52 protein-coding genes (2 of these 52 cut by a window edge) are annotated in these 56,035 nt (G+C 67.6%); 34 read left to right on the top strand and 18 right to left on the bottom strand.

The annotated features are described in order from the left end of the window. A protein-coding gene (locus tag P7B02_RS14430) for a putative DNA modification/repair radical SAM protein (protein ID WP_277787039.1) crosses the window boundary here: on the top strand, nt 1-871 show its 3' portion. 362 nt of this gene lie to the left of the window's left edge; the window shows 871 of its 1,233 coding nt (coding positions 363-1,233); the start codon falls outside the window, past its left edge; its stop codon occupies nt 869-871. After that, a complete protein-coding gene (locus P7B02_RS14425; RefSeq protein WP_277787038.1) occupies nt 871-2,295 on the top strand; it encodes a UdgX family uracil-DNA binding protein in 1,425 nt (474 codons plus the stop codon). Before P7B02_RS14430 ends, P7B02_RS14425 begins: the two co-directional genes overlap by 1 nt. On the opposite strand, the gene P7B02_RS14420 is transcribed toward P7B02_RS14425, so the two are convergent. The 4 genes from P7B02_RS14420 to P7B02_RS14405 all read right to left on the bottom strand — a co-directional run bounded on the left by P7B02_RS14420 (nt 2,292) and on the right by P7B02_RS14405 (nt 5,827). Continuing rightward, the gene (locus P7B02_RS14420) at nt 2,292-2,945 is read right to left on the bottom strand and encodes a TetR/AcrR family transcriptional regulator (protein ID WP_277787037.1); all 654 of its coding nucleotides are present in this window, start codon (nt 2,943-2,945) and stop codon (nt 2,292-2,294) included. The two genes, P7B02_RS14425 and P7B02_RS14420, sit on opposite strands and share 4 nt — an antisense overlap. Nucleotides 2,946-3,039: 94 nt before the next feature. After that, nucleotides 3,040-4,218 carry a vWA domain-containing protein gene (locus P7B02_RS14415; protein ID WP_277787036.1) on the bottom strand — a complete coding sequence of 393 codons (1,179 nt, stop codon included), beginning with the start codon at nt 4,216-4,218 and terminating at the stop codon, nt 3,040-3,042. A 55-nt stretch (nt 4,219-4,273) separates the two neighbouring features. After that, nucleotides 4,274-4,786, bottom strand: a complete 513-nt coding sequence (locus P7B02_RS14410) for a GNAT family N-acetyltransferase (RefSeq protein WP_277787035.1) — start codon at nt 4,784-4,786, stop codon at nt 4,274-4,276. A gap of 33 nt (nt 4,787-4,819) precedes the next feature. Beyond that, complete coding sequence (locus tag P7B02_RS14405) at nt 4,820-5,827, bottom strand: zinc-binding alcohol dehydrogenase family protein (protein ID WP_277787034.1); 1,008 nt, start codon at nt 5,825-5,827, stop codon at nt 4,820-4,822. Between the two features lie 111 nt (nt 5,828-5,938). On the opposite strand from P7B02_RS14405, the gene P7B02_RS14400 reads away from it, so the two are divergent. From P7B02_RS14400 to dxs, 7 genes are all read left to right on the top strand, one after another. Continuing rightward, nucleotides 5,939-6,310: a winged helix-turn-helix transcriptional regulator gene (locus P7B02_RS14400; protein WP_277787033.1), complete on the top strand. Its 372-nt coding sequence runs from the start codon at nt 5,939-5,941 to the stop codon at nt 6,308-6,310. A gap of 3 nt (nt 6,311-6,313) precedes the next feature. Beyond that, on the top strand, nt 6,314-7,234 hold the full coding sequence (locus P7B02_RS14395; RefSeq protein WP_277787032.1) for a histone deacetylase family protein: 921 nt from the start codon (nt 6,314-6,316) through the stop codon (nt 7,232-7,234). A 42-nt stretch (nt 7,235-7,276) separates the two neighbouring features. Then, entirely contained in the window at nt 7,277-7,891 is a 615-nt protein-coding gene (locus tag P7B02_RS14390; RefSeq protein WP_277787031.1) for a histidine phosphatase family protein, read from the top strand. A gap of 71 nt (nt 7,892-7,962) precedes the next feature. Continuing rightward, the gene (locus tag P7B02_RS14385) at nt 7,963-8,205 is read left to right on the top strand and encodes an exodeoxyribonuclease VII small subunit (RefSeq protein WP_277787030.1); all 243 of its coding nucleotides are present in this window, start codon (nt 7,963-7,965) and stop codon (nt 8,203-8,205) included. After that, nucleotides 8,205-8,555 carry a tRNA-binding protein gene (locus P7B02_RS14380; protein WP_277787029.1) on the top strand — a complete coding sequence of 117 codons (351 nt, stop codon included), beginning with the start codon at nt 8,205-8,207 and terminating at the stop codon, nt 8,553-8,555. The genes P7B02_RS14385 and P7B02_RS14380 overlap by 1 nt, the downstream gene beginning before the upstream one ends. An 11-nt stretch (nt 8,556-8,566) precedes the next feature. Beyond that, the gene (locus P7B02_RS14375) at nt 8,567-9,451 is read left to right on the top strand and encodes a polyprenyl synthetase family protein (RefSeq protein WP_277787154.1); all 885 of its coding nucleotides are present in this window, start codon (nt 8,567-8,569) and stop codon (nt 9,449-9,451) included. A gap of 49 nt (nt 9,452-9,500) precedes the next feature. Next, nucleotides 9,501-11,414: a 1-deoxy-D-xylulose-5-phosphate synthase gene (dxs, locus tag P7B02_RS14370; protein ID WP_277787028.1), complete on the top strand. Its 1,914-nt coding sequence runs from the start codon at nt 9,501-9,503 to the stop codon at nt 11,412-11,414. On the opposite strand, the gene P7B02_RS14365 is transcribed toward dxs, so the two are convergent. The 5 genes from P7B02_RS14365 to flgF are packed head-to-tail and all read right to left on the bottom strand — an operon-like array spanning nt 11,411 to nt 14,822. Beyond that, entirely contained in the window at nt 11,411-11,884 is a 474-nt protein-coding gene (locus P7B02_RS14365; RefSeq protein WP_277787027.1) for a hypothetical protein, read from the bottom strand. The two genes, dxs and P7B02_RS14365, sit on opposite strands and share 4 nt — an antisense overlap. Nucleotides 11,885-11,941: 57 nt before the next feature. Next, nucleotides 11,942-12,679: a flagellar basal body L-ring protein FlgH gene (gene flgH, locus P7B02_RS14360; protein ID WP_277787026.1), complete on the bottom strand. Its 738-nt coding sequence runs from the start codon at nt 12,677-12,679 to the stop codon at nt 11,942-11,944. Between the two features lie 12 nt (nt 12,680-12,691). After that, nucleotides 12,692-13,255, bottom strand: a complete 564-nt coding sequence (locus P7B02_RS14355; RefSeq protein ID WP_277787025.1) for a flagella basal body P-ring formation protein FlgA — start codon at nt 13,253-13,255, stop codon at nt 12,692-12,694. A 4-nt stretch (nt 13,256-13,259) separates the two neighbouring features. After that, entirely contained in the window at nt 13,260-14,051 is a 792-nt protein-coding gene (flgG, locus tag P7B02_RS14350) for a flagellar basal-body rod protein FlgG (protein WP_277787024.1), read from the bottom strand. A 12-nt stretch (nt 14,052-14,063) separates the two neighbouring features. After that, nucleotides 14,064-14,822, bottom strand: a complete 759-nt coding sequence (flgF, locus tag P7B02_RS14345) for a flagellar basal-body rod protein FlgF (protein WP_277787023.1) — start codon at nt 14,820-14,822, stop codon at nt 14,064-14,066. A gap of 211 nt (nt 14,823-15,033) precedes the next feature. On the opposite strand from flgF, the gene P7B02_RS14340 reads away from it, so the two are divergent. Genes P7B02_RS14340 through P7B02_RS14320 form a run of 5 tightly spaced genes read left to right on the top strand, consistent with a single transcriptional unit; the run spans nt 15,034 to nt 20,968 of the window. After that, nucleotides 15,034-15,654 carry a flagellar basal body-associated FliL family protein gene (locus tag P7B02_RS14340; RefSeq protein ID WP_277787022.1) on the top strand — a complete coding sequence of 207 codons (621 nt, stop codon included), beginning with the start codon at nt 15,034-15,036 and terminating at the stop codon, nt 15,652-15,654. A gap of 26 nt (nt 15,655-15,680) precedes the next feature. Beyond that, the gene (fliM, locus tag P7B02_RS14335) at nt 15,681-16,796 is read left to right on the top strand and encodes a flagellar motor switch protein FliM (RefSeq protein ID WP_277787021.1); all 1,116 of its coding nucleotides are present in this window, start codon (nt 15,681-15,683) and stop codon (nt 16,794-16,796) included. Nucleotides 16,797-16,806: 10 nt separating this feature from the next. Next, entirely contained in the window at nt 16,807-17,292 is a 486-nt protein-coding gene (locus P7B02_RS14330; protein ID WP_277787020.1) for a DUF6468 domain-containing protein, read from the top strand. Further along, nucleotides 17,289-18,101: a MotE family protein gene (locus P7B02_RS14325; RefSeq protein WP_277787019.1), complete on the top strand. Its 813-nt coding sequence runs from the start codon at nt 17,289-17,291 to the stop codon at nt 18,099-18,101. The genes P7B02_RS14330 and P7B02_RS14325 overlap by 4 nt, the downstream gene beginning before the upstream one ends. A 2-nt stretch (nt 18,102-18,103) precedes the next feature. Further along, on the top strand, nt 18,104-20,968 hold the full coding sequence (locus tag P7B02_RS14320) for an endoglucanase (RefSeq protein WP_277787018.1): 2,865 nt from the start codon (nt 18,104-18,106) through the stop codon (nt 20,966-20,968). Nucleotides 20,969-21,415: 447 nt separating this feature from the next. On the opposite strand, the gene fliP is transcribed toward P7B02_RS14320, so the two are convergent. Beyond that, the gene (gene fliP / locus P7B02_RS14315) at nt 21,416-22,159 is read right to left on the bottom strand and encodes a flagellar type III secretion system pore protein FliP (RefSeq protein WP_431355820.1); all 744 of its coding nucleotides are present in this window, start codon (nt 22,157-22,159) and stop codon (nt 21,416-21,418) included. A 38-nt stretch (nt 22,160-22,197) separates the two neighbouring features. After that, nucleotides 22,198-22,488 carry a flagellar biosynthetic protein FliO gene (locus tag P7B02_RS14310; protein WP_277787016.1) on the bottom strand — a complete coding sequence of 97 codons (291 nt, stop codon included), beginning with the start codon at nt 22,486-22,488 and terminating at the stop codon, nt 22,198-22,200. A gap of 131 nt (nt 22,489-22,619) precedes the next feature. Here P7B02_RS14310 and flgB point away from each other — a divergent pair, with 131 nt between their 5' ends. The 7 genes from flgB to cckA are packed head-to-tail and all read left to right on the top strand — an operon-like array spanning nt 22,620 to nt 28,096. Further along, entirely contained in the window at nt 22,620-23,012 is a 393-nt protein-coding gene (gene flgB, locus P7B02_RS14305) for a flagellar basal body rod protein FlgB (protein ID WP_277787015.1), read from the top strand. Between the two features lie 17 nt (nt 23,013-23,029). Continuing rightward, complete coding sequence (gene flgC, locus P7B02_RS14300) at nt 23,030-23,449, top strand: flagellar basal body rod protein FlgC (RefSeq protein ID WP_277787014.1); 420 nt, start codon at nt 23,030-23,032, stop codon at nt 23,447-23,449. Between the two features lie 9 nt (nt 23,450-23,458). After that, the gene (gene fliE / locus P7B02_RS14295) at nt 23,459-23,779 is read left to right on the top strand and encodes a flagellar hook-basal body complex protein FliE (protein ID WP_277787013.1); all 321 of its coding nucleotides are present in this window, start codon (nt 23,459-23,461) and stop codon (nt 23,777-23,779) included. Nucleotides 23,780-23,836: 57 nt separating this feature from the next. After that, nucleotides 23,837-24,100, top strand: coding sequence for a flagellar biosynthesis protein FliQ (gene fliQ, locus P7B02_RS14290; RefSeq protein ID WP_277787012.1), 264 nt, complete (start codon nt 23,837-23,839; stop codon nt 24,098-24,100). Nucleotides 24,101-24,106: 6 nt separating this feature from the next. After that, nucleotides 24,107-24,862, top strand: coding sequence for a flagellar biosynthetic protein FliR (gene fliR, locus P7B02_RS14285; protein WP_277787011.1), 756 nt, complete (start codon nt 24,107-24,109; stop codon nt 24,860-24,862). 9 nt (nt 24,863-24,871) lie between these two features. Beyond that, entirely contained in the window at nt 24,872-25,951 is a 1,080-nt protein-coding gene (gene flhB, locus P7B02_RS14280) for a flagellar biosynthesis protein FlhB (RefSeq protein WP_277787010.1), read from the top strand. Nucleotides 25,952-26,011: 60 nt separating this feature from the next. Continuing rightward, nucleotides 26,012-28,096: a cell cycle histidine kinase CckA gene (gene cckA / locus P7B02_RS14275; RefSeq protein WP_277787009.1), complete on the top strand. Its 2,085-nt coding sequence runs from the start codon at nt 26,012-26,014 to the stop codon at nt 28,094-28,096. 91 nt (nt 28,097-28,187) lie between these two features. On the opposite strand, the gene P7B02_RS14270 is transcribed toward cckA, so the two are convergent. Together P7B02_RS14270 and P7B02_RS14265 are read right to left on the bottom strand one after the other, a co-directional pair. Then, on the bottom strand, nt 28,188-29,165 hold the full coding sequence (locus P7B02_RS14270) for a DUF6607 family protein (protein WP_277787008.1): 978 nt from the start codon (nt 29,163-29,165) through the stop codon (nt 28,188-28,190). An 11-nt stretch (nt 29,166-29,176) separates the two neighbouring features. Continuing rightward, nucleotides 29,177-31,378 carry a TonB-dependent hemoglobin/transferrin/lactoferrin family receptor gene (locus tag P7B02_RS14265; protein WP_277787007.1) on the bottom strand — a complete coding sequence of 734 codons (2,202 nt, stop codon included), beginning with the start codon at nt 31,376-31,378 and terminating at the stop codon, nt 29,177-29,179. Between the two features lie 189 nt (nt 31,379-31,567). Here P7B02_RS14265 and P7B02_RS14260 point away from each other — a divergent pair, with 189 nt between their 5' ends. The 4 genes from P7B02_RS14260 to P7B02_RS14245 all read left to right on the top strand — a co-directional run bounded on the left by P7B02_RS14260 (nt 31,568) and on the right by P7B02_RS14245 (nt 39,095). Continuing rightward, the gene (locus P7B02_RS14260) at nt 31,568-33,394 is read left to right on the top strand and encodes a DUF885 domain-containing protein (RefSeq protein WP_277787006.1); all 1,827 of its coding nucleotides are present in this window, start codon (nt 31,568-31,570) and stop codon (nt 33,392-33,394) included. 19 nt (nt 33,395-33,413) lie between these two features. Continuing rightward, nucleotides 33,414-35,231 carry a DUF885 domain-containing protein gene (locus tag P7B02_RS14255; RefSeq protein WP_277787005.1) on the top strand — a complete coding sequence of 606 codons (1,818 nt, stop codon included), beginning with the start codon at nt 33,414-33,416 and terminating at the stop codon, nt 35,229-35,231. A 196-nt stretch (nt 35,232-35,427) separates the two neighbouring features. After that, complete coding sequence (locus P7B02_RS14250) at nt 35,428-37,248, top strand: DUF885 domain-containing protein (protein WP_431355819.1); 1,821 nt, start codon at nt 35,428-35,430, stop codon at nt 37,246-37,248. A 26-nt stretch (nt 37,249-37,274) separates the two neighbouring features. After that, nucleotides 37,275-39,095, top strand: coding sequence for a DUF885 domain-containing protein (locus P7B02_RS14245; RefSeq protein ID WP_277787003.1), 1,821 nt, complete (start codon nt 37,275-37,277; stop codon nt 39,093-39,095). 9 nt (nt 39,096-39,104) lie between these two features. On the opposite strand, the gene P7B02_RS14240 is transcribed toward P7B02_RS14245, so the two are convergent. After that, nucleotides 39,105-40,475 carry a sensor domain-containing phosphodiesterase gene (locus P7B02_RS14240; protein WP_277787002.1) on the bottom strand — a complete coding sequence of 457 codons (1,371 nt, stop codon included), beginning with the start codon at nt 40,473-40,475 and terminating at the stop codon, nt 39,105-39,107. Nucleotides 40,476-40,624: 149 nt separating this feature from the next. Between P7B02_RS14240 and P7B02_RS14235 the strand changes: the two genes are divergently transcribed. From P7B02_RS14235 to P7B02_RS14215, 5 genes are all read left to right on the top strand, one after another. Then, nucleotides 40,625-42,469 carry a LysR substrate-binding domain-containing protein gene (locus P7B02_RS14235; protein ID WP_277787001.1) on the top strand — a complete coding sequence of 615 codons (1,845 nt, stop codon included), beginning with the start codon at nt 40,625-40,627 and terminating at the stop codon, nt 42,467-42,469. Nucleotides 42,470-42,597: 128 nt separating this feature from the next. Further along, complete coding sequence (locus tag P7B02_RS14230) at nt 42,598-43,305, top strand: glutathione S-transferase family protein (protein WP_277787000.1); 708 nt, start codon at nt 42,598-42,600, stop codon at nt 43,303-43,305. A gap of 212 nt (nt 43,306-43,517) precedes the next feature. Continuing rightward, a complete protein-coding gene (gene recA, locus P7B02_RS14225) occupies nt 43,518-44,591 on the top strand; it encodes a recombinase RecA (RefSeq protein WP_277786999.1) in 1,074 nt (357 codons plus the stop codon). A gap of 281 nt (nt 44,592-44,872) precedes the next feature. Then, the gene (gene alaS, locus P7B02_RS14220) at nt 44,873-47,518 is read left to right on the top strand and encodes an alanine--tRNA ligase (protein WP_277786998.1); all 2,646 of its coding nucleotides are present in this window, start codon (nt 44,873-44,875) and stop codon (nt 47,516-47,518) included. Beyond that, nucleotides 47,515-47,919 carry an NUDIX domain-containing protein gene (locus P7B02_RS14215; RefSeq protein WP_277786997.1) on the top strand — a complete coding sequence of 135 codons (405 nt, stop codon included), beginning with the start codon at nt 47,515-47,517 and terminating at the stop codon, nt 47,917-47,919. Before alaS ends, P7B02_RS14215 begins: the two co-directional genes overlap by 4 nt. Here the strand turns inward: P7B02_RS14215 and P7B02_RS14210 are convergent. From P7B02_RS14210 to P7B02_RS14200, 3 genes are all read right to left on the bottom strand, one after another. Further along, a complete protein-coding gene (locus P7B02_RS14210) occupies nt 47,916-48,320 on the bottom strand; it encodes a VOC family protein (protein ID WP_277786996.1) in 405 nt (134 codons plus the stop codon). The genes P7B02_RS14215 and P7B02_RS14210 overlap by 4 nt on opposite strands. 63 nt (nt 48,321-48,383) lie before the next feature. Next, a complete protein-coding gene (locus P7B02_RS14205; RefSeq protein WP_431355817.1) occupies nt 48,384-48,839 on the bottom strand; it encodes an N-acetyltransferase family protein in 456 nt (151 codons plus the stop codon). Between the two features lie 78 nt (nt 48,840-48,917). Beyond that, nucleotides 48,918-50,132, bottom strand: a complete 1,215-nt coding sequence (locus P7B02_RS14200; protein ID WP_277786995.1) for an NADP-dependent isocitrate dehydrogenase — start codon at nt 50,130-50,132, stop codon at nt 48,918-48,920. A gap of 179 nt (nt 50,133-50,311) precedes the next feature. On the opposite strand from P7B02_RS14200, the gene P7B02_RS14195 reads away from it, so the two are divergent. Continuing rightward, nucleotides 50,312-52,801 carry an ATP-binding protein gene (locus tag P7B02_RS14195; protein ID WP_277786994.1) on the top strand — a complete coding sequence of 830 codons (2,490 nt, stop codon included), beginning with the start codon at nt 50,312-50,314 and terminating at the stop codon, nt 52,799-52,801. On the opposite strand, the gene P7B02_RS14190 is transcribed toward P7B02_RS14195, so the two are convergent. Then, entirely contained in the window at nt 52,798-53,811 is a 1,014-nt protein-coding gene (locus P7B02_RS14190) for a serine hydrolase (protein ID WP_277786993.1), read from the bottom strand. The two genes, P7B02_RS14195 and P7B02_RS14190, sit on opposite strands and share 4 nt — an antisense overlap. 82 nt (nt 53,812-53,893) lie before the next feature. On the opposite strand from P7B02_RS14190, the gene P7B02_RS14185 reads away from it, so the two are divergent. From P7B02_RS14185 to fghA, 3 genes are all read left to right on the top strand, one after another. Next, a complete protein-coding gene (locus tag P7B02_RS14185; protein WP_277786992.1) occupies nt 53,894-54,682 on the top strand; it encodes an RNA methyltransferase in 789 nt (262 codons plus the stop codon). A gap of 93 nt (nt 54,683-54,775) precedes the next feature. Beyond that, complete coding sequence (locus P7B02_RS14180) at nt 54,776-55,885, top strand: S-(hydroxymethyl)glutathione dehydrogenase/class III alcohol dehydrogenase (RefSeq protein ID WP_277786991.1); 1,110 nt, start codon at nt 54,776-54,778, stop codon at nt 55,883-55,885. 12 nt (nt 55,886-55,897) lie between these two features. Then, nucleotides 55,898-56,035, top strand: the 5' portion of a protein-coding gene (gene fghA, locus P7B02_RS14175) for an S-formylglutathione hydrolase (protein WP_277786990.1). The gene runs 696 nt beyond the window's last position; 138 of the gene's 834 nt are visible here — the first part of the coding sequence; its start codon is at nt 55,898-55,900; its stop codon lies beyond the right edge, outside the window.

Below are 56,035 nucleotides of genomic sequence, written 5' to 3'. Positions count from 1 at the left end.
CTACACCATGGAGGAGATGGTGCGGGTGGCGCGGACCCTGCGCGAGGTCCACGATTTTCGCGGCTACATCCATCTGAAGCTGATCCCGGAGGCCTCGCCCGCCCTGGTGCTGGAGGCCGGCCTTTACGCCGACCGGGTGTCGATCAATATCGAACTGCCCAAGGACGAGAGCCTGACCGCCCTGGCGCCGGAAAAGGACGTCGGGGTCATCAAAAAGGCCATGGGCGGGGTGCGCCTGGCGATCGAAGAGCGGGCGCCGGGCAAGAAGGATCGCGCACAGCCCCGGAAGTACGTCACCGGCCAATCGACCCAGCTGATCGTCGGGGCGGACGAGGCGGCCGACGGCGACATTCTGGCCCGTAGCGAGAACCTCTACGGCAGCTATGGCCTCAAGCGGGTCTACTATTCCGCCTTCAGCCCCATCCCCGACAGCTCCAGTCGCCTGCCGCCCCAAAAGCCGCCGCTGATGCGCGAGCACCGTCTGTACCAGGCTGATTGGCTGATGCGGTACTACGGTTTCGAGCGGGCGGAGATCGCAGGGCCCGGCCAGAACCTGGACCTCGCCGTCGACCCGAAGCTGGCCTGGGCTTTGGCCAACCGGGGCCGCTTTCCCATCGACGTGAACGCGGCCGATCGCGAGATGCTGCTGCGCATTCCGGGCCTGGGGGTCAAGTCGGTGGACAGCCTGGTCGTCCTGCGGCGGCAGAAGCGCGTGCGGCTTGAGGACCTGAAGAAGCTGTGCGGTTCGGAGAAGAAGCTGCGCCCCTTCGTCATCGCGGACGACTGGACGCCGGGGCCGTTGGCCGACGCGGACGACCTGAAGCCGCACCTGCCAAGCGAGGCCGCCCCGCGGCAGTTGAGTCTGTTCTGATGCGTGTGGCGCGACTTTCCAGCGAGATCGACTTCGATGGTTGGCGGCGGCAGGCCAGGACCCTGCGCGCCCAAGGCGTCGCGCCCGACGATGTGATCTGGACCGTGGGCGGGGAAGGCGACCTATTCGGCGACGAGACGTCAGCGCCGGTGGTCGAACCGGCCTTCACCGTTTCGCGCGAGTTCGTCGAGCTCGCTCAATCCGTGCTGTTGCACCGTTCGCCCGAGCGATTACCGTTGCTCTACCGCCTGCTGTGGCGCCTTCGGGACGAGCCGAACCTGCTTTCGCTGGCGACGGACCCCGACGTGTTGAAAGCCGGCCACTTCGATCAGTCCGTCCATCGCGCCCAGCACAAGATGAAGGCCTTCGTCCGCTTCCGCGAGGTCCCGGCCGCGGCGGAGACCTACGCCGCCTGGTTCGAGCCGCCGCATCGGGTGACGGAGGCGACGGCGCCCTTCTTCGCGCGGCGGTTCAGCGGCATGGTCTGGACGATTCTGACACCGGACGCCTGCGCGCACTGGGACGGCGCGCAGCTGACCTTCTCCCCCGGCGCCGATCGCTCGCAGGCGCCGGCCGAAGATGCGCTGGAGGAGGCCTGGGCGACCTACTTCGCTTCGATCTTCAATCCATCGCGCCTCAACCCGACGGCCATGCAGCAGCACATGCCCAAGCGCTACTGGCGCAACCTTCCCGAGGCGCGGCTCATTCCTGAACTGATCGCCACGGCTCAGGAAAGGACCGCCGCCATGGTCCAGAACGCGCCCACCACGCCGTCAAAGCGCACCATGAAGGCAGCCCGGCGGATCGCCCGCGACCGCCCGGCCGAGGGCGGCGCGCCGACCAGCCTCGAGGAGGTCGCCGCCGGCGTGGACGTCTGCCGCCGCTGCGATCTTTGGCGGGACGCCACCCAGGGCGTGGCGGGCGAGGGGCCGGCGCGCGCCCGCCTGATGTTCGTCGGCGAGCAGCCGGGGGATCAGGAGGACCTCGCCGGCCATCCCTTTGTCGGTCCGGCGGGCAAGGTGCTGGACCGGGCCCTGGCCGAGGCGGGCGTGCCGCGTTCGGAGACCTACGTCACCAACGCCGTGAAGCACTTCAAGCATGAGCCGCGCGGCAAGCGGCGGCTGCACAAGACGCCGGACCGGGGGGAGGTTCAGGCCTGCCGCTGGTGGCTGGACGCGGAGCGCCGCATTGTCCGTCCCCGTGTGATCGTGGCCTTGGGGGCGACTGCGGCGCTGTCCGTCTTTGGCCAGGCGACGCCGATCGGCGCCAACCGGGGCCAGGCATTGCAGCTGCCCGATCAGGCGCAGGCGGTGGTCACTTACCACCCGTCCTTCCTGCTGCGCGTGCCGGACGAAGCGGCGAAGGCGAGGGCCTATGCCGAGTTCGTTGGGGATCTGAGGCTGGCCTGGAGCCTGGCGGCCTAGCGGATGAAGCCGGCCTCGGCGAAGTCGAGCATCCGTTCCAGCAGGGCGGCGGTGTCGCCTTCGCCCATGCGCCCATCGGCCAGGGCGTTCATGCGGTCGAACTCGGAGAAGCGGTTGTTGTGCAGCATGCCGAGCACGAAGTGCAGACGCCAGTAGACCTCCACATCCGGCAGGTCCGGCCGGGCGGCGGTCAGGGCGTCGGAGAAGCGGCGCAGATGCGTCACGTCCGTGCGCAGGACGGTGCGGATCTCCTCGGTGCCTTCGCTGCGGGCGCGGATCAGGAACTGCAGAGAGATACGGCGGTCGTTCTCAGGCGCCATCCAGCGCAGGGGCGGGATGAACAGGGCCGCCAGGATCTCGCGCACCGGCGGCTTGCCGCCATGGCGGTCGTTGGCCTCATGCAGCAGGCGGGCGCGTTCGCGGTTCAATTCCGTCGTGCGGCGACGGAAGATTTCGAACAGCAGCGCGTCCTTGGAGCCGAAGTGATAGTTCACCGAGGCGAGGTTCACCCCGGCCTCGGCCGTGATGTCGCGCACCGACACGTTCTGGAACCCGTGCAGGGCGAACAGCCGCTCGGCGGCGGTGAACACCAGGTTCTTGGTGACGGCTTCAGTTTGCGCCTCGTCGGCGCCTTCGACTTCCAGACTCACGGATGGAGACCCCCATTACGCAAGGGCAGTCTTACGACCGTATGAAACTGGCGCAAGCGTCCAATAAAACAAGCGGTTACTGAACGCGCGTAAGTTAGCCGCGCACCAGCTCCCGCATGGCCTTGTCGAGGCCCTCCAGGGTCAGCGGATACATGCGGTCGTTCATAAGCTGCTTCATGACGCCGATGGATTGGGTGTAGTCCCAATGCCGTTCGGGCGTGGGGTTCAGCCACACGGCGCTCTCATAGATCTGGGTCACCCGGTCGATCCACATGGCGCCCGGTTCTTCGTTCCAGTGCTCCACCGAGCCGCCTGGATAGGTGATCTCGTACGGGCTCATGGTGGCGTCGCCCACGAAGATGACCTTGTAGTCGCCGGGGTACTTGTGAAGCACGTCCCAGGTCGCCGTCTTCTCGGTCTGGCGACGGCGGTTGTCCTTCCACACGCTCTCGTAGAGGCAGTTGTGGAAGTAGAAGAACTCCAGGTTTTTGAACTCGGTCTTGGCCGCGCTGAACAGCTCCTCGCAGAGCTTGATATGGCTGTCCATGGAGCCGCCGATGTCGAAGAACAGCAGCACCTTGATGCTGTTGCGCCGCTCGGGGCGAAGCTGGATGTCGAGGTAGCCCTTCTCGGCCGTGCCGCGGATGGTGCCGTCCAGGTCCAGTTCGTCCGGCGCGCCCTGGCGAGCGAACTTGCGCAGGCGGCGCAGGGCGACCTTGATGTTGCGGGTGCCCAGCTCGACGCTGTCGTCGAGATTCTTGTACTCGCGCTTGTCCCAGACCTTCACGGCTCGGCCGTGGCGGCCCTTGTCCTGGCCGATGCGCACACCCTCGGGATTGTAGCCGTTGGCGCCGAAGGGGCTTGTGCCGCCCGTGCCGATCCACTTGTTGCCGCCCTCGTGGCGCTCCTTCTGCTCGCGCAGGCGCTCCTGAAGGGTCTCCATCAGCTTCTCGAAGCCGCCCATGGCCTCGATCTCGGCCTTCTCCTCCTCGGTGAGGAACTTCTCGGTCAGGGCCTTCAGCCACTCGGCCGGAATGTCGGCGGTCAGGCCTTCGGCGGTGTTCTCGAGGCCTTTGAAGACATGGCCGAACACGCGGTCGAACTTGTCGAGGTTCTTCTCGTCCTTCACCAGGGCGGCGCGGGACAGGTAGTAGAAGTCCTCCACCGACCGGTTGATGACGTCCTTGTCCAGGGCCTCCATCAGCAGAAGGTATTCCTTCAGCGTCACCGGCACCTTGGCCGCTCGAAGCTCGGAGAAGAAATTCAGGAACATGCGCGACGTCCAACGAGCGTTTGAACGCGCAGGATAGGCGCAGGCGTCGCCGCCGTCATCCCCGGCTGAGAATGAACTCCAGGTCCTTGGTCTGGCCCACCGGGAAGATGTACTCGCCGACCTTGGCGAAGCCCGCGCGCTCATAGAACCGCTGGGCCCCGAAGTTCTGGGACCAGACGCCGATCCACAGGCGGCGGCCCGGCTGCTCCAGCCAGTCGAACACCGTCTGCATCAGGCGCGAACCGACGCCGCCGCCTTGGTGGGCCTTCAGGATGTAGATGCGCTTGAGTTCGCCGCAGCCGGAAGTGACCTCGTCATGCGGCAGGTCGCAGGGCCCGGCGAGGGCGTATCCGACAGCGACGCCATCGGCCGACTCGACGACCCACATCGCCTTGGCGGGATCGGCCAAGTCGGCGCCGATGCGCGTTGGGCCATAGGCGTAGGACAGATAGTCGGCCAGATCCTGCGGCGGATAGAGATGGCCGAAGGTCTCCACGAAGGTGTCGCGGCCGATGGCGCAAAGCGCGTCGGCGTCAGCGGGCGTGGCGCGGCGGATGGTCGGGTTCATGATGGCCTGATAACCGCCGCGCCCCTCACTCGTCTAGAAACCTTCCAGCACCACCTTGCCGATGGTGCGGGCGCTTTCCACCTGGGCGTGGGCCTTGATCAGGTCGGCGGCGTTGATGCCGCCCGCCACCTCGGCCAGGGTCGTGCGGATGCGGCCCTCATCGACCAGGTCCGCCACGGCGTTCAGCAGCTTGTGCTGTTCGATCATGTCCGGCGTGCCCATGGGGCGGGCGAACATGAACTCCCAGTGCAAGGAGGCGGCCTTGGGGTGCAGCGGGCGCGGGTCGATGGCGCGGTCGGCCTCGATCACCCCGATCTTGCCCTGCAGACCGATGGCCGCCGCCACCGCCTCGAAGTGGTCGGCGGTGTGGGTCAGGCTGGCGATGTAGGGCGGGTTCTCCAGGCCCAGACGCTTCAGTTCGTCGGCCAGCGGCTTGGTGTGGTCGAAGACATGATGGGCCCCGAGGTCACGGACCCATTTCTCTGTTTCCGGGCGCGAGGCGCTGGCGGCGATGGTCAGCTTGGTCAGCTGCCGGGCGATCTGGATCATGGCCGAGCCGACCCCGCCCGCGCCGCCGATGATGATCAGGGCCTGGCCTTCGCCGTCGCCGGGCTTCACGCCGAAGCGGTCGAACAGCAGCTCCCACGCGGTGATGAAGGTCAGGGGCATGGCCGCCGCCTCGGCGAAGGACAGGGTCTTGGGCTTGCGGCCCACGATGCGCTCGTCGACCAGATGCAGTTCGGCGTTGGTGCCCGGGCGGCCGATGGCGCCGGCGTAGAACACCTCGTCCCCGGTCTTGAACAGGGTGACCTTGTCGCCGACCGCCTCCACCACGCCGGCGGCGTCATAGCCGAGGATGCGGGCCTCGCCCTCCGGCGGCTGGGCGCTGCGGCGCACCTTGGTGTCCACGGGGTTCACCGACACGGCCTTCACCCGAACCAGGATGTCGTGACCAGTCGCGACGGGCGCGGACAGGTCCAGGTCAACCAGGGCGTCCGGAGCGTCGATGGGGGAGGGGGCGCGGAAGCCGACGGCTTTCATTTCAGTGTCTCCTTGCGGCGGCTTCATCGCCGTCGACGGACAGATCGCCTTACGGTACGATATGCGCAAGTACGGTATTTTTTTGTAGGTAGTACACAAAAGGGTACTGTCATGCCGAACCCGCACACTGACAGCAGCGCCTGCGGCCTGTCCGATCCGAGGCAATGCGGCGTCGAGGCGACGCTGGACCTTATCGGCGGCAAGTGGAAGGGCGTGATCCTCTATCACCTGCTGGGCGGACGCCTGCGGTTCAATGCCCTGAGCCGACGCCTCGGAGCCATCACCCAGCGCATGCTGACCAAGCAGCTTCGGGAGCTGGAGCAGGTCGGCCTGATTGTCCGCACCGTCTATGCTGAGGTGCCGCCCCGGGTGGAATATTCGCTGTCGGCGCGGGGGCAGAGCCTGAAGCCGGTGATCCTGGCGCTCAAGGCCTGGGGCGACGAGAACGTCCTGGCCGCCGAAGCCATGCAGGCGGCGGGCTGAGCCATGAGCGTCGCGCTGTTCACCCATTCGGACATGCTCGACCATCAGCCCGGCCATGGTCACGCCGAACGGCCAGAGCGCCTTCGGGCGGTGATCGATGCCCTGGAGGACGACGCCAATCTCGATCTGGAGATCAGCGAGGCGCCGCTAGCGGACCCGGTGGATCTGAAGCGCGTCCATCCCGGACGCTATGTGGACGACATCTTCGCCGCCGCACCCAGCACGGGCCGCCATATCCTCGATCCCGACACCATCCTGTCGCCCGGCAGCCTGAACGCCGCGAGGCGGGCCGCCGGAGCGGTGGCGGCGGCTGTACGCGAGGTGGCGGTCGGACGGATCGAGCGCGCCTTCTGCGCGGTGCGGCCGCCGGGCCATCACGCCGAGCCGGACACGGCCATGGGCTTCTGTGTCTTCTCCAACGTGGCGGTGGCGGCGCGCGTCGCCCAGGCGGCGGGACTGGCGCGGGTGGCGGTGGTGGATTTCGACGTCCACCACGGCAACGGCACCCAGGCGGCCTTCGAGCATGACCCCAGCCTGTTCCTGGCCTCCATCCATCAGTCGCCGCTCTATCCGGGCACCGGCGATCCGTCGGAGCAGGGAATCGGCAACATCGCCAACGCCGTCGTTCCCCCTCATGCGCCGCGCGAGCTCTGGCGCCGCAGATTCGAGGGGCTGATGGATCGGCTGGACGACTTCGCTCCCGACCTGATCATCATTTCGGCCGGATTCGACGCCCACGCCCGCGATCCGCTGGCCAGCCAGTCGCTGGAAGAGGCCGATTTCGCCTGGGCGACGCGGGCGATCGCGTCGGTGGCTGCGAACCGTTCGCGGCGACGTATTGTCTCATCGCTCGAGGGCGGTTACGACCTAGAGGCTCTGGGGCGTTCCGCCCTGGCCCACGTTCGGGCGCTTCAGGAGGGGTGAGGAAGGGCCAGGCCGCTTCGGCGGCTGATCTTTCCGGTGATTATGGCTGACGCTTCGACCGCCGAACCCGGGCGCGTCCCCGCCCGATCGGGGAGCATCACCCTCGTCCGCCACGGCGAGCCCGCGATCTCGCGCAAGGTGCGGTTCAACGCGGCCAGCTATGGCCAGTGGTGGACCGAGTCCTATGAGCCCGGCAGTCTGCGCGCCGGCCAGGAGCCGCCAGCGGAACTGATCGAAGCCGCCGCCCGCGCCGGGACGATCATCGCCTCCACCCGCGTGCGCTCCATCGAAAGCGCCACCCTGCTGACCGGCGGCCGGGCTTTCGCCCAGGATCCTCTGTTCATCGAGGCGCCGCTGCCCGGGCCGCCCTGGCCGTCCTGGGTGAAGCTGTCGCCCAAGATGTGGGGCTTCTGGTCCCGCTTCTGGTGGTGGTTCCTCGACCATCACGACGGTCAGGAAAGCCGCAAGCAGGCCGAGCAGCGCGCCGACGAGGCCGCCGCCGTGCTGGAGGGCTTCGCCGACGCCGGCCAGGACGTGCTGCTGGTGGCCCACGGCTTCTTCAACGTCATGATCGGCCGGGCCCTGGCCAAGCGCCGGTGGCGCAAGGTCAGCGACGGCGGGTTCCGCTACTGGAACGCCAAGCGCTACGAGCGTTGAGGCCCTTCCGGCGTTGCCCCGTCCGCCACGCCTGACTAGGGTGGCCGCTTCTTTCGAGTATCAGAGACCCCATGACCGACGCCGCAGACCTGTCGGGCCTTTCCTTTGAGCAGGCCCTCGCCGAGCTGGAGAAGATCGTCTCCGAGCTGGAATCCGGCCAGGCTCCGTTGGAGCGCTCGATCGAGATCTATGAGCGCGGCGCAGCCCTTAAGGCCCACTGCGAGAAGAAGCTGGAAGCCGCGCGTCTGCGCGTGGAGAAGATCGTCCTGGGCGCCGGCGGCGCGACGGGCGTCGAGCCGGCCGAGTTCGCCTGATGCAGGAGCGTGCGCCGGAGATCACCTTCGACGATTTCGCCAGGGTCGACATCCGCCTGGGCACCATCGTGAACGCCGAGCCGTTCCCGGAGGCGCGCAAGCCCGCCTACAAGCTGACCGTGGATTTCGGCGCCGAGATCGGCACGAAGAAGTCCTCGGCCCAGGTAACCCAGCTCTACACCGCGGAGCAGCTGGTCGGCCGCCGCGTCGCCGCGGTGGTGAATTTTCCGCCGCGCCAGATCGGGCCGATGATGTCCGAGGTCCTGTGCCTGGGCTTCCCGGACAAGGACGGCGCCGTGGTCCTGCTGGACGTGGATCGCGACGCGCCCAACGGCGGGAGGCTCTATTGAACGCCTTGCCCGTGAAGAACCTTGAACAGCGTCTGGTCGAGGCCGCCGATCTGGTGACGGTGGCGCTGGACGCCCTGCTGCCGCGCGCCGACGGCCCGGAATCCCGCCTGACCGAAGCCATGCGCTACGCCGCGCTTGGCCCCGGAAAGCGCCTGCGCCCGTTCTTCGCACTCGAAACCGCGAAGATGTTTGATCTGGAGGAGCGGCCGGTCCTGCGCGCAGCCTGCGCCCTGGAATGCATTCACGCGTACAGCCTGGTGCATGACGATCTGCCATGCATGGACGACGACGACATGCGTCGCGGTAGGCCCACGGTTCACAAGGCCTATGATGAGGCGACGGCGGTCCTGGCCGGCGATTCCCTGCAGACCGCGGCGTTCGAGATCCTTGCCCATCCCGACACCCACGACGACGCCAACATCCGCACGCAGCTGATCGCCCGCCTGGCGATCGCCTCCGGGGCCAAGGGCATGTGCGGCGGCCAGATGATCGACCTTCTGGGCGTGCGCGACGACCTGGGCGCGGTGGCCCGGATGCAGCGTCTGAAGACGGGCGCCCTGATCGCCTATTCCTTTGAAATTCCGCTCATCTTGGCTCGCGCCAAGGACGCGGAACGCTCGGCCCTGATGGCCTTCGCCCAGGACCTGGGCCTGGCCTACCAGATCGTCGACGACCTGCTCGACGCCGAGGGCGACCAGGATCTGCTGGGCAAGGCCGCGGGCGGCAAGGACGCCGCCAAGGGCAAGGCGAACTACGTGACCCTGCTGGGCGTTGAAGCGGCCAAGGAGCGGGTGGAGCTATTGGCCGCACAGACCAAGGCGCACCTTGATCCCTTTGGCGCAGCAGCCGAAACCCTGCGTGAAAGCGTTGATTTCGTACTGGATCGCCGTCGCTGACCCTGCGTCAGCGCTCGCTTCGCGCTTTCGGACGGATTAGATAGTCCAAATGTCATCCACGCCGCTTCTTGATCGCGTCTCTTCGCCCGCCGACACCCGCGGGTTTTCCCAGGTTGAGCTGAAGCAGCTCGCCGACGAGGTGCGCAGCCAGACCATCGACGCCGTCTCCGTGACCGGCGGCCACCTGGGCGCCGGCCTGGGCGTGGTCGAACTCACCGTGGCCCTGCACCATGTGTTCGACACGCCCAAGGACATCCTGATCTGGGACGTCGGCCACCAGGCCTATCCGCACAAGATCCTCACCGGCCGCCGCGACCGCATCAAGACGCTGCGCCAGGGCGGGGGTCTGTCCGGTTTCACCAAGCGGGCCGAGAGCGAGTACGATCCGTTCGGCGCGGCGCACGCCGCCACTTCGATCTCGGCGGCGCTGGGTTTCTGCGCCGCGCGCGACGCCAAGGGCGAGAATAACAACGTCATCGCCGTGATCGGCGACGGCTCCATGAGCGCCGGCATGGCCTACGAGGCCATGAACGCCGCCTGCGACACCACCAAGCGCCTGATCGTGGTGCTGAACGACAACGACATGTCGATCGCCCCGCCGGTGGGCGGCATGAGCGCCTATCTGGCCAAGCTGGTCAGCGGCGGCGCCTATCGCCGTGTCCGCCAGATCGGCAAGAACGTGGTCGAGCATCTGCCGCGTCCGCTGCAGTCCGTGGCACGCAAGGCCGAGGAATACGCCCGGGGCATGGTCACCGGCGGCACCTTCTTCGAGGAGCTGGGCTTCTACTACATCGGCCCTATCGACGGTCACGACCTCGACGCCCTGGTGCCGGTGCTGAAGAACGCCAAGGAATTCCAGGACAAGCCGGTCCTGGTCCACGTGGTGACCCAGAAGGGCAAGGGCTACGCCCCGGCCGAGAACGCCGCCGACAAGTACCATGGCGTGGTCAAGTTCGACGTGGTCACCGGCCAGCAGGCCAAGTCCGTCGCCGCCGCGCCCAGCTACACCAAGGTCTTCGCCGAGGCGCTGATCAAGGAAGCTGACAAGGACGACAAGATCGTCGCCATCACCGCCGCCATGCCGTCGGGGACGGGCCTGGACCTGTTCGGCAAGCGTTTCCCGCAGCGGACCTTCGACGTCGGCATCGCCGAGCAGCACGCGGTGACCTTCGCCGCTGGCCTGGCCGCCGACGGCATGAAGCCGTTCACGGCGATCTATTCGACCTTCCTGCAGCGCGGCTATGACCAGGTCGTCCACGACGTGGCGATCCAGCGTCTTCCCGTGCGCTTCGCCATGGACCGCGCCGGTCTGGTCGGCGCCGACGGCCCGACCCACGCCGGCACCTTCGACATCGGCTTCATGGGCGCCTTGCCCGGCATGGTGCTAATGGCCGCCGCCGACGAGGTGGAGCTGGCCCGCATGGTGGCCACCGCCGCCGCCATCGACGACCGCCCGAGCGCCTTCCGCTATCCGCGCGGCGAGGGCTGGGGCCTTGAGATGCCCGCCGACCTGGAGCCGCTGGAGATCGGCAAGGGCCGCATCGTCCGCGAAGGGACGGCTGTCGCCATCCTGTCGTTCGGCACGCGCCTTCAGGAATCGCTGAAGGCGGCTGATCTGCTGGCGGCTCGCGGCCTTTCGGCCACTGTCGCCGACGCCCGTTTCGCAAAGCCGCTCGATATCGACCTGATCCTGCGCCTGGCGCGCGAGCACGAGGCTCTGATCACGGTGGAAGAGGGGGCCATGGGCGGCTTCGGGGGCTTTGTGCTGCAAGCCCTGGCCGAGCACGGCGCTTTGGACCGTGGGCTGAAGGTGCGGACCCTGGTCCTGCCAGACGTCTTCCAGGATCAGGACAAGCCGGACGCCATGTACGCCGAGGCGGGTCTGGACGCCGCCGGCATCGCGGCGGGGGCGCTGGCGGCCCTGGGCGTCAGCAACAGCGCCTCGGCTGGCCGCCGAGCCTAAGCCCGGCCGCAGCTGCGGAAGAACTGGGTCACATCGGCCCGGTCATTTTTGCCGGCCTTGAGGTTGAAGCGGCGACCCTGGTTCACGACAGCCAGATCGCCGGTGCGCTCGAAGCTCCTCAGGGCGGCGCCGTCCGCGCGGCTGGAGGCCTCGATCAACCGGGCTCCGCTCATCATGTCCGGGGTGGAGCGGCCCACGACCCGCTCCTGCGCCTTGCGTGAGACCAGGGTGAACTCCGGCTTCTTGTCGCCGGAGATCAGCGACAGGCCCACTGATTTCGTGCCTGGCTTGCAGGTCATCATCAATATGACGGCGTCGCTGTTGGGCAGGCCATAGGCCAGCTTCGCGCCCTCACTCTGGTTCTCCAGATAGATCCAGCTGTAGCCAGGCACGACCTCGCCGCGGTCATGCGCGCAGGCGCCAAGGCCGAGCAGGGCCAGAACCATCAATGCCGAAAGCCGCCTTTTCATGACGCGCCTCCCTTCGAAAGGGAGAACGCACCATGAAAGGGACGGTTCTGGCTTGGATCAGAACGGCGAGAACTTCTCCACCAGCGCCTGGCCCGCTGGGGTGCGCTGCACGCGGCTGATGTCGCCGCGGCCGCCATAGCTGATGCGCGCCTCGGCGATCTGCGTGTGCTTGATGGTGTTGGTGCTGGAGATGTCTTCCGGCCGGACGATGCCAGCCACGGTCAGTTGGCGAAGCTCGCCGTTGGTGCGGACCTCCTGCGTGCCCTGGATGACCATGTTGCCATTGGGGAGCAGGGACGTGACCACCGCGGCGATGGTCAGGTTGATCTGCTCGGCGCGGTTCACCGCGCCCTGGCCCTGAGAGGAGCTGGTGGAGTTGGTGTTGATGGCGTTGGCCGGGTCGTAGCCTCCCGGCAGGATGCGGCCCAGGCTGCTCTCCAGGCCCAGGAAGTTCGGCACGCCGACCTTCGAGGACGAGCCGCGGGCGGCGGTGGTCTGGTTCTGGGTGCGGGCGCTGTCGGCGATCTGGATCTGCACCGTCAGGATGTCGCCCACGCGGTTGGCCCGCTGGTCGTTGAAGAAGCTGCGCGCGCCGACGCGCCACAGGGAGTTGGCGGACGCGGCTTGCGGCGCGAACCGCGGCGGGGCGAGGGCCATGACTTCCTGCTGCTGGGGGACCAGGGCGGCTGGATAGCCCATCTGGCTGAGGTTCGGGCCCTTCACGGTGTCCACCACGGTGGAGCAGGCGGCGAGCGGGGCGATCAGGGCGAGGGCGGCGAACGGCGAAAAGCGCATCGAAGGGCTCTCTTAGCGGGAAGCGTAAAGGTTGGCCGAGGCGGTGGCGGTGCGGCGGGCCGCGGGCCCCACCGCGGCCTGGCCAGGGCCGATGGCCATGGCTTCAATCACCTTCTTGGAGGCGGGGTTCTGCAGCCGCACCCACTGGCCTTCGGCGGCCGCGTTCATGGCCTTGGTCTGGACGGTGAGGGTGATCTGGCCGTCGGACCAGGCCAGGTCGACCACGTCGCCAGCGCGGATCACCTGGCGGACCGGAGCCGGGCGGGCGGCCGCCGTCCGGGTCTCGCCCTCGGTGGGGACCGAGCGGACGATCACACGGCGCAGGCCGCGCTCGTTGGCCCAGGTCAGGCCGGCGCGGTGGGCGGCGATCTGCACCGTGCTGGCCTCCAGAACAGCGCTGGGGCCCACGCGTTTGGCGACCACAATGTCCGCGACCGAGCCGGCGCCCTCGAAAAGATCGCCCAGGGTCACCTGGCCATCGAGGTCGATGACTTCCTCACGCAGAACGACCGGGGCGGCGAGGACGGGGCCGGCGATCAGGGCCGCGGCGAAACCGATAAGCAGGGTGCGCTTCATGAGCTTACGACTTCAGCTGGGAGGTGGCTTGCAGCATCTGGTCGGCAGAGCTGATGACCTTCGAGTTCATCTCGTAGGCGCGCTGGGCGACGATCAGGGCGGTGATCTCGCTGACCGAGTCCACGTTCGAGGCTTCGGTGTAGCCCTGCAGCAGGGAGCCGACGCCCACCGAGTTCGGCTGGCCGGTGACCGGCTGACCCGAGGCCGCGGTCTCGAGGAACAGGTTGTCGCCGATGGCGTCTAGGCCGGCGTCGTTGACAAAGGTCGCCAGCTCAAGCTGACCGACCACTTCCGGGGCGGCGGCGTTGTCGCCGCGGATCACCTGGACCTGACCGGCCTTGGAGACCTGGATGTCCATCGCGTCCTCAGGGATCGTGATGCCCGGCTGAACCAGATAGCCGTCCTCGGTGGTCAGGCGGCCCTGGTCGTCGGTGGAGAAGTTGCCCGCGCGGGTGTAGGCGGTCTCGCCCGAGGGCATCAGAACCTGGAAGTAGCCGCGGCCCTGGATCGCCAGGTCGAGGGGCTTCTGGGTCTGGGTCATGCTGCCTTGCGAGGTGACGCGGTAGACCGAGCCGGCCTTCACGCCCGCGCCCACCTGCACCCCAGTCGGGACGATGTTGCCCTGGTCCGACGACTGCGAGCCGGCGCGCTCGATGGTCTGGTACAGCAGATCCTGGAACTCGGCTCGCTGACGCTTGAAGCCGATGGTGTTCATGTTGGCGATGTTGTTCGAGATGACCTCGACGTTCAGCTGCTGGGCGGCCATGCCCGTGGCTGCGGTGCGGAGCGCTTGCATCTGGGTCTTCCCTTAGTTCGGACGGCCCAGGCGCTCGATGGAGCGCCGGGACAGGTCGTTGTTGCCGTCGACGAGCTTGGACGAGCGCTCGTAGGCGCGGGTCACCTCGATCAGGCGGGTGATCTCCACCACCTGCTGGACGTTGGAGCCTTCCACCATGCCCTGATGGACAAGCGCGTCCTCGGCGGGGATCGGCTGGGCGTTGGACGTGTTGCGGAAGAGGTTGTCACCTTCCTTGGACAGCGCGGAGCGATCCTCGAACTGGACCACCGCGAGGCGGCCGACGTTGGTGGCCTGGCCCGTCTCGGGGTTCGTCTGGGTCAGGGTGCCGTCCTTGCCGATGGAGACCTCGCCCTGGGCGGGATCGATGTTGATCTGGGCGTTGCCCTGGCCAAGGACCGGGGCGCCGGCCTGGGTGACCAGAATGCCTTCGGGGTTCAGGGTCAGGCGGCCGTCACGGGTGTAGCGCGGATCGCCGGCCGGTCCCTGGACGGTGAAGAAGCCCTGGCCCTCGATGGCGATGTCGAAGGAGCCGCCGGTCTTGCGCAGGGGGCCCTGGCCGAAATCGCGGGTGATGCCGTCATCAATGACGAACTTCACCGGTCCCTGGACCTGCGAGGTGCGGGCCTTGCCGACCGCCTCGGTCTTGACCAGCAGTTCCTCCATCTTGAACCCGGCCGTGTCCGCGTTGGCGATGTTGTTCGCCACGATGTCGAGTTCTCGCCGCAGCGTCATCTGACGCGACAGGCTGAGATACATCGAGTTGTCCATCGAAGCCTCCGACTCGGCGCCGAGATGCGCCATTTGCTCGCCACCTGCCATGCAAGGGGCGGGCCAGTTCGAAAAGATCAATAAAATCAGCGATAAAAATAGTTAACGCGACGCGCTGCGACAAACTTGCCGAGTGGCGAGGCGGCTGTGGAAAAACAGATCGTTAACCAAGCTGCGTGAATAGAGAGTGGGAAGATGCAAGGAGCCGCGCGTGGCCAAGGACAAGGGGGCTGAGCCCGACGACGCCATCGAGGATGGCGAAGAAGGGGCCGAGGGCGCGAAGCCCAAGAAAAAAAAGCTCCCGCTTCTGATCATCATCATCGCGGCCGCCGTCCTGGTTCTGGGCGGGGGCGGCGCGGCCGCGTTCTTCCTTCTCAAGCCGAAACCCGAGGGCGAACACGCCGAGGGCAAGGACGCCAAGAAGGACGAGAAGAAAAAGGAAGAAAAGAAGGCCGAGGGCGAAGAGGGCGCCAAGGCGGAGGGCGCAGAAGGCGGCGAGGTCGGCACCATCCGCGAGGGGCCGAACGGCGTCGTCTATTACACCCTGCCCAACGTCATCGTGAACATCCAGTCGGCAGAGGGGCGTCCATCCTTCCTGAAGCTGAAGCTCACCCTGGAGCTCGCCGACGCCGAGACAGCCGAGACGCTGACGCCGAATCTGCCGAGACTCCAGGACATGTTCCAGTCGTTCCTGCGCGAGCTGCGCCCTGAAGATCTGTCCGGCAGCCAAGGCAGCTATCAGCTCCGCATGGAGATCCAGCGCCGGGTCAACCTGGTCATCGCTCCGGCGCAGGTGAAGGCCGTCCTGATCGAGGAGATGCTGATCAACTAGGGCTCGCCCTGGCTGGCATTCACCCGATGGCTGACGAGATCGACGACGACGCCATGGCCCAGTGGGCCGCCGACAACGCCACCGGCGAACTGCCGGGGGGAGATGAAGGCTGGACGGGTCTCGACGACCTGAGCGGCGGCGGTGACGGCATGATGGGCGCCGAGCGCATCCTGAACCAGGATGAGATCGACAGCCTTCTGGGCTTCGACTTCTCCACGGACAGCGATGACGACCGCACCGGCATCCGGGCGATCATCAACTCGGCCCTGGTCTCCTACGAGCGCCTGCCGATGCTCGAGATCGTCTTCGACCGCCTGGTGCGGTTGATGACGACGTCCCTGCGCAACTTCACCAGCGACAACGTCGAGGTCAGCCTCGACAACATCAGCTCGATCCGCTTCGGCGATTATCTGAACTCGATCCCGCTGCCGGCGATCCTGTCGGTGTTCCGCGCCGAGGAGCTCGACAACTACGGCCTGCTGACCGTCGACTCCAACCTGATCTATTCGATCGTGGACGTGCTGCTGGGCGGCCGTCGCGGCACCGCCGCCATGCGCATCGAAGGCCGTCCCTACACCACCATCGAACGCGTGCTGGTCCAGCGGATGGTCGAGGTGGTGCTGCAGGACGCCAAGACGGCGTTCGAGCCGCTGCATCCGGTGAACTTCACCCTCGACCGCCTGGAGACCAACCCGCGCTTCGCCGCCATCGCCAGGCCGGCCAACGCCGCCATCCTGGTGAAGCTGCGCATCGACATGGAGGACCGCGGCGGGCGCATCGAACTGCTGCTGCCGTACGCCACGCTCGAACCCATCCGCAAGATGCTGCTGCAGCAGTTCATGGGTGAGAAGTTCGGGCGCGACAACATCTGGGAAGGCCACCTGGCCACGGAGCTGTGGACCACCCAGATGGAGGTCCGCGCTGTTCTCGACGAACAGCAGGTGGACCTGCGCAAGGTGCTCGACCTGAAGGTCGGCGACACCATCATGCTCAACGCCACGCCCGACAGCCTGGTGGAGCTGCGCTCCGGCTCGATCCCGCTGACGCGCGGCCGCATGGGCCGGCGCAACCACAATATCGCCGTGCGTTGCGAGGCGGCCCTGGGCCCCTCGGCCCGCAAGGCCGTCCAGAAGATCAAGTGAGGAGCCGGCCATGACTCTCGCCGGCATCGCCCTCCAGATCCTGCTCGCGGTCCTGCTGATCGTGGCGCTGGTGTTCGGCATGCGCCTTGAGCGCCGGCTGAAGGCCCTGAAGGAAAGCCACGAGGGTTTCGCCAAGGCCGTTGTCGATCTCGACGCCGCCGCCCAGCGGGCGGAGCAGGGGCTCGCCGATCTGCGCGCCGCCACCGACGAGGCCGCCGAGCAACTCGCCGACCGCATCGAGAAGGCCCGGGTCCTGACCGCCAAGCTGGACAAGTCCATGGCCCAGGCCGCGCGCGGCGAAAGCGCCAGGGTGACGAGCAACCGCCCGCCGCCCGTGCCGCCGATGACGCCGGCGCGCGCAGCCTTCGCGGCGGTCGATCGCCCGCCGCCCCCGGCGGAAACCCCGCGTTCACGCCCCCGGGGCGATGATGATGATCTGTTCGACCCGCCGGCAGGCTCCGGCGGGTTCGGAGTCCGACCCGGAGGCCGGCGATGAAGAACATTCCCCGCATTCTGCCATTGGTCGGCGTGGCCGCCGTCGGCGTGCTCGCCCTTAACGCCCTTTCGGGGGCGAAAACCTTTTCGGACATGACGTCCGGCGCCCGCGCCTTCGCCGAGGAGGCGGCCTCCAAGGTCGCGCCCAAGGACAAGAAGGAAGAGGCCGCCGAGGCCGAAAAGCCGGCCGAAAAGGCCGAGGCCAAGCCGGTCCCGGTCGCCGCCTGCGGCCCCAGCGCCGCCGCCCTGGCCAAGGAGGCCGGCCTGTCGCCGGCTGAGCTGAACATCCTGCAGAGCCTGCGCGCCCGCAGCGGCCAGCTGGATGCCCGCGAGCAGGACATGGACGTGCAGCTGAAGCTGCTCGCCGCCGCCGAGGCCAAGCTCGACGCCAAGATCAACACGCTCACGGCGCTGAAGTACAAGATGGAGGACGTCATCAAGCAGGGTGACGCCCAGACCACCGTCGAGACCGACAAGATGGTGACGGTGTTCTCCTCCATGAAGGCCAAGGACGCCGCCGCCCGTCTGGCGGTGCTGGACGATTCCGTCCGCCTGCCGATCGCCGCGAAGATGAAGGAGCGGTCGCTGTCCATGATCCTGGCGGCCATGCCGCCGTCGGAAGCCAAGCAGCTGACCGAGAGCCTCTCCCGGCGCTTCAATAACGAAGCCATGGACAAGGGCCGCGCCGCCCTGAAGCCAGGGGGCGATCAAGCCGCCGTGGACGCCGCAGCGGCCGAGGAAGCCGCCAAGAAGGCGCCCGCCAAGGCCCCGGCGAAGCAGCCCCAACGCCGACCGGCGGCGCGAGGCTGAGCATGAGCCTGCGCACGGTCCTGCGCGGCGGAGTGGCGGCGGTCTGCATCGCCGCCACTGTCGTTCCAGCCGGCGCCGCTGCGCCGGCCAAGACCGATGCGCGCGGCCCGCTGGACGTGCGGGTGGCCCAGGCCAAGGATTTCACGCGGCTTGAGTTCAACTGGACCGGCCGCACCAGCGTCTCCTCCAAGCGCGAAGGGCAGGTGCTGACCCTGCGGTTCAGCCGCGGAGCCAAGCCCGACATCGCCTCGCTGAAGGCCTTCCCGCCCAAGTGGCTGAAGAAGGTCGAGAGCCGCGATGTGGGCGGCCGGCTTGAGATCGCCCTGACCCTGGCCGACGACGCCGAGGCCAGGGTCGGTCAGGCCGACGGCCAGACCTTCGTAAATCTGTTTGCCGCCCCGCCGAAGGTGGCGGAGGCCGCCAAGCCGGCCGAGGCGCCCAAGGTCAATCCCGTTCCCGCCGGCGGCGTCGTTCGCGTCCGATCGGAAGTGGCCGGCTTGCAGACCCGCCTGGTGGTGGACTGGAACGCCCCGACCCCGGCGGCGGTGTTTCGACGTGGCGAGGCGATCTGGGTGGTGTTCGACGCCCCCGCGCGGCTCGACGTCTCCGGCGCTGCGCGCAGCACCGCGCAGTACGCCCGCCTGGAGCCTGTCCAGGGGGAGGGTTTCGCCGCCCTGCGCATCGTCGCGCCCGAGAGCGTGACCGCCCAGGCAAGCGGTGAGGGGCCGCGCTGGACCATCGCTCTTGGCCCGCAGCGCGGCGGCGCGGGCGGCGTGTCGGTCGAGCGTGATCTGGAGGCCGCGCCCGCGGGCCTGAAGGCCGAGCTTTCTGGCGCCAGCCGCGCCATCTGGATCGACGATCCCGCTGTCGGCGATCGCCTGGCCGTCGTGCCGGCCATGGCGCCTGCCAAGGGTGTCGCGGTTCGTCGCGAGTTCGTCCAGCTGGCGGTCCTGCCCTCCAGCCAGGGCCTGGCGATCGAGCCCCATGCCGGCGATCTGAATTTCTCGGTCGAGGGCGATCTGGTCCGGATCGGCCGGCCCAGGGGCTTGGCTCTTTCGCCATCCACGGCCCAGCCGCAGGCCGAGGCCAGCCTGGATGTGCCGCAGCCCGCGGGCATGCCGGCCCTGATCGACGAGACCTGGGGCCGCACCGACAAGGGCAGGTTTCTGGCCCGCTACAACGCCCTGCAGGACGCGGCCGCCGATGAGGTGGCTCAGGCGCGCGCGCCGGGCAAGGACGCACCGGTCGCCGCCCGCCTGGCCCTGGCCCGGTTCCTGGTCGGCAATGATCTCGGCTACGAGGCGATCGGCGTGCTCAACGCCGCCGCCCGCAGCCGGCAGAGCCTGATGGGCGACGCCGAGTTCCGTGGTCTGCGCGGGCTGGCCCGGATCATGGTCGGCCGCTACGCCGAGGGGGAGACTGACCTGTCGGCCCCCGTCCTGCTGGGGGAGGCTTCGTCTTCCATGTGGCGCGGCTACGCCGCCGCCAAAGCCGGCGACTGGACCACGGCCCGCAAGATGTTCGAACAGGGCACGCCGGCCTTCGAGCATTTTTCTCCGGTGTGGAAGGCGCGGTTCGCCGCCGCAGACGCCGAGGCCGCCCTCGAGCAGGGCGACCTGATCTCCGCCCGCGAAAGCATCGCCGCGGCCCTGGCCAACACCATTCCGGCTGAAGAGCAGCTGAAGGTGCGTCTGGTGCAGGCCCGCCTGTTCGAAGCCGAAGGGGACCGCAAGCGGGCGCTCAACGTCTTCAAGGCCGTGGCGACCGCCCCGCTGGACGGCCTGGCGGCGCCAGCCCTGCTGAACGCCACGCGCATCCAGTACGAGGACGGCAAGATGCCGGCCGACAAGGCCGCGGCGGTCTATGATCAGCTTCGCTACCGCTGGCGCGGCGACGCCACCGAGCTGAAGACCATCCGCACCCTTGGCGCGCTCTATCTGGGGCAAGGTCGCTACCGGGACGGACTCGAGGCGCTTCGCTCCGCCGGCCAGAAGCTGCCGGACCATCCGGAGGCGCGCCTGCTGCAGGCGGACCTGTCCGACGCTTTCCGCGCCCTGTTCCTCGACGGCATGGCCGATGGCCTGCAGCCGGTCCAGGCCTTGGCCCTGTTCTACGATTTCAAGGATCTGACCCCCATCGGCGCCGACGGTGACCTGATGGTGCGCAATCTGGTCCGCCGCCTGGTGGACGTGGATCTGCTGGACCAAGCCGGGGACCTTTTGAAGTATCAGGTCGACAACCGACTGGACGGGGTCGCCAGGTCGCAGATCGCCACCGACCTGGCGGTCATCTATCTGATGAACCGCAAGCCGGAAGAGGCGCTGCGGACCATCAACGAAAGCCGCACCACGATCCTGCCGACTGCGCTCAACGCCGACCGTCGCCTGATCACCGCCCGCGCCATGATCATGCTGGGCCGCACCGATGCGGGTCTCGAGATGATCGAGAACGATCGTTCCCGCGAAGCCGCCGACGTCCGCGCCGAGGCCGCCTGGAAGCAGCGCGACTGGCCCACCGTCGGCCAGATGCTGGAGACTTCGCTGGGCGAGCGCTGGAAGAGTGAATCGGCGCTCGGCGCCGATGAGGAGGGCAAGCTGCTGCGCGCCGCCGTCGCCTACAGCCTGGCCGGGGACGAAGCGGGCTTGAACCGCCTGCGCGACCGCTACACGCCGATGGTGGAGCAGGCCCGCAACCCCGACGCCCTGCGCGTGGCCCTGGCCGGTCCCGAGGGCGACGTGGCCTCCGCCAGCGACTTCAGCCGCATCGCCGCCGACGGCGACGCCTTCTCCGGCTGGGTCACCAAGATGAAAGAGCGCTTCCGCGCCAAGCCGCCTGCGCCCAAGGCCCCGGCGGCGAAGAAGGCCTAGGGGGTCCTTCCCCCTTGATGGGGAAGGGCAGGGATGGGGGTGATGCGGGGGTTGGGTTCGTTGCGGCGGAACGGCCGCAAACACCCTCACCCTCGATCCCTCTCCCATCAAGGGAGAGGGAGGCGCGCGAAAGCACCCCCACGGGCATGAACCCGCAAGGTTGGGAGGGCGGCGGAGCGTCGAACGGCTCTCGATTTGGGTTGGAGTGGACAGGAATAGATCGTCCAACGCTCCGCGCGGGTCCTTGTCGTGAACGCTGCGATCGACGCCTTCGATGAGACAGGAAACCCGGCGTCGTCGGCCTCCAGGGGGAGCCCGCTCTTCCCGCAACGACAGCACGTGGCCACGCGCCCTCCCATGCGGGGAGATAAGCGAAGGTTACGGGAGGTTCGGAGGAGGGGGATAAGTCGTCTCCTCTTCCCCAGAGGGGGGCGAGGGGATAGAGTGTCAGCCTCCCGGCGCCGGCGGGCCGCGCGTGAAGCTTTCCACCAGGCTGCCGCAGACCAGCCGCCAGCCGTCCACCAGCACGAAGAAGATGAGCTTGAACGGCAGCGAGATCGCCGCCGGCGGCAGCATCATCATGCCCATGCTCATCAGCACGCTGGCCACCACCAGGTCGATGACCAGGAAGGGGATGAACAGCAGGAAGCCGATCTCGAAGGCGCGCTTCAGTTCGCTGATCATGAAGGCGGGCGTGACCACGCGCAGGGGCGTGTCCTGAGCTGTGGCCGGTCGGGGAATCTTCGACAGGCGCACGAACAGGGCCAGGTCCTCGCGGTCCACCTGGCTCAGCATGAAGCTCTTTACCGGATCGGCCGCGGCGTCGAAGGCCTGAGGCAGCTCCATCTGGTTGTCGAGCAGGGGGCGGATGCCCTCGTCATAGGACCGCTGGAAGGTCGGTTGCATGACGATGGCGGTCAGGAAGAGCGCCAGGCTGACCAGCACCGAGTTGGGCGGCGCCTGCTGGGTGCCGAGCGCGGTGCGCAGCAGGGACAGCACCACCGTGATCCGCACGAAGGAGGTGGTCATGATGACGATGGACGGCGCCAGCGACAGGACCGTCAGCAGGCCCATGAGCTGGACCACGCGCTCGGTCAGGCCCGCGCCGGTGCCCAGGTTGACGTTCAGGCTCTGGGCCAGGGCGATGGCGGGCCAGACGAAGGTGGCCGCCCCGGTGACGCCCGCCACCAGGAGCGCGCGTTTGAGGTCGTCGCGGTTGATCGGAGCGATCACGCTTGCGTCTCCGGCAAAGGTTCCGGCGGCGCCGGCTGGGTGGCCAGCAGACGGCCTTCACCGATCATGATCAGGCGCTCCTCGCCATCGAGCCGGACCAGCACCAGGCGGCGGGTCGGATCGAGGGGCAGGGTCTCCACCAGCGTCATGCGGCGCTGCTTCTTCTCCATCTGGATCTTCAGCATCCATTCCGGGCCGTATTTGCGCATGGCCCAGGCCGCCAGGCCGATCAGGCCAAGCGTCAGTCCCAGGGCCGCGATGGCGCGGATGAAGTCGACAAATCCCATGTCCGCTCCATGCGCCGAGTCGGGGCTGTCAGGCGATGGGGAGGGGAGCGGACCGACGTGGTTAATGCGTCGTTAACCTTGTTCTTTCACCTTTTGGAATCATGAACCCCAACGAGATTCCTCTCTTCGCGATGCTCAAAAGCCGGCTCGGCTATCTGGGCCAGCGCGAGCGTGTGATCGCGGAGAACGTCGCGAATTCCGACACGCCGGGGTTCAAGCCCAAGGATCTCCGGGGTTTCACCTTCGAGGCGGCGTTGGGCCCCAACGGCATGCGGCCGGCGGTGTCGACCACCCACACCTCGGCCATGCACCTGTCTCCGCCCAAGCGGCAGATCTCGGCGCAGCAACGTGAGCTGCGGCCGCAGGAAGCGCCCGACTCGGACATCACCCTCGACGGCAACGCGGTCTCGCTCGAAGACCAGATGCTGAAGATGGCGGACGCCAAGATGAACTACGACGCGGCCATCGGCTTCTACCAGAAGTCGCTTGGGCTGCTTCGAATGGCCGCCCAGAAACCGCGGTAACGACGCCGGAGCGCTAGATGCCCCAGATCAACTCCCAGACCGCGACCTCGCAGATCGTCGCCGCCTCGGCGCTTCGCGCCCAGCAGGCGCGCATGCGGATCATCGCGGAGAACATCGCCAACGCCGACTCCACCGCCCGCACGCCAGGCGGCGATCCCTACCGCCGCCAGAACCCGATCTTCGAACCGCACGCGGTCGGCGGCGGGGAAGGGGTGCGTCTGGCGCGGGTCGAGCCCGATCAGAAGGCTTTCAAGCAGGAGTACAACCCGGGCCATCCGGGCGCCGACGCCACCGGCTACGTGAAGATGCCCAACGTCGAGACCCTGCTAGAATCCCTCGACATGCGGGCCGCCCAGCGCGCCTACGAGGCGAACCTGAACGTCATCGAGACGGCCCGCGCGCTCGACACCAAGACCCTCGAAATCCTGAAGCGGTAGGCCTGACCGATGATCACTCCGCTCAGCGCCGCCAAGGCCTACGCCAGCACCCAGGGCATTTCTCCGATCGGCAGCCTGTCGGACGGCGTCGCCAGCCTGTCCAACACCCGCCAGAAGACCTTCGGCGACATGCTGGAGTCGGTGATGGGCGATGCGGTGCAGACCTCGCGCGCCGCCGAAAGCCAGATCGCCAAGCAGGCCGCCGGCAAGGCCGACCTGCTGGACGTGGTCACGGCGATCTCCTCCGCCGAAGCCAGCCTGGAGACGGTCATGGCCGTCCGCGACCAGGTGATCAGCGCCTATCAGGAGATCATGCGCATGCCGATCTGACGGCGGCGCCGACTCTCTCTAAGAAAATCAGCCGACGAAGTTTGCGTGAGGCCCGCCATGACCGGCGCCGAAGTCATCGATATCGGCCGTGACGCCATCTGGCTGACGCTGCAGCTCTGCGCGCCGGCCCTGATCGTCGGGCTGGTGGTCGGCGTCGGCATCGGCCTGCTGCAGGCCCTGACCCAGATCCAGGAGGCCACCCTGGTCTTCGCGCCCAAGATCGTCGCCGTCTTCATCACCCTGCTGCTGGCCCTGCCGCTGATGGGAGCCCTGATGTCGGGCTTCATGCGCCAGATCGCCGCGCGCATCGCCGGGATGTAGGCGGCGGTGGAGTACTACGCGACCGCTGCACAGGTCTGGGCCGGCGGTCTGGTGTTCGCCCGGCTGGGGGCGATGGTCATGCTGATCCCCGGCTTCGGCGACGACGCGGTGCCGCCGCGCATCCGCCTGTCCTTCGCCTTTCTCATGGCCCTGCTGATCGCGCCCATCGTGGCGGGCAATGTGGGCTCGCCGCCCGGAACCGTGGGCGAGATGGGCGGCGCGGTGATCAAGGAGGTTCTGGTCGGCCTGATGATCGGCGGCATCCTGCGCGCCCTGACCGCCGCCCTGAACGTGGCGGGCGAGATCATCGCCATCCAGACCACGCTCTCCTTCGCCCAGACGGTGGATCCGGCCCAGGGCGCCAACGGCAATGCGCTCAGCAGCTTCCTGAGCCTGCTAGGGGTCATGATCATCATGACCACCGACCTGCATCACCTGTTCCTGGGCGCGATCGTGCGTTCCTACGCCCTGTTCCCGTTCACCCAGCCGGTGGACGTGAACGACGGCGTCACCCTGATGATCCGCACGGTGGCGGACGCCTTCGCCCTGGGGGTTCAGCTGGCGGCGCCGATCATCGTCTTCTCCCTGGTGCTCAACGTCTCCGTCGGCCTGATCAGCCGGGTGATGCCGCAGTTCCAGATCTTCTTCGTCACCTCGCCGCTCAGCGTCCTCATGGGCCTGTCGATCCTTGCCCTGGGGCTTGGGATCATCGGCATCGTCTGGGCCGACCGCTATCGCGCCCTGCTCCGCGTCTTCAACTAGGGGCGGGCGATGGCGGACTCGGAGGACAAGACAGAAGAAGCAACCCCACGAAAACTCTCGCAGGCGCGCGAGAAGGGCGACGTCCCGAAATCCCAGGATGTCTCGCAGCTGGCCACTCTGGTCGGCGGGGTGGCGGTGCTGATGTCCATGGGCGGCTTCTTCGCCCAGCGGCTGATGAACGACCTGCTGCCTTTCGTCGCCCATCCGAACGAGTTTCCGATGGACGAGGCGGGCGTCATGGAGGTGGGCCTTCAGGCGGTCCGCGCCGCCCTGCCCATGATCGCCACCGTGACCATGGTCGCGGCCCTCGCCGGCGCCTGCAGCCATCTGTTCCAGAGCGGCATTCTCTTCACGCCGGAGAAGCTGAAGCCGGACTTCAAGAAGCTGAACCCGCTGTCGGCCTTCAAGCGGATCTATGGGCCGGACGGTCTGGTCCAGTTCGCCAAGACCTTCGTCAAGCTGGTGGTCACGGCGGTGGTCGCCTGGGTGACCGTCCGTCCGCACATCCCGGAGCTTCAGAACCTGGCCTGGATGTCGCCCTCGGCCATGATGCCGTTGGCGATCAAGCTGCTGAAGTCGCTGATCTGGGCCGTGCTGATCCTGCTGGTCGCCACCGCCGCCTTCGACTGGTTCTTCCAGCGCATCCGTTTCGCCCAGCGCATGCGGATGTCCAAGGAAGAGGTGAAGGAAGAGCACAAGCAGACGGACGGGGATCCACACGTCAAGGCGCGCCAGCGCCAGATCCGCATGCAGCAGTCGCGGCGGCGGATGATGCAGAACGTCCCCAAGGCGACGGTGGTGGTCATGAACCCGACCCACTACGCCGTGGCCCTCCGCTACGAGCCGGGCGAGACGGCGGCGCCGGTCTGCGTGGCCAAGGGGGTGGACGAGCTGGCCCTGAAAATCCGCGGCGTGGCCGAGGAGCACGGCGTCACGGTGGTGGAGGATCCGCCCCTGGCCCGCTCGCTCTACGCCAGCGTCGAGGTGGACGACGAGATCCCGCAGCAGCACTTTGAGGCGGTGGCCAAGATCATCAGCTTCATCCTCAACAAGGGCAAGAAGAGCGGGCAGCGCGCGCGTCCGCTCTAAAGGCGTATCCTGTTGATTGTCACATGACTGATTCGGCTCAGGATTTCAGGAAACGGCCCCATGTCTGAGAAGGTCGAAGCCGCGCCGCGCAAACGGCGTTTCGATCCCCTGGTGATCATGGCCGGGGCGTTCTTCGCTCTGGCCGTGGGTTTCGCCGCCGTGCCGGCGATGAAGGCCGGGCCCGCCACCCTGGCCGGCCTGCTGCTGCTCGCCGGCCTGATCGGCGTCGCCTGCCTGGGCCTGGTCGCGTTCCGCAGTTCGGCCCAGCCGGTGGCCGACATCGACGGCGAAGCCTTCCTCGAGGCCCTGCCGGAAGCCGCCGCCACCGCCGCGCCCGACGGCCGCATCCTGAGCGCCAACCTGGCGTGGCGCACGGGCCTGGGCGAATCCCGCCGCCTGCCGCGCAACGGCGCCGCGTCCGGCCTGTTCACCGCCCTGGTCAAGGCGCGTCGCGGCGAGGCGGCCAGCGCCACCCTGCGCGTCGACGGCGTCGATCGGCCGGCATCGGTTTCGCCCCTCGGGCGTGGCCGGTTCCTGATCCGCCTGCAGGAGCAGGCGGCCGAGCCGCTGCGTCTGCCCGCCGAGGCGGCGCCGCTTCAACCCGCGGCCAATCTGTTCGCCGTGGCCGAGCCGGCGCCGGCGGGCCCCGCTGCTCTGGACACCCTGGCCGCATCCTCGCCGTTCGGCGCCGCCCTGCTGGAAGGCGCGGACGTGTTCGGCGCCAAGATCGTGGAGGCCAACGGCGCGCTCGCCGCCATGACCGGCGGCAAGGCGGTGGAGGGAGTCACCTTCGGCGATCTCATCGACAAGAACAGCCACCTGGACGCCGCGCTCGGCGTCGCCGAAGGCCGCGCTGGCCCGGTCGAGGTGCGCCTCGCCCATGATCCCGCCCGCATCGCCCACCTGTACCTGGCCCGCATCGGCACGCGCCTGACCGCCTATCTGGTGGACGTGTCCGAGCAGAAGCAGATGGAGCTGCAGCTCGCCCAGTCGCAGAAGATGCAGGCTATCGGCCAGCTCGCCGGGGGCGTGGCACACGACTTCAACAACCTGCTGACCGCCATCCAGCTTCGCCTGGACGAACTGCTGCATCGTCACCCGGTGGGCGACCCGTCCTACGAAGGCCTGAACGAGATCCGCCAGACTGGCGTGCGGGCCGCCGATCTGGTGCGCAAGCTGCTGGCCTTCTCGCGCAAGCAGACGGTCCAGCGCGAGACCCTGGACCTGGGCGAGCTGATCAGCGAGTTCGAGGTGCTGCTGCGCCGCCTGCTGCGCGAAGACGTCAAGCTGGTCACCGACTACGGCCGCGACCTGCCCAAGGTCCGCGCCGACAAGAGCCAGCTTGAGACCGCGGTCATGAACCTGGCAGTGAACGCCCGTGACGCCGTTCGCGCGGCCAAGGGCGGCGGCATGGTCAAGATCCGCACCGCTCGCCTGGGTCACGCCGAGGCGGTCAAGCTCGGCTACAATGGCCCGCCGGCGGAGTTGGCCCTGATCGAGGTTTCGGACGACGGCCCCGGCATTCCGCGCGAGGTGATGGGCAAGATCTTCGACCCGTTCTTCACGACCAAGCCGGTGGGCGAGGGGACCGGGCTGGGCCTGGCCACCGTCTATGGCATCGTCAAGCAATCGGACGGCTGGATCCACGTGGAGTCCAAGGCCGGCTCGGGCGCGGCCTTCCGCATCTTCCTGCCGGTGTTCCACGCCCCTGACGTGATCACCCCGCCGACCGTGGAGCCGGTGAAGACCCGCACCATCGCCCGCGACCTGTCCGGCGCCGGCCGCATCCTGTTCGTGGAGGACGAGGACGCCGTGCGCGGCGTCGCCGCCCGACTGCTCCGCGCCCGGGGCTACGAGGTGATCGAGGCCGCCGACGGCGAGGAGGCTCTGGTTCTGGCGGAGGAGAACGCCGGCTCCATCGACCTGTTGATCTCCGACGTGATCATGCCGGGAATGGACGGCCCGACCCTGCTGAAGAAGGCAAGGGGCTATCTGGGAACCGCGCCCGTGATGTTCATCTCCGGCTACGCCGAGGCGGAATTCTCCGACTTGCTGGAAGGCGAGACGGGCGTGACCTTCCTGCCCAAGCCCCTGGACATCAAGGTCCTGGCCGAGCGGGTGAAGCAGCAGCTTCAGGCGGCTTAAAATCCTCCCTGTCGGGGGAGGGGTCTTGCTGACTCAGCAGGCTCCCTCCGTCCTTTCAGGACACCTCCCCCAGAGGGGGAGGACCTTCGTCTCAGCCGAGGCTGCCGATCAGGGCCTTGGCCTGGGCCGTGGCCTTGGCGGTGTCGGACTTGCCGTCGGCGATGTCCTGGGCCCAGCCCATCAGCTTGGGACCGGTGATCGAGCCGTTGTTGGCTTCCTCCGGCACCTTCACGCCCTTGCCGCGCGCGACGGCTTCGTCCCAGAAGCCGCGGACATTGGCCCAGTAGTCGTTGGTGGCGGCCCAGTAGGCCTCGCCCGGGCCGGCGTTGAACTTCTTGTCCTTGTCGTAGGTGTTCAGGACGATCTCATGGACGAAGGTCGCCAGTTGGCCGTTCTTGGGTCCGACCTTGGCGTTGTCCTGCTCATGCACCCAGCCCGAGGGCGTCAGGGCGTGACGGTTGATCCCGAGATAGCGGTCGTAGGGCGGCTTGCGCACCGCGTCGCGGCGGGCGAGCGGACGCCAGGTGTCGCCGCTGGTCCAGCGCGAGACGCCAAGATCGTGCGCCCACTTGCCGACGCCGCCGTAGCGCGGAGAGTCGTCGGTCTGCCACACGGTCTGCGACCAGGCGCCGGCGCGCTGGGCGGCCGGCACCTCCTCCAGCTTCCAGGCGCCATCTCCGGCATAGACCAGCACCGTCGCCGGCTCGTAGGTCCAGTCCTGGCGCCAGTGTTTGATGACGAAGGACTTGCCGTCCATGGTCATCACCAGGGTGTGCTGCAGGGCGATGCGCTTGTCGTTGTCCTCGATCACGCGGACCATCTCGTCGCCGCCGCTGATCTTCTGGTCGATCGGGTTGTACTCGTCGAGGAAGGGGACGGTCTCGCGGAAGTCGAACTGCACGTGATAGTCGCCCGCCATGGTCAGGATGGCCTTGCGGTCGGCCTCATAGGCCGCGCCGCGCAAAGCGCGGGCGGCGGCCGGGCCGGCCTGCAGCAGGGCGGGAGCGGCGACCGCGCTCAGGGAGCCCAGGGTCAGGGCCGCGCGGCGGGTGAGGTTGATCTTCGTCATGTTCCTTATCCTCAGTAGCGCAGGGTCAGGGAGACCGAGGCGTTGCGGCCCGGCTGGGTGTAGGCGTCGCGGATGATGCTGCTGTTGGCGAGACCGCGGGCGTCGCCCCACCACCAGTACTTCTCGTCGGTGATGTTGAACACGCCGGCCCGCAGGGTGGCGTAGTCGGTCACGTTCCAGAACGCCGTGGCGTCGAGAAGCGCGAAGGCCGGCGGCGTGAAGCAGCCGCCGGTGCAGACCGTGCCGATGTCGTTGGCCTTCTTGCCGGCCGAGTATGTGGCGATGAGCTGGCCGCCGAAACGGTTCTGGGCGTCGCGCCAGGTAAGGCCGGTGACGACCTTCACCGGGTCGATGCTGTCCAGCGGCGCCTTCACGCCGTTGGAGGTCGACTCGCCGTCGGCGTAGGAGGCGGCGGCGTTCAAGCCGAAGCCCTTGCCGAGATTGGCGCGGAAGCGGCCCTCGATCCCGCTGATCTCGACCTTGCCGAGGTTCACGTACTGGTACACGGCGGGATCGGCGGCGGTGAAGCTGCCGCGCACCTGCACCTGGCTGATGAAGTCCTTGTACTCGCCGGTGAAGGCGGTGACCTCGGCGAAGAAGCGCTCGGTTTTGAAGCGGACGCCTGCCTCGTAGTTCTCGCTCGTCTCCGGCTTCAGGTCCGGGTTCGGGATCGAGGTGTAGTTCTGCAGCGGGTTGGAGAAGGCGTTGTTCACCTGCGACGGGGCGGGGGCCTTGAAGCCCGCGCCGGCGGTCACGAAGAAGCTGACCGTATCGGTCGCCTTGAAGGTGGCGCCGAACTTCGGCGAGACGCGCTCATCGCTCTGCTTGGCCGCCAGGTTGGCCGCGCCATAGAGCGCGTCGCGCTTGGGCTCCAGTTCGTACCAGTCGAAACGCAGGGCCGGGTACAGGACCAGGCGGCCGTCCATGGTCTCGATCTCGTCCTGCACGAAGAAGCCGGCCAGGGTGTAGTCGGTGTTCGGGAAGGCGCGGGCGGGGAAGGTCTCGCCGGCCGGGGGGATCGTGCCGTCGCGGATGCCTTCCTGGCGGGTCTTGGACACGTCGCCGCCATAGACCAGGCGATGCGACAGACCGCCGAGGCTGAACTCGCTGCGCAGGTCGAAGGACACGCCCAGAACCTCGTTGTCGAAGGTCACGTCACGCGTGCGGTCCGGCGAGGTGTTGCGGTCCTCGAAGGTGAACTGACGGGTGGTGGCGTCCTGGTAGTAGGCCGTGACGAAGGCGTGGCGGATCGCGCCGGCGTCGGCTTCGTAGCGGTAGTCCAGGCCGAAGCGGTTGCGTTCGGTGGTGTCCAGGCCGTCGATGCGCAGGGTGCTGGTGGCGGCCAGCGGCGGCTTGGCGATCGAGCTCAGCACGTCCGAGACCACTTCGCGGTCGAAGTACTCGTAGGTGGCGCGCAGGCGATGGCCGTCGCGCGGATCGAACACGACCTTGGCGAGGACGGCGTTGGATTCGATGTCCTGCGGGTTGGGGGCGGTGCGGTCGGTGTTGGCCGACTCGTTGGTCCCCTGGTTCTCCTGTTCGCTGCCGTCGCGGCGTGTATAGGCGATCATGCCCGACCAGCGGTCGGCGCGGCCGGCCAGGACGACGCCCTTGGCCCAGCTGTCGTCGGCCGAGGAGTAGGCCAGCTTGGCTTGGCCGCCGACATTGCGGCCTTCGGCGATCAGGTCGGCCGGGTCCTTGGTGGTGAAGCTGACCGCGCCGGCCATGCCGTCGGAGCCGTAAAGGGCCGAGGCCGGGCCGCGCAGGATTTCGACCGACTTCAGCAGGTCCAGGTCGCCATAGTCGCCGCGGCCCACGGTCTGGGCGCCGAACGAATAGGCGTCGGGCTGACGCACGCCGTCGGTCTGGATGAGGACGCGGTTGCCCTCCAGGCCCCGGATGTTGAAGCCGCTGTTGCCGTCACGGCCCGTGGCGGCGAGAGCGGTGGTGAAGCGGGCGGGGCTGTTGCGAACCGACACGCCCGGCTCGAAGCGGATCAGGTCCTTGATGTCGGTGACGAGGTTGTCCTCGATCTGCTTGGCGTCGATCACCGTGACCTTGGCCGGGACCTCGTCGGTCGACTTTTCGGTGCGGGTGGCCAGGACGGTGACGCCCTCGACCGTGGAGGCCGCGAGCTGAACCTGCTCCTCGGCCAGTGTCGGGCCCGCCAGCGCGATCAGCGCGGCGGTGGTGGAAAACAGATGGATGCGCATGGATGTCCCCCGAGCGTTCTTTGTGGCGCCGCTTTAATGAGAATGACTCTTAGAATCAATATCAAAGCGATGATGGGGAAACGGTGTTCTTCGAGTTATTTATTACGCGGAATTAATACCTCGGGTCTCGACGTCGGACGGGTAAGTGGTACCGCTTCCGTCCTCGATAAAAATAGGGAGAGCGGGCCCATGCAGAGCCGCCGCCAACTGCTTCAGTTCACCGCCATCGCCGGCCTCGTCGCGGTCGCACCACGTATGGCCATGGCCGCCGCCGCCTCGCCGGAAGCCGCCAAGATGAACGCCATGTTCGACGCGTTCATGAAGGAGCAGCTTGAGCGCTTCCCCGAATACTCCTCGTACCTGGGCCTGGATAAGGGCCCGATGGCGGCCCTGAAGAGTCGCATCAGCGACCTGTCGCCGAGCGCGCAGCGTGAAGACGCGGCCCAGAACGCCGCACGCCTGGCCCGCCTGCGCACCATCGACCGCGCCAAACTGACGGGCATGGATGTCGTGAACTATGACACCGTGGAGTTCACCCTGGCGGTGGCCGACGAGGTGTCCAAGTCCAGCCCCGCCCTGCGCGGCCAGGGTTCCGTCTATGTGCTCAGCCAGTTGAGCGGCCTGTACCAGCAGGCGCCGGACTTCATGGACAACATGCACTCCATCGAGAACGCGGCCGACGCGGAGGCGTACCTGTCGCGCCTTTCGGCCCTGGGCAAGGCGCTCGATCAGGAGCTGGAGGTCGCGGTCCATGACGAGAAGCTGGGCATCACGCCGCCTGACTTCGTCATCGACAAGGCGCTGATCCAGATGAAGTCCCTGCGCGACCAGCCGCTGGAGAAGGCGACCCTGGTCGAGTCCATCGTGCGCCGCACCAAGGAGAAGGGGCTGTCGCCGGAATATGGCCAGCGCGCCGCCAAGATCTATACCGACAGCGTACTGCCGGCCTTGGGCCGCCAGATCGCCCACATGGAGCGCCTGCGCAAGACGGCGCGCCACGACGCGGGCATCGGCAAGCTGCCGAACGGCCCGGCGATCTACGCCGCCTCGCTGAAGAGCTACACGACCTCGACCCTCACGCCTGACGAGATCCACCAGCTGGGCCTTGACCTGGTCGCCAAGCTGTCGGCGCAGACCGATGAGCTGATGCGCAGCCAGGGCCTGACCAAGGGCACCGTCGGCGAGCGTTTCCGCTCGCTCTACGACGATCCCAAGCAGCACTACCCGAACACCGACGAGGGCAAGGTTCAGCTGATCAATGACCTGAACGCCCAGATCAAGGTCATCGAGAAGAAGCTGCCGGCCTATTTCGGCCAGCTGCCCAAGGCTCCGGTGGAAGTGCGCCGCGTGCCTCCGGCCATCGAGGCCGGCGCGCCGGGCGGCTCATACAACTCGCCGCCGCTCGATAACTCGCGCCCCGGCATCTACTGGATCAACCTGGTGAACACCGCCGCCCAGCCGCGCTTCACCCTGCCGACCCTGACCTATCACGAAGCCCTTCCGGGCCATCACCTGCAGCTGGCCCTCAGCGGCGAGAGCCAGGGCATCCCGCTGATCCGTAAGGCCATCGGCTTCTCGGGCTACTCCGAGGGCTGGGGTCTCTACGCCGAGGAGCTGGCGGTGGAGATGGGCATGTACGAGACGGACAAGATGGGTCAGATCGGCATGCTGCACGACGCCCTGTTCCGGGCCGTGCGCCTCGTCGTCGACACCGGCCTGCACCACAAGGGCTGGAGCCGCGAACAGGCCATCAAGTACTATGTCGAGCAGATCGGCGATGAGGAAGGCGCGGCCACCCGCGAGGTGGAACGCTATTGTGTCTGGCCGGGCCAGGCCTGCAGCTACATGGTCGGCAAGATCACGTGGATGCGCCTGCGCGAGAAGGCCAAGACCGCCCTCGGGCCCAAGTTCGACATCCGCAAGTTCCATGACGCCGGCCTGCTGGCCGGGGGCACGCCCCTGACCACGCTGGAGAACGTCATCGACAGCTACATCGCGTCCGCCAAGGCGGCGTAACGAAACCAGAGGGTGGACCATGGATCGTAGACAACTTCTGCTGGGGGCGCTTTCCACCGCGTTGGCCGCCCCCACGCTGGCCGCGGCTCAGGCGGGTTCGGAAGCGGCGAAGATGAACGCCATCTTCGACCGCGTCATGAACGAGACCATGCAGCGGTATCCCGAGTACGCGACCTCGCTGGGTCTCGACAAAGGGCCGATGGCGGCGCTGAAGGGCAAGCTGGGCGAGGTCTCCCTGGCCGCCCTGGCCAAGGACAAGGCGGACAACAGCCGCTACCTGTCTGAGATCAAGGCCATCGACCGGTCCAAGCTGACCGGCATGGACGTGATCAACTACGACACCGTGGTCTTCACCCTGGAGACCTCGGACAAGGGCAACAAGGCGTTCAACTACGGCAACAGCGCTTCGGGCGCGCCGTATGTGATCAGCCAGCTGACCGGTTCGTACCAGCAGATCCCGGACTTCCTGGACACCCAGCACGGCATCGAGACGGCGGGGGACGCGGAAGCTTATCTTTCGCGTCTGTCGGCCTTCGCCAAGGTGCTGGACGGGGAGGTCGAGATCGCCCGCCACGACGCCGGCCTTGGCGTCATTCCGCCGGACTTCGCCATCGACCGCGCCCTGACCACCCTGGGCAACATCCATGGCGAGCCGGCCAGCGCCACGTCCCTGGTCCAGTCGGTGGTCCGCCGCACCAAGGCCAAGAACATCGCCGGCGACTGGGAGGCCCGCGCCACTAAAATCTATGAGGGCGAGGTCCAGCCGGCCCTCGGCCGTCAGATCGCGTTCCTGAAGGAAGTGCGCCCCAAGGCCGTTCATGACGCCGGCGTGTGGCGCCTGCCCAAGGGCGGCGAGTACTACAGCGTCTCGCTGCTCAACTACACGACCGCCACCATCTCGCCGGACGAGATCCACTCCACCGGCGTGCGTCTGGTGGACAGCATCTCCAAGGAGATCGACGCGATCTTCAAGTCGCAGGGCATGACCGAGGGCTCGGTTGGCGCGCGTCTGCAGCAGCTGTCCAAGCGTCCTGACCAGCTCTACGCCAACACCGACGAGGCGAAGGTCGAGCTGATCAACGACCTGAACAAGCTGGTGAAGGAGATCGAGGTCAAGCTGGCCCCGTACTTCGGCCAGCTGCCCAAGGCGCCGCTGGAGATCCGCCGCGTGCCCAAGTCGATCGAGGCGGGCGCTCCGGGCGGCTACTACAACATCCCGACCCTCGATGGTTCGCGCCCGGGCATCTACTGGATCAACCTGCGCAACACCGCCGAGAACCCGAAGTTCGGCCTGAAGACCCTGACCTATCACGAGGGGATTCCGGGCCACCACCTGCAGCTGGCGCTCAGCAACGAGAGCCAGGGCATTCCGCTGATCCGCAAGGCCATCGGCTTCTCGGGCTATTCCGAGGGCTGGGCGCTCTATTCCGAAGAGCTGGCCGTGGAGATGGGCATGTACAAGGACGACCCGTTCGGCCACGTCGGCCAGCTTCAGGCCGCCCTGTTCCGCGCCGTCCGCCTCGTGGTGGACAGCGGCATGCACTACAAGAAGTGGAGCCGCGAGCAGGCGGTGAAGTATTTCGTCGATCACCTGGGCCAGGAAGAGGCCACGGCGGTCACGGAGATCGAACGGTACTGCGTGTGGCCGGGTCAGGCCTGCAGCTACATGGTGGGCAAGCTCACCTGGCTGCGTCTGCGAGACAAGGCCCGCAAGAGCCTCGGCGGCAAGTTCGACTACCGCAAGTTCCACGACACCGGTCTTCTGGCCGGCGGCACGCCGCTGACGGTGCTCGAGAACGCCATCGACGGCTATATCGCCAGCGCCAAGTCGGCCTGACGAGAGCGGTCAAATCCTCCCTTTCGGGGAGGAGAACTGCGAAGCGGTGGAGGGGGGCTTGCTGACTCAGCAGGCCCCCTTCGTCCCTTTGGGACACCTCCCCCAGAGGGGGAGGATCGTGACGCCGATGAAATCAAAATGGACTGGGCTGCTGCTAAGCAAGCCGACCGTCCGCGTGACCAAATGGGGAGAGTATCTGATGGACCGTCGCGCCTTTCTGGCCAGCGCCGCCGCGACCGCCTTGGCCGGACCGGCCCTGGCCCAGACTTCGTCTTCGGCCGAAGCGGCCAAGATGAACGCGCTCTTCGACCGCATCATGCAGGAGCGGTTCAAGAACTCGCCCGGCTTCGCCACGCGCCTGGGTCTCGACAAGGGGCCGATGGCCGACCTGAAGGGCAAGCTGAACGAGATTTCGCTGGCCTCCCGCGCTCGCAGCAAGGCCCGCGTCACGCGCGAACTGGCCGACCTGCGCGCCATCGACCGCAAGGCCCTGAGCGGCATGGACGCGGTGAACTACGACACCATCGAGTTCACCCTGGCGGTGGACGCCGACGGCTACAGCAAGTTCGACTACGGCGCGGATTCGGCGGGCGAGCCCTATGTGCTCAGCCAGCTCACCGGCTCGTACCAGCAGACGCCGGACTTCCTGGACACCCAGCACTCCATCGACACCGCCGCCGACGCCGAAGCGTATCTGTCGCGCCTGTCCGCTTTCGCCCGGAACCTCGACGGCGAGCTGGAGATCGCGCGTCACGACCTTGGCCTGGGCGTTCTGCCGCCGGATTTCGCCATCGACCGCGCCCTGGCCTCCATGGGGCAGATCGCCGGGGAGGGCGCCGACAAGTCGGTGCTGGTTCAATCGGTGGTGCGCCGCGCGGCCGCCAAGAACCTGCCCGGCGACTGGTCGGCCCGCGCGACGAAGATCTATGAGGGCGAGGTTGTTCCTGCCCTGAACCGTCAGATCGAGTTCCTGAAGGCCAACCGCGCCAACGCCGTCCACGAGGCGGGCTGCTGGCGTCTTCCCAAGGGTGACGAATACTACGCCGTGTCCCTGAAGGGCGCGACGACCTCGGGCATCACGCCGGAGGATGTCCACCAGACCGGCCTGGAACTGGTCAAAAGCATCTCGGCCGAGATCGACGTGCTTCTGAAGGGCCAGGGCATGACCCAGGGCTCGGTCGGCGCGCGCCTCAAGGCGCTGGGCGACGATCCCAAGCAGCACTACCCGAACACCGATGAGGGCAAGGAGCAACTGCTGGCCATGCTGAACGGCAAGGTCGAGGAGATCCGGGGCAAGCTGCCCCCGTACTTCGGCCAACTGCCCAAGGCCCCGGTGGAGATACGCCGCGTGCCCAAGGCGATCGAGGCGGGCGCGCCGCGCGGCTACTACAACTCGCCGACCCTCGATGGCTCGCGCCCGGGCATCTACTGGATCAACCTGCGCAACACGGCGGAGTCGCCGACCTTCACCCTGACCTCGCTGAGCTATCACGAGAGCATTCCGGGCCATCACCTGCAGCTCGCCCTCAGCAACGAGAGCGACGCCATCCCGTTGATCCGCAAGGCCACCGGCTTCTCCGGCTATTCCGAGGGCTGGGCGCTCTATTCGGAGCAGCTCGCCGTCGAGATGGGCATGTACGGATCAGACCCGCTGGGTCACGTGGGCCAGCTTCAGGGCGCGCTTTTCCGCGCCGTGCGCATGGTCGTCGATAGTGGCATGCACCACAAGCGCTGGAGCCGCGAACAGGCGGTGAAGTACTTCGTCGACGTGCTCGGCTGGACCGAGGCGCGGGGGATCACCGAAATCGAGCGCTACGCCGTGTGGCCGGGCCAGGCGTCCAGCTACATGGTCGGCAAGATCGTCTGGCTGCGCACGCGGGACAAAGCCCGCAAGGCGCTGGGCTCGAAGTTCGACCTGAAGGCCTTCCACAACGCCGGCCTTCTTTCCGGCAGCACGCCGCTGACCGTGCTGGAGACGGCCATCGACAACTACATCGCCGCGGCGAAGACCGCGTAAGACCAAGCGTACTCAAGGGGGACATCATGGACCGCAGAACCTTCCTCGCCACCGCCGCCGCCTCGGCCATCGCCGCGCCGGCGCTCGCGCAAGCCAAGGGGGGCGCTGAGGATCAGCGGCTCCATGCGCTGCTCGACAAGTTCTTCTACGACGGCATCGACAAGAGCCCGACCCGCGCCACCTCGCTGGGCCTGGACAAGGGCGCCCGCGCGCACCTGAAGAGCGAACTGGGCGACGCCTCGCTGGCCGACCGCGCCCGCCGACTGGCCGACGCCAAGCAGCGCCTGGTGGACCTGAAGACCATCAATCGCGCCGCGCTCAGCCCCTCCGCCGCCATCGACTACGACGTCATCGCCTATCAGAACGAAGTCTCGGTCATGGCCCTGTCGCGCGTGAAGTTCGGCGAGGGCGGCAACGGCGGCTATTCGCCCTACGCCCTGGATCAGCGCTCCGGCGCCTACCAGTCGGTGCCCGACTTCCTCGACAATCAGCACGGCATCGCCAACACCGCTGACGCCGACGCCTATGTGGCCCGCGTGAAGGGCTTCGCCACGGTCCTCGATCAGGAGACCGAGCGGATGAACGCCGAGGCGGCGATGGGCGTCATCGCGCCCAACTTCATCCTCGCCACCACCCTGGACCAGATGCGCGCCCTGCGCGGTCAGGCGACCGCCGACACCGTTCTGGTGAAGTCCATCGCCCGCCGCGCCAAGGCCGCCGGTCTGACCGCCGACTACGGCGCCCAGGTCGCCGGCGTGGTCGACGCCCAGGTGTGGCCGGCGCTCGACCGTCAGATCGCGGCGGTCGAGGCCCTGCGCGCCAAGGCCACCGACAAGGCCGGCGCCTGGACCCTGCCGGCGGACCCGGGCTACTACGCCGGCGCCGTGGCGGCGGCCACGACCACCACCATGACCCCGGAAGAAGTCCACCAGCTGGGCCTCAGCCAGGCGGCCGAGATCACCGCCCGCATGGACGTGCTGCTGAAGGGCATGGGCCTGACCCAGGGCTCTGTCGCCGACCGCATGACCGAACTCGGCAAGCGTCCGGATCAGCTCTATCCGAACACCGACGCCGGCAAGGAAGAGATGATCAAGGTCCTGAACGCCCAGATCGCGGCGCTCGACCCGCGTCTGCCGGAAGTGTTCGGCCGCCTGCCCAAGACCAAGGTCGAGGTGCGCCGCGTGCCGGTGAACATCCAGGACGGCGCCTCCAACGGCTACTACCAGCGCCCGACCCTGGACGGCTCGCGCCCCGGCGCCTTCTACATCAACCTGAAGGACAGCGCCGACTGGCCGAAGTTCAGCCTGGCGACCCTGACCTATCACGAGGCCAGCCCGGGGCATCACCTGCAGATCGGTCTGCAGATGGAGAACGCCGACGTGCCGCTGATCCGCCGCACGGGCGGCTTCTCGGCATTCTCAGAGGGCTGGGCGCTCTATGCCGAGCAGCTCGCCTACGAGATGGATGTCTACAAGGGCGATCCGAACGGCGAGCTGGGCTACTGGCAGTCGCTGCTGTTCCGCGCCATCCGCCTGGTGGTCGATACTGGCATCCACCACAAGCGCTGGTCCCGCGATCAGGCCACCGCCTACATGGTGGGGGCCACCGGCTACACCCACGGCCGCGTCCAGCGCGAGATCGACCGCTACTGCGTGTGGCCGGGCCAGGCGCTCAGCTACAAGGTCGGCCACACCCAGTGGGCGCGCCTGCGCGAAGGGGCCAAGGCCAAGCTGGGTTCGAAGTTCGACATCCGCCAGTTCCACGACGCGGCCCTGCTGTCGGGCCCGATGCCGCTGACAGTGCTGGAAAAGCAGATCGACGCCTACGTGGCGCGGACCAAGGCGTAAGGCTTCGGTTCAGGCCAGTCTGAGCAGGGGCGGCGCCACCGGCGCCGCCCTTCGCATTTGAGGGTTCTGCGGGCGCTCCGTGGGGCGGCCGTAGAGATAGCCCTGGGCGAAATCGACGCCGGCGTAGCGCGCGGCTTCCTCAACGCCCGTGTTCTCGACCATGGCGGCGACGGTGCGCAGGCCAAGCTCGCTGAAGGCCTGCACCAAGTGGCGCACCAGGGCCGCTTCCTCGCGCCCGCCGGTCAGTTCGCGCACATAGCGGCCGTCGATCTTGGCCAGATCCAGCTGCAGGCGTTGGAGGTGGGCCATAGAATCGGCCCCCGCGCCGAAGTCGCCCAGGCAGACCAGCGATCCCATGCCGCGCAGGACCTGGGCGTAACGGTTGGCCAGCACCATGTCGGTGATCGTGTTGCTCTCGGTCAGCTCGAAGATCAGCCGGCCGCGCGCGCCCTCGTGGCGGCGCAGCAGGCGCTCCACATGGAAGGCGTAGCCTTCGTCGCACAGGGTGCGGCCCGTCACCTTCACCGCCAGGCGCAGGGTGGGGACGTCGGAGGCCAGGCGGCGGATGGCCTGCTCGACCACCGCGTAGTCCAGCTCCTCCATCAGGTCGAAGGCCTGGGCGGTGCGGATCATCTGCAGCGGGTCGGCGCCGTTGTCGAAGCGGGCCAGGACCTCGTGGTGGTGGACAGTGTCATCGGCCAGGCGGACGACCGGCTGGAAGGCGAAGTTGAAGCGGCGCTGGCTGACCGCCGCCGCCAGGGCCTCGGCGCGGGCCATGGCGCGATGCATGGCGCGAGTGTTCTGCGACGCGGCGGCCTGGGCGACAGGCTCGACCACCTCCGGCGGGCTGGGCGGCGGCGCTTCCACCGGGGGCGGGACGGCCATGTCGGGCGGCAGGTCGGCCATCACCGCCGGCTGGGGCGGCGCGACGGGTTCGGGTTCGACGGCCTGGACCGCTGGCTGCGCAACGGCTGTTGCGGCCGCGACCGGCGGTGGGGCATAGGGCGCGACGTTGACCGGGCCCGTCTCGAATTTCGCCAGAGGCGGCGCGGCGGTCAAGGCGCAGCAGATGCGGCCCGCGTTCTCCGCCAGGCGTCGGGCCGACAGGCTGATCGGGCTTTCCGGGTCGTGCGCCGGGGCCAGGACGATCGGTCCATGACGTCCGCCGTCGGCCAGGGCGAGCAGGAAATGGTGCAGCCGCTCCCGTTCCGGCGGGGCCAGCAGGTCGTGCAGCAGCATGCCGGTGATCGGCGCGCCATGGCCGAACAGCTCATGCTCCGCCCCCGCCACGAACGTGATGCGTCCGTAGTCGTCCAGCTCCAGAAGGAGGTCGGAGCTGGCGAAGGCCAGTCCAAGCAGCCGGTAGGGGTCCAGGGTCAAGCGCGCGAGGGTCCGAATCTACCTTTCGACCCTGCACCGGTATGGTTAAGCAGGTGTTGTCACGCCCGGCGTCAGGACGTCGCGGGTGTTAACCGTGCAACCGTATGCACGTTGCCAAAACCCCAGCTTTTTGATGCATAGGGATCACTATGGATCCGGCATCGTTCGCGGCGAAATTCGACCTCGTGCTGAAGGCGTTAAGCCTCAGCCGCGGACGGCTGGCGGCTGACCTCGGGGTCGACAAGTCGGCGGTCAGCCGATGGGGCTCCGGAACGGTCGCGCCCTCGGCCCACAACCTGATGCTGCTGACCGGCCTGGTGGCCTCCCGCAAGGAGGGGTTCACCCTGCTGGACTGGGAGCGCGATCTCGACAGCCTGGCGACGTTGATGGGCGTCGAGACGCCGTCGACCTCCACGGCGGTCCCGAGCATCGGCGGCGGCTCGTCGGTCATGCCGCTTTTCCCGCAGATGCCGTTCGGGATCGAGGAAGCCTCGCGCCGCGAGATCGAGCGCAAGGGCGCGTCCTACGAAGGGATCTGGCGGATCACCCGCCCGTCCTCCACCCAACCGGGCATGTATGTGAAGGAGCACATGATGATCCGGCGGGAGGGCGACGGCCTCGCCCTGCGGATCGTCGGCGGCCAGCACGAGACGCGCGGCCATATCCTGATCCTCCAGGGGCAGCTCTACGGCGTGGCGGCGGACGCCCACGATGACTCCCTGCTGTTCGCCGTGTTCAATGGAACCAGCGCCCCGAAGGTGGAGCGCATTGAAGGGGTGATGGGCAGCGTCTCCGCCGACGTCTTCACCGCCGCCACCGCCATGGCCGCCATCTGCGAGCGGATGAGCGACCTGACCGATGACGCGTCGGCCGACACCGCCCGGTTCGAGGCGTTGAAGACCCTGCCGATCATGTTCACGCCGGACGATGTCCCGGCCGCCATGCGTCTGAAGCTGAAGGCGCCCCTGCGCTGCGTCGAACCGGACCGCGAGGCCCTGGCGGAAGCCGCCGTCATGCCGCCGCCGATGTCCGCGCCAGTCGAGGCGGTGGAAGGTGATCCCGCCAAATTCCGCTTTGACTGGAATGACTTGTGCCATTTCGTGGCCGTGGCGCGCAGCGGCACGACCCTCGGCGCGGCCAAGCAGCTCCGCGTCAGCCAGCCCACGGTGGTCCGCCGCATCGCCACCCTGGAGGACGCGCTGGGCGCGGCCCTCTTCGAGCGCAGGCCTTCCGGCTATGAGCTGAGCGAGGTCGGCCGCGAACTGCTGCCTCACGCCGAGAAGGTCGAGGCGGCCGTCATGGGCTTCGGCTACGCCAGCGCCGCGGCCGCTCGCGTCCAGACCCAGGTGATCCGCGTCACCGCGCCGGAGAACATGGCCAATCTGGTGATCCCGGCGATCATGCAGGAGTTCCACCGGACCCATCCCAGCGTCCAGGTCCAGCTGATCACCGATGACCGCCGGCTGGACCTCAACAAGGGTGAGGCCGACGTCGCCCTGCGCGCCGGGTCCACCCCGGATGATCCGACCCTGGTGGCGCGCCGCCTGCCGGACCTCGCCTGGGGCGTCTATTGCAGTCCGGTCTACGCGGCGCAACATGGCGTGCCCGCCAACGCCGGGGAGATGGCTGGGCACCTGCTGGTCGGCGGGGAGGGGATCATCTCCAACCTTCCCGGCCTTCGCTGGCTGGATCAGATCGCGCCCAACGGCCAGGTGGTCTGGCGCTGCAACACCTTGACCAATCTTTGCACCGCCGTCGCGGGCGGGCTGGGGGTGTCGGTCCTGCCGGCGCTGGCCGGCACTCAGGCGGGACTCGTTCGCTGTTTTCCGGTGGTCGAACTGACCGCGGAGCTATGGCTGGTCACCCGCGGCGAACTGCGCGGCATGCCGCACGTGCGGGCCTTCATGGATTGCCTGGCCAACCATATGCGCCGTCTGCGGCCCCTGCTCAGCGGCGAAGGCGACGTGGATCTGACGGCCATCCCGGCGGTCTGAGGGTGCAAGCGTCGCTATTCAATTTTGAATAGCCGTTGTGCAGGACTGTTGATTGATCGGCGTTCCTTGCGCTTCTAGATGAGCGGCCCCGGAACCTGGGCGCATGCGGCGTCCGAACTGGCGCCAAGATGAAACTCTACCACGACCCTCTTTCGACCGACTCGCGGGCAGTGCTGCTGTTCGCGCACGAGCACCGCCTGAAGTTCGACGAGGAGATCGTCAGCATCTGGGACGGCGCGCACCTGTCGGACGTCTTCGCCGGGCTCAATCCCGACCGCACCCTGCCGCTGCTGGTGGACCGCAACCTGCGCCTGACCCAGGCCTCGACGATCCTGAAGTACCTGGCGGAGCTGACCGGCTCGCAGACCTACCCGCACGCGCTGCACCCACGCATGCTCGTCAACGAGCGGCTGGACTGGTTCAGCAACGCGCTGGCCCGCGACTTCCTGCACGGCTTCGTCTATCCGCAGATGTTCCCGGCCTGCCGCTACGCCGATGGCGAGCACCAGGCGGCCCTACGTCGTCATTTGGCCGCCGCTCATCGCAAACTGTACGTGCTGGACCGCCACTTCCTGGGCGCTTCGCCCTATGTGTGCGGCCAGGAGGTGACGATCGCCGACTATCTGGGCGCGACCTATGTGGGCGTGGGCGACTGGATCGGCTTCAGCCTGGCTGACTATCCCCGGATCGCCGCCTGGATGGACCGCATGCGGTCGCTCCAGTCGTGGTCGACATCCCACCATGAATTCGAAGCCGGTCTCATCGCGCGCTGGTCGCCGGAGATCGCCGAACGCCTTGCCGGAACCCAGGCCGGTCTGATCTCAGATCTCGTCTAGGGGCCGGCAGCCCGGCGTCTCCCCTAAGACGCCGGGCACCCCCTTTCCCAGCCTACGTCATGTTCGGTCGTAGCGCGTGTTCCGCCGGAAAAGAACATCTTGCGAACAGAGAACAAACCATGCACATTCGAGTCATGGAGAGCCGGCGCTGGCGCGGGGATCGCAGCAGGGCCGGTCGGGTTGGCGGAATCATGGAATAAGGGACGCCTGTAATGAACCAAGCGGCGTTGAGGCTCGTGGCACGCGAAGAAGGCGATAAGCAAAAGGCACTTGAGGCCGCCCTGGCTCAGATTGACCGGGCGTTCGGCAAGGGCTCGGTGATGAAGCTCGGCGACAAGGGCAAGGTGGAGATGGAGTCGGTTTCGACCGGCTCTCTCGGCCTCGACATCGCCCTGGGCATCGGTGGTCTGCCCAAGGGTCGGATCATCGAGATCTACGGTCCGGAAAGCTCGGGCAAGACGACCCTGGCCCTGCACGTGGTGGCCGAGGTCCAGAAGGCCGGCGGCACCGCCGCCTTCGTGGACGCCGAGCACGCCCTCGACCCGTCCTACGCCCACAAGCTGAAGGTGAACCTGGACGAGTTGCTGGTTTCGCAGCCCGACACCGGCGAGCAGGCCCTCGAAATCACCGACACCCTGGTGCGCTCCGGCGCGGTGGACGTGATCGTGGTCGACTCGGTGGCGGCCCTGACGCCGCGCGCCGAAATCGAAGGCGAGATGGGTGACAGCCTGCCGGGCCTTCAGGCCCGTCTGATGAGCCAGGCCCTGCGCAAGCTCACCGCCTCGATCAACAAGGCCAAGACCCTGGTGATCTTCATCAACCAGATCCGCCACAAGATCGGCGTCATGTACGGCTCGCCCGAGACGACCACGGGCGGCAACGCCCTGAAGTTCTACGCCTCGGTCCGCCTGGACATCCGCCGCACCGGCTCGGTGAAGGTGCGTGACGAGATCATCGGCAACAACGTCCGCGTGAAGGTGGTCAAGAACAAGGTCGCCCCGCCGTTCCGCGAGGTCGAGTTCGACATCATGTACGGCGAGGGGATCTCCAAGCTGGGCGAGATCATCGATCTGGGCGTCAAGGCCGGGATCGTCGAGAAATCCGGCTCCTGGTTCTCCTACAGCAGCCAGCGGATCGGGCAGGGGCGCGACAATGTGCGCGAGTTCCTGAAGAACAACCCGGACATCGCCGCCAGCATCGAGAAAGCCGTCCGCGCCTCCTCCTCCAAGATCGAGGAAGAGCTGCTGGTCGGCGGGCCCGACGCCCAGGAAGACAGCGAAGGCTGAGGCCCGGACAGGGCTGATCCTTCAAAGGCTCTCGCAAGGCGGCTTTCACCGCCGGCGACCCCGCCAACCATCCGGCGCGTGACCCCCACCCGCGCCGCCTCGCGAGCCGAGGACGTTCGGACCTGCGCCCCAAGCGCCGGACCGGGCGTCCTTTTTCGCGTCTCCACGCCGTGACAGCCGCCGGTCATGCCACGAATTTCCTTGGGAGATCAGGCGCGCTTGGCTAAGGAGCGCTGCACTTCCTATCTCCGCATTTCGCGCTTTCCAGACCCCGGACGACCATGCCGAGCCTGAACGACATCCGCAGCACCTTCCTCGACTACTTCGGGGGCAACGACCACGCCGTCGTTCCGTCCGCGCCGCTGGTGCCGCAGAACGATCCGACCCTGCTGTTCGTCAACGCCGGCATGGTGCCGTTCAAGAACGCCTTCACCGGCGCCGAGACGCCGGTCGCGCCGCGCGCCACCTCGTCGCAAAAGTGCGTCCGCGCCGGCGGCAAGCACAACGACCTGGACAATGTCGGCTACACCGCGCGCCACCACACCTTCTTCGAGATGCTGGGGAATTTCTCGTTCGGCGACTATTTCAAGGAGCGTGCGATCACGCTCGCCTGGAACCTGCTGACCAAGGAATACAAGCTCCCCGTCGAGAAGCTGCTGGTCACGGTCTACGCCTCGGACGATGAAGCCGCCGATCTGTGGAAGAAGATCGCCGGCCTGCCGGACCAGAAGATCATCCGCATCGGCACCTCGGACAACTTCTGGTCCATGGGCGACACCGGCCCCTGCGGTCCGTGCTCGGAAATCTTCTACGACCACGGCGACCACATCCCCGGCGGCCCTCCCGGCAGCCCGGACGAGGACGGCGATCGGTTCATCGAGATCTGGAACCTCGTCTTCATGCAGTTCGAGCAGCAGGCGGGCGGCGAACGCGTCAACCTGCCCAAGCCCTCGATCGACACCGGCATGGGCCTGGAGCGCATCGCCGCCGTCCTGCAGGGCGTGCATGACAACTACGACGTGGACCTGTTCAAGGCCCTGATCGCCGCCTCGGTGGACGCCACCGGTGTGAAGGCCGAGGGCGAGAACCAGGCCAGCCACCGGGTCATCGCCGACCACCTGCGCTCGTCCTCGTTCCTGCTGGCCGACGGCGTGTCGCCGTCCAACGAAGGCCGCGGCTACGTCCTGCGCCGCATCATGCGCCGCGCCATGCGTCACGCCTACCTGCTGGGCGCGCAGGAGCCGCTTATGCACCGGCTGGCTCCGACCCTGATCGAGCAGATGGGCGGCGCCTATCCGGAACTGCGCCGCGCCGAAGCCCTGATCACCGAGACCCTGCGCCAGGAGGAAGAACGCTTCCGCCGCACCCTGGGCCGCGGCATGACCCTGCTGGACGAAGCCACGGCCGAGCTGGCCGAGGGCGGCGTTCTGGCCGGCGATGTGGCGTTCAAGCTCTATGACACCTATGGCTTCCCGCTCGACCTGACCCAGGACGCCGTGCGCGCCAAGGGCCTGACCGTCGACACCGACGGCTTCGACACCGCCATGGACAAACAGCGCCAGATGGCGCGCGAGAACTGGACGGGTTCGGGCCAGCAAGGCACGGGCGCCGAGTGGTTCGCGGTCAAGGAGCGTGACGGCGCTACCGAATTCGTCGGCTACGACACCATCGAAGGCGCCGGCGTGGTGAAGGCCATCGTCGCCGACGGCGCCGAGGTTCAGTCCGCTTCCGCCGGCCAGACGGTTCAGGTCGTCCTCGACCGGACCCCGTTCTACGCCGAAAGCGGCGGTCAGGCCGGCGACCAGGGTGTCTTCGACGCCAATGGCGCGGTCAGCCGCGTGCTCGACACCCAGAAGCAGGCCGGCGAACTGCACGTCCACACCGTTGAGCTGGCCGGTCCGCTGGCCCTCGGCGACAAGGTCGTGGCCTCGGTGGATGGTGAGCGCCGCCACACCACCCGCTCCAACCATTCGGCCGCGCACCTGGTTCACGCCGCCCTGCACCATGTGCTGGGCGCCCACGTGGCCCAGAAGGGCCAGCTGGTCGACGGCGACCGCATGCGCTTCGACTTTAGCCACGGCGGCCCCCTGACGGCCGACGAGATCGAGCGCATAGAGGCCGAGGTCAACGAAGTCATCCGCCAGAACGTGCCCGCCGACATCAAGGTCATGGCGCCGCAGGAGGCCATCGAGGCCGGCGCGGTCGCCCTGTTCGGCGAAAAGTACGGCGACAGCGTGCGCGTGCTCACCCTGGGCAAGGCCCTGACGGGCGAGGACAAGGGCTATTCGGTCGAACTGTGCGGCGGCACCCACGTGGCCCGCACCGGCGACATCGCCCTGTTCAAGATCGTCTCCGAGCAAGGCGTCGCCGCCGGCGTGCGCCGCATCGAGGCCCTGACCGGCGAGGCGGCCCGCCGCTTCCTGCTGGATCAGGCCGGCGTGGCCAAGGGTCTGGCCGAGCAGTTCAAGGTCCCGGTCGAGGGCGTCGCCGCCCGCGTCGAAGGCCTGATTGCTGACCGCAAACGTCTGGAGAAGGAACTGGCCGAGGCCAAGAAGGCTCTGGCCCTGGGCGGCGGCTCCAGCGGCGCGTCCGGTCCGGAAGATGTCGCGGGCACGGCCTTCATCGGCCGCGTCCTCGACGGCGTCGGCGGCAAGGACCTGCGCGGCGTGGTCGAGGACTTCAAGAAGTCCATCGGTTCGGGCGTCGTGGCCCTGGTCGGCACCTCGGAAGGCAAGGCCGCCGTGGCCGTGGCCGTGACCGCCGATCTGACCGGCAAGTTCAACGCCGCCGAGCTGGCCCGCGCCGCCGTGATCGCCATGGGCGGGCAGGGCGCCGGCGGCAAGCCGGACTTCGCCCAGGGCGGCGCGCCCAGCGATGAGAAGGCCGCTGACGGCGTCGCCGCGGTGAAGTCGGCGCTCGCTGGGTGAGCAAGGCGCCGCGCGTCGGTTGCGGCGTCGTCCTGCTGAAGGACGGCGCCATTCTCCTGATCCAACGCCTGCGGCAGCCGGAGGCGGGCTCCTGGAGCCTGCCCGGCGGAAAGGTCGACTGGGGCGAGCCGACGCCTGTGGCGGCCGCCCGTGAGGTCGCTGAGGAGCTGGGCGTCGTGGCGCAAGACCTCAAGCTGCTCTGCGTCGTCGACCTGATCGATCAGGGCGATGGCGATCACTGGATCTCGCCGGTCTATCTGGCCGATAGCTTCACGGGCGAGCCGGCCCTGATGGAGCCGCACAAGCATGCGGCTTTCGGCTGGTTTCCGCTTGGAGACCTGCCTGCGCCGCTGGCCTCATCGGCGGCCGTCGCGGCGCAGGCGCTCAAGACGGGTTCCTAGGACGCCGGCACGCCGGCGAAGATGCTGATCTTGTTGCCGGTCGGGTCGCGAAGATAGGCGCCATAGAAACCGGATTCCGCCTCGGCGGGACGAAAGCCCGGCAGTCCTTCGCAGGTTCCGCCGGCCGCCAGACCCGCGGCGTGGGCGGCTCTCACCTGATCGGGCGACTGAGCCTGGTAGCCGATCATGATGCCGTTTCCCGGCCTGGCCGGCTCGCCGTTGAAGGGCGGGCAAAGCGCCGTGTGACAGTCGGTGATGTCCTTGCCAGGGCCGACGACCCCGTAGCCGATCCACCCGCCGCCAGCGAGTTTGCGCTCGCTGCCGATGGCGGTGAACACCGCGTCGTAAAAGCGGCCCGAGGCCTCTTCATCAAGCGTGCCGATGGTGACGTATCCGATCATGTCCGTTCCTCCCCAGGTGGATGGCGATCAACCTACCATCCAATGCGAACGGATCAAGAACATCTAACGTCGGTACTGAATGAAGCCCCGGTTCTGCGCGACCGCGTCATAGAGTTTGCGCGCCTGGGTGTTGGTCTCGTGGGTCAGCCAATGGACGCGGTCCCAGCCTTCCGCGTCCGCCTGCTTGTAGATGGCCTCGATCAGCGCCCGGCCAGCGCCAGACCCTCGCGCCTCGGGGGAGACGAACAGGTCCTCCAGATAGCAGTAGAAGCCGGTCGTCCAGGTCGCCCGATGCACGACGCAGTGGGCGAAGCCGATCACCTGGGTGTTCTTTTCAACGATGAGGGCGAACATCGGCTCGGCCGGATCTAGGAAGCGCGCGAAGGTCGTATCGCTGACTTCCGGCGGCAGGTCCGAGGACTCGTAGAACGCCAGATAGCTGGCCCAAAGTTCGTCCCATGCCGCCCGATCTTGCGGCATCAGCCTGCGGACGATTATGCCGCTGGAGAGCGCCACCATCTTTCGTCTCCTTGAACGAAAAAGCCCGCGCTGTCGGCTGACGGCGCGGGCTTCTGAAGTCTCGAAAGTCTGGAGGCCTTAGGCCGCCATGGCCTTCTTCAGGTTCTCGTCGATCTTGTCGAGGAAGCCTTCGGTCGTCAGCCAGCCTTGCTTGTCGCCGACCAGCAGGGCCAGGTCCTTGGTCATGAAGCCGCTTTCGACGGTGTCGATGCAGACCTTCTCCAGGGTTGCGGCGAAGGCGGCCAGTTCGGCGTTGTCGTCCAGCTTGGCGCGGTGGGCCAGGCCACGGGTCCAGGCGAAGATCGAGGCGATCGAGTTGGTCGAGGTCGACTCGCCCTTCTGGTGCTGGCGGTAGTGGCGGGTGACAGTGCCGTGGGCGGCTTCAGCCTCGACGGTCTTGCCGTCCGGGGTCATCAGCACCGAGGTCATCAGGCCCAGCGAGCCGAAGCCCTGAGCGACGATGTCCGACTGCACGTCGCCGTCGTAGTTCTTGCAAGCCCAGACGTAGCCGCCCGACCACTTCAGGGCCGAGGCCACCATGTCGTCGATCAGGCGGTGCTCGTAGTGCAGGCCCAGGGCCTTGAATTGGTCGGCGTAATGCTCGTCGAAGACTTCCTGGAACAGGTCCTTGAAGCGGCCGTCATAGGCCTTGAGGATCGTGTTCTTGGTCGACAGGTAGACCGGGTACTTGCGGTTCAGGCCGTACGCGAACGAGGCGTGGGCGAACTCGCGGATCGAGTCGTCGAGGTTGTACATGGCCATGGCCACGCCCGAACCCGGCGCCTTGAAGACTTCGTGCTCGATGGTCTGGCCGTCTTCGCCGACGAACTTGATCGACAGGGTGCCCTTGCCCGGGAACAGGAAGTCCGTGGCGCGGTACTGGTCGCCGAAGGCGTGACGGCCGACGATGATCGGCTGGGTCCAGCCCGGGACCAGACGGGGCACGTTCTGGCAGATGATCGGCTCGCGGAAGATCACGCCGCCCAGGATGTTGCGGATGGTGCCGTTCGGCGACTTCCACATCTTCTTGAGCTTGAATTCCTCAACCCGGGCCTCGTCCGGGGTGATGGTGGCGCATTTGACGGCCACGCCGTGCTTCTTGGTGGCGTTGGCGGCGTCGATGGTCACCTGGTCGTCGGTGGCGTCGCGGTTCTCGACCGACAGGTCGTAGTAGTCGAGCTCGAGGTCCAGATACGGGAAGATCAGCTTTTCCTTGATGAGCTTCCAGATGATGCGGGTCATCTCGTCCCCGTCCATATCGACGACGGGGTTGGCGACTTTGATCTTGGCCATTCCGGGGAATTTCCTTCGGTTGGTGTGCGCTCGGCGAGGCGGCGCACAGGGCCGCGAACGCGTCGCAGGGACGGGTCGAAGCCTATAGCCGTTAAGGCGCAGCCACGCCAGCGGCGGCGATAAACCCCCTGTTCAACCTCTGGTGCGTATTATTTGCAGCAGGGGGCACCAAAACGCGCATGCTGTCGGTCAACTCGCCGCTCGCAAGACGGCTTCTGACAATCGTGGCCGTCCTGTCCATTCTGGTGACGGGCGCGGCCACCATGGCGACGTTCGCCTTCGTCCAGAAGGACGTGGCGGCGCGTGAGACAGCGCGTCTGGAGGAATACGTCGCCGAGCGTGTGAAGTCCGAGGACCGCCTGTTCTCTGACCTGGTGCTGCTGCACCGCGCCGCCAGCCTCTCCCTGCGCCGCCGCATGGAGAAGATGCCCCAGGCCCTGATCGACGCCGAGTTCGAGAAGCTCTTCCCCCTCCAGGCCGACGGCACCCGCCGCACCGCACCGGAGCTGTTCGACGGCAATGCCTGGTCATACGGCCTTGGCGGCTTCATCGCCGACGGCGCGAACGTCTCGCCCGAGGAGCGCCGCCTGCTGGTCAGCGGCCTGCAGGTCGTCTCCCATACCGGCGAGGCGGAACTCGAGCGCTACGACAACTTCTACATGTTCACGCCGGAGACCAACCGCTTCATCGTCTTCGGTCCACACCGCGACGACCGGCTGATCTATTACCGCCGCGACGCGCCGCCGACCCTCGATTTCCGCGGTGAAGAGATGGTTGAACTGACCCTGCCGCGGAACAATCCCGAACGGGGCATGCGCTGCACCAAGCTGCGCAAGCTGATCTCCGATCCCACGGGCCAGGCCCTGACCTCCGCCTGCATGACGCCCATCGACGTGGGCGGAAAGCATGTGGCGTCGTGGGGTACGACGATCACCCTGGATTCGTACCTGCTGCGGGCGGCCCAGGACGCGCTGCCTGGCGGCACCAACATGATCGCCTCCGCCGACGGCGAGCTGATCTCCTATCCCGGCATGAGCCGCGACGGGGTGGTCAACAGCAACGTCCTGAAGAAGGCCCAGGCGGAGCACCGCATCGCCGACATCATCAAGGAGATACGCGCACAGGGGCAGGATGTGGGGGTGGTGCGCAGCAAGGCCACCGGCAGGGTCATCGCCTACGGCCTGATGAAGGAGCCGGGCTGGTACTTCATGATGAGCTTCTCGCCCACCGACATTCTGTGGTCGGCGGTGAAGTCAGCCGCCTGGATTTTGCTGTTCGGCATGATCGGTGTGGTCGCCCAGACCCTGCTGCTCTACCGCTTCACGCGGACGGCCGTGCTCGATCCGCTTGGCCGTCTGGCCCAGGCGGGATGGAGCGACGGCGGGGACACCGAATATCTGGAGCACCGCCAGGACGAAATCGGCGTGCTGGCCCGCGCCCTGTCCTGGCAGCGCGCCAAGAACGACGACCTGCTGCGGTCGCTGGAGGACCGAGTCGCCGAGCGCACGGCCGAGCTGGAGCGCGCCAACAAGGCCAAGTCCGTCTTCCTGGCCAATATGAGCCACGAGCTGCGCACGCCCCTGAATGGCGTGATCGCCATCGCCGACCAGCTGGCCGAGGAGCGAGGGCAGGAGCGTCGTCGCGAGCTGGCCGGTCTGGTCGCCTCGTCCGGCCGTCTGCTGGAGCAGGTCCTCAGCGATATTCTCGATGTCTCGAAGATCGAGGCCGGGCAGTTCAGCCTGACCCCGGCGCCTTTCGATCTGACCTGCGAGGTCGGCGCCATCGCCGAGCTGCATCGCGCCTCGGCCGAAGCCAAGGGCCTCGACTATGGCTGGAGCGTCTCGCCCGACGCCGCCGGCGGCTATCTGGGCGACGCCGGCCGCATCGCCCAGGTGCTGTCCAATCTGCTGGCCAACGCCGTGAAGTTCACCGAGACCGGCGGCGTCACCCTGACCGTCGACCGGACCGAGGACGGTTCGGTGCTGTTCTGCGTGCGGGACACCGGGGTCGGCTTCGACGAGGAGACGCGGCAGCGCCTGTTCCGCCGTTTCGAGCAGGCGGACGCCTCCATCACGCGTCGCTTTGGCGGCACCGGCCTGGGCCTGTCGATCTGCGCGGCCCTGACCGACATGATGGGCGGGCGCATCTCCGCCCGTTCCGCCGCCGACAAGGGCGCCGTCTTCGAGGTCGCCCTGCCTCTGCAGCCGGTGGGCATGGAGGCACAGGTCCCCGAACCGGCCAGCGTCGTGGTCGGCGGCGCGCTCGCCGGCCTGCGCGTGCTGGTCGCCGAGGATCATCCCACCAACCGCAAGGTCGTGCAGATCGTCCTGGAGCCCTTCGGGATCGACCTGACCGTCGTCGACAACGGCGCCGACGCGGTGGAGGCCTTCGCTCAGGCCAGCTTCGACGTGATCCTCATGGACATGCAGATGCCGGTTATGGACGGCCTGACCGCCACCCGCCTGATCCGCGAGCGCGAGGCCCGCGACGGCCGTCCCCGCACGCGGATCGTCATGCTGACCGCCGCCGCCATGGACGAACACGTGGTCCAGGCCCGCCGCGCGGGCGCCGATCTGCACGTCTCCAAGCCTGTGCGTCCGGCCGAACTGATTGAGGCCCTGTCGGGTGTCGATGTGACCCAGGACCAGGCCGCCAGCCGCAGCGCCTAACCCCGCGAGGCCAGGGCGGCGCGCCCCACGTCGGCGATCAGCGCGGCCTGGGCTTCTTCGGGCTCCGGCGATCCGGACAGGAACACGGCCACGGCCAGACCCGGCCCGCCTGCCTGCCGGTAGAGGCCGATGTCGTTGACCGCCGCCGTGCGGCCCAGGTCCCGACGTCCGATCCCCGAGACATGCGCCAGATCCGCGTCGCGGCGCAGGCCGGCGCGCAACAGATTCGCGCCGTGGCCGTTGCGGCGCATCAGGTCCAACAACTGGTCGGTCGCCGTGCGCGAGATGAGTTCGGCGTTATGCAGGGCCACCAGAAAATCCATGGCCGCGCGCGGCGTGGCCGTGTCGCGCGGGTCGCGCAGATAGGCCTCGGCGGCGGCGTTGCGGCGGCGCTGGGACAGTTTCCCGACCGCATTGCTAAAGGCCTGCTCGGTCCGCCAGTCGGCGCGGAAGGAGGGCAGGCCGACCCGCTCCACCTCCAGCTCGCGGAAGTAACGGTCCACCCGGATGTCCTTCAGCCGCTTCTGCTGAATCCAGGCGGTGACCACGCCCGGTCCGCCGATGCGCTTCATCAGCAGATCGCAGGCGGTGCGGTCGCCATCGAGAGCCATGGGCAGCAGCGTTCTGGCGGCATACCGGTCGCGCCGCGGCCAGTTCGCCGACACCGCGCTGGGCGGAGGCGACAGGTCCACGTCCCGGACGGTGATCATCTCATCCATATGCGCCCGCCCTGCGGCGGCTTCGTCCAGGAAGGCGGCGGCGATCAGCAGGGCCGCCGCGCCGTCGAGGGGGAAGGGGCGGTCGCCGTTGTGCAGCCACACATCGGCGTTGCCGAGATCGGTGATCGCCACGCCCAGCACGCCCGGCGCGGCGCGTTTCGCGGCGGCGCCGACCTCGCGGTCGAGCTGCTTCAGGTCCATGCCCTCGCTGGACACGTCCATGACCACGGACTTGGCGCAGGCGGCCGTGACCAGAGGCGCCAGCAGCACAGCACGTCGGGAAAAGCTCATCATCGGGGTTGTCGATCCCGCGCCCTTGTCGCCATAGGACAGTCCCAAAGCCTCGCCGCGCGCGAGAAGAGCGGAGAAAAGCGTGACTGGTTCCGAAGGACGGGCGCCCTGCGTCATCCTCAATGCGCCCCAACTGGCCGAGAACATCGGCGCGGTGGCGCGGGTGATGGCCAATTTCGGCCTGACGGACCTGCGTCTGGTGAACCCGCGTGACGGCTGGCCGCAGGAGCGCGCCTGGGCCAGCGCCTCGGGTGCCAACTGGCCGCTGGACGAGGCCAGGGTGTTCGAGCGCCTCGAGGACGCCATCGCCGACCTGCAACTGGTTTTCGCCACCACGGCCCGCCCGCGCGAAACGCGCCTGCCGGTGCTGACCCCGCGTGAGGCCGCCGGCCAGCTGTCCGCCGAGATCGCCCAGGGCCAGGCCGCCGGCCTGCTGTTCGGCGGCGAGCGCGCGGGGCTGGAGACCGATGACATCGCCCTTTGCCAGGCGATCATCTCCATTCCCATCGATGAGCGGTTCCGGTCCCTGAACCTGGCCCAGGCGGTGTCGATCAACGCCTATGAGTGGAAGATGACGGTGGACGACCGGCCGTGGTCGAAGTTCGAGCACAATGTCGAGCCGCCCGCCGACCAGGCCATGCTTATGGGCCTGTACGAGCATTTCGAGGAGGAGCTGGAGGCCGCCGGCTTCTATCACCCGCCCGAAAAGAAGCCGTCCATGATCCGCAACCTACGCGTCCCGCTGGCCCGCGCCCGCCTTACCGACCAGGAAGTCCGCACTTTCCGCGGCGTGGTCACCGCGTTGTCGAAAGGACGCGGCCGCGTGCTCGCCAAGCTGGCGGCGAAGAAGGCGGCCGAGAGGGGCGAGTAGGGCGCTTCTACCGCCGATACGCCAAAGGTCGCTTGACCTTGGCCGCCGGGTCCTCGAATTCCTCTGGGTCTGATCTGAACCGGAGACCGTCCCATGAAGACCCGCGCCGCCGTCGCCTTCGAGGCCAAGAAGCCGCTGGAGATCGTGGAGGTCGACCTGGAGGGGCCGAAGGCCTTCGAGGTTCTGGTGGAGATCAAGGCCACCGGCATCTGCCACACCGACGCCTACACCCTGGACGGTCTCGACAGCGAGGGCATCTTCCCCTCGATCCTGGGCCATGAGGGCGCGGGCGTGGTGGTCGAGGTGGGGCCGGGCGTGACCAGCCTCGCCGTGGGCGACCACGTGATCCCGCTCTACACGCCCGAATGCCGCCAGTGCAAAAGCTGCCTGAGCCGAAAGACCAACCTCTGCACCTCGATCCGCGCCACCCAGGGCAAGGGCCTGATGCCGGACGGCTCCAGCCGCTTCTCCTACAAGGGCCAGGCCATCGCCCACTACATGGGCTGCTCGACCTTCTCGAACTACACGGTCCTGCCCGAGATCGCGCTGGCCAAGATCCGGCCCGACGCCCCCTTCGACAAGGCCTGCTACATCGGCTGCGGCGTGACCACGGGCGTGGGCGCGGTGACCAACACCGCCAAGGTCGAGCCGGGCGCCAACGCCATCGTCTTTGGCCTGGGCGGCATCGGCCTGAACGTGATCCAGGGCCTGAAGATGGTCGGGGCCGACAAGATCATCGGCGTCGACATCAACGACTCCAAGGAAGAGTGGGGCCGCCGCTTCGGCATGACCCACTTCGTCAACCCGACCAAGGTGGACGGTGATCTGGTGGCCCATCTGGTCGCCCTGACAGACGGCGGCGCCGACTACACCTTCGATTGCACAGGCAACACCGGCGTCATGCGCACGGCGCTGGAGGCCTGCCATCGCGGCTGGGGCGAGAGCATCATCATCGGCGTGGCCGAGGCGGGGAAGGAGATCAGCACCCGTCCGTTCCAGCTGGTCACCGGCCGCGTCTGGAAGGGCAGCGCCTTCGGCGGCGCCCGCGGCCGCACCGACGTGCCGAAGATCGTCGACTGGTACATGGACGGGAAGATCGAGATCGACCCGATGATCACCCACGTCCTGCCGCTGGAGGACATCAACAAGGCCTTCGACCTGATGCACGCAGGCGAGAGCATCCGAAGCGTGGTGGTGTTCTAAGGGAGCAAGCCGGTGGTCGAGATCCTCAACACCCATCGCACCCAGGGCGGGACCCTGCGATATTGCCGTCACGACAGCGCCGCCACCGGCACGCCGATGAAGTTCTCGATCTGGACGCCGGAAGGAGAGGGACCCTTTCCCTACCTCGTC

Origin of the sequence: Caulobacter segnis (assembly GCF_029543125.1) — a bacterium.
GTDB classification, from domain to species: Bacteria; Pseudomonadota; Alphaproteobacteria; order Caulobacterales; family Caulobacteraceae; genus Caulobacter; species Caulobacter segnis_D.
This window is presented reverse-complemented; position numbering and strand designations above follow the sequence as displayed.

What these genes read in the sequence shown, in the direction of transcription:
- P7B02_RS14425 (WP_277787038.1), top strand. Translation starts at nt 871, where the DNA reads ATGCGTGTGGCGCGACTTTCCAGCGAGATCGACTTCGATGGTTGGCGG.
- P7B02_RS14415 (WP_277787036.1), bottom strand. Translation starts at nt 4,218, where the DNA reads ATGTTCCTGAATTTCTTCTCCGAGCTTCGAGCGGCCAAGGTGCCGGTG.
- P7B02_RS14410 (WP_277787035.1), bottom strand. Translation starts at nt 4,786, where the DNA reads ATGAACCCGACCATCCGCCGCGCCACGCCCGCTGACGCCGACGCGCTT.
- P7B02_RS14405 (WP_277787034.1), bottom strand. Translation starts at nt 5,827, where the DNA reads ATGAAAGCCGTCGGCTTCCGCGCCCCCTCCCCCATCGACGCTCCGGAC.
- P7B02_RS14400 (WP_277787033.1), top strand. Translation starts at nt 5,939, where the DNA reads ATGCCGAACCCGCACACTGACAGCAGCGCCTGCGGCCTGTCCGATCCG.
- P7B02_RS14395 (WP_277787032.1), top strand. Translation starts at nt 6,314, where the DNA reads ATGAGCGTCGCGCTGTTCACCCATTCGGACATGCTCGACCATCAGCCC.
- P7B02_RS14390 (WP_277787031.1), top strand. Translation starts at nt 7,277, where the DNA reads ATGGCTGACGCTTCGACCGCCGAACCCGGGCGCGTCCCCGCCCGATCG.
- P7B02_RS14385 (WP_277787030.1), top strand. Translation starts at nt 7,963, where the DNA reads ATGACCGACGCCGCAGACCTGTCGGGCCTTTCCTTTGAGCAGGCCCTC.
- P7B02_RS14380 (WP_277787029.1), top strand. Translation starts at nt 8,205, where the DNA reads ATGCAGGAGCGTGCGCCGGAGATCACCTTCGACGATTTCGCCAGGGTC.
- dxs (WP_277787028.1), top strand. Translation starts at nt 9,501, where the DNA reads ATGTCATCCACGCCGCTTCTTGATCGCGTCTCTTCGCCCGCCGACACC.
- P7B02_RS14365 (WP_277787027.1), bottom strand. Translation starts at nt 11,884, where the DNA reads ATGAAAAGGCGGCTTTCGGCATTGATGGTTCTGGCCCTGCTCGGCCTT.
- flgH (WP_277787026.1), bottom strand. Translation starts at nt 12,679, where the DNA reads ATGCGCTTTTCGCCGTTCGCCGCCCTCGCCCTGATCGCCCCGCTCGCC.
- P7B02_RS14355 (WP_277787025.1), bottom strand. Translation starts at nt 13,255, where the DNA reads ATGAAGCGCACCCTGCTTATCGGTTTCGCCGCGGCCCTGATCGCCGGC.
- flgG (WP_277787024.1), bottom strand. Translation starts at nt 14,051, where the DNA reads ATGCAAGCGCTCCGCACCGCAGCCACGGGCATGGCCGCCCAGCAGCTG.
- flgF (WP_277787023.1), bottom strand. Translation starts at nt 14,822, where the DNA reads ATGGACAACTCGATGTATCTCAGCCTGTCGCGTCAGATGACGCTGCGG.
- fliM (WP_277787021.1), top strand. Translation starts at nt 15,681, where the DNA reads ATGGCTGACGAGATCGACGACGACGCCATGGCCCAGTGGGCCGCCGAC.
- P7B02_RS14330 (WP_277787020.1), top strand. Translation starts at nt 16,807, where the DNA reads ATGACTCTCGCCGGCATCGCCCTCCAGATCCTGCTCGCGGTCCTGCTG.
- P7B02_RS14325 (WP_277787019.1), top strand. Translation starts at nt 17,289, where the DNA reads ATGAAGAACATTCCCCGCATTCTGCCATTGGTCGGCGTGGCCGCCGTC.
- P7B02_RS14320 (WP_277787018.1), top strand. Translation starts at nt 18,104, where the DNA reads ATGAGCCTGCGCACGGTCCTGCGCGGCGGAGTGGCGGCGGTCTGCATC.
- P7B02_RS14310 (WP_277787016.1), bottom strand. Translation starts at nt 22,488, where the DNA reads ATGGGATTTGTCGACTTCATCCGCGCCATCGCGGCCCTGGGACTGACG.
- flgB (WP_277787015.1), top strand. Translation starts at nt 22,620, where the DNA reads ATGCTCAAAAGCCGGCTCGGCTATCTGGGCCAGCGCGAGCGTGTGATC.
- flgC (WP_277787014.1), top strand. Translation starts at nt 23,030, where the DNA reads ATGCCCCAGATCAACTCCCAGACCGCGACCTCGCAGATCGTCGCCGCC.
- fliE (WP_277787013.1), top strand. Translation starts at nt 23,459, where the DNA reads ATGATCACTCCGCTCAGCGCCGCCAAGGCCTACGCCAGCACCCAGGGC.
- fliQ (WP_277787012.1), top strand. Translation starts at nt 23,837, where the DNA reads ATGACCGGCGCCGAAGTCATCGATATCGGCCGTGACGCCATCTGGCTG.
- flhB (WP_277787010.1), top strand. Translation starts at nt 24,872, where the DNA reads ATGGCGGACTCGGAGGACAAGACAGAAGAAGCAACCCCACGAAAACTC.
- cckA (WP_277787009.1), top strand. Translation starts at nt 26,012, where the DNA reads ATGTCTGAGAAGGTCGAAGCCGCGCCGCGCAAACGGCGTTTCGATCCC.
- P7B02_RS14270 (WP_277787008.1), bottom strand. Translation starts at nt 29,165, where the DNA reads ATGACGAAGATCAACCTCACCCGCCGCGCGGCCCTGACCCTGGGCTCC.
- P7B02_RS14265 (WP_277787007.1), bottom strand. Translation starts at nt 31,378, where the DNA reads ATGCGCATCCATCTGTTTTCCACCACCGCCGCGCTGATCGCGCTGGCG.
- P7B02_RS14260 (WP_277787006.1), top strand. Translation starts at nt 31,568, where the DNA reads ATGCAGAGCCGCCGCCAACTGCTTCAGTTCACCGCCATCGCCGGCCTC.
- P7B02_RS14255 (WP_277787005.1), top strand. Translation starts at nt 33,414, where the DNA reads ATGGATCGTAGACAACTTCTGCTGGGGGCGCTTTCCACCGCGTTGGCC.
- P7B02_RS14245 (WP_277787003.1), top strand. Translation starts at nt 37,275, where the DNA reads ATGGACCGCAGAACCTTCCTCGCCACCGCCGCCGCCTCGGCCATCGCC.
- P7B02_RS14235 (WP_277787001.1), top strand. Translation starts at nt 40,625, where the DNA reads ATGGATCCGGCATCGTTCGCGGCGAAATTCGACCTCGTGCTGAAGGCG.
- P7B02_RS14230 (WP_277787000.1), top strand. Translation starts at nt 42,598, where the DNA reads ATGAAACTCTACCACGACCCTCTTTCGACCGACTCGCGGGCAGTGCTG.
- recA (WP_277786999.1), top strand. Translation starts at nt 43,518, where the DNA reads ATGAACCAAGCGGCGTTGAGGCTCGTGGCACGCGAAGAAGGCGATAAG.
- alaS (WP_277786998.1), top strand. Translation starts at nt 44,873, where the DNA reads ATGCCGAGCCTGAACGACATCCGCAGCACCTTCCTCGACTACTTCGGG.
- P7B02_RS14210 (WP_277786996.1), bottom strand. Translation starts at nt 48,320, where the DNA reads ATGATCGGATACGTCACCATCGGCACGCTTGATGAAGAGGCCTCGGGC.
- P7B02_RS14205 (WP_431355817.1), bottom strand. Translation starts at nt 48,839, where the DNA reads ATGGTGGCGCTCTCCAGCGGCATAATCGTCCGCAGGCTGATGCCGCAA.
- P7B02_RS14200 (WP_277786995.1), bottom strand. Translation starts at nt 50,132, where the DNA reads ATGGCCAAGATCAAAGTCGCCAACCCCGTCGTCGATATGGACGGGGAC.
- P7B02_RS14195 (WP_277786994.1), top strand. Translation starts at nt 50,312, where the DNA reads ATGCTGTCGGTCAACTCGCCGCTCGCAAGACGGCTTCTGACAATCGTG.
- P7B02_RS14190 (WP_277786993.1), bottom strand. Translation starts at nt 53,811, where the DNA reads ATGAGCTTTTCCCGACGTGCTGTGCTGCTGGCGCCTCTGGTCACGGCC.
- P7B02_RS14180 (WP_277786991.1), top strand. Translation starts at nt 54,776, where the DNA reads ATGAAGACCCGCGCCGCCGTCGCCTTCGAGGCCAAGAAGCCGCTGGAG.